Below are 55287 nucleotides of genomic sequence, written 5' to 3' on the forward strand. Positions count from 1 at the left end.
TGCGCGAAGAGGATCAGCGGCTCTCGCGCTTCTCCTTGATCTTCGCCTTCTTGCCGCGCAGCTCGCGCAGGTAGTACAGCTTCGCGCGACGGACGTCACCACGGGTGACGACCTCGATGCGGTCGAGGACGGGCGAGTGCACGGGGAACGTGCGCTCCACGCCGACCTGGAAGCTGATCTTGCGGACCGTGAAGGTCTCGCGCACACCGGATCCCTGACGGCGGATGACGACGCCCTGGAACACCTGAACACGCGAGCGGTTGCCCTCGACGATGTTCACGTGCACCTTGACGGTGTCACCGGGGCCGAACGCGGGGACGTCCGAGCGGAGCGAGGCCGCGTCGACGGCGTCGAGAATGTGCATGACGGTTCTCTTCCTGCGGCCGCCTCAGGTCGACCGCCTTCGAAAATGGGGTATCGCGTGTGCGGTGGGATCCGGTTGCGGACCCTCGGCTCCCCTGTGGCAGAGCGCGAAACACGCGCGCCGACAGGCGCGGGCGTCACAGCACGACTCTCCATTGTCGCACACCGGCATCGGCCATCCGTCACGCTCGCGCGGGAGAGAATGGAGGTCCGACTGGAAGGACACCCCATGATCGAACTGCGCACCCCGGCCGAGATCGAGCAGATGCGCCCGGCCGGCCGGTTCGTCGCCGAGACCCTCGCCACCCTGAAGGACGAGACGCGCGTGGGCACGAACCTGCTGGCGATCGACCGTCGCGCGCACGAGCTCATCCGCCGCGCGGGCGCCGAGTCGTGCTACATCGACTACCACCCCTCGTTCGGCGCCAGCCCGTTCGGCAAGGTGATCTGCACCTCCATCAACGACGCGGTGCTCCACGGTCTCCCCCACGACTACGCGCTGCGCGACGGCGACCTCGTCACGCTCGACTTCGCCGTCTCCGTCGACGGCTGGGTGGCGGACTCCGCGGTCTCCTTCGTCGTCGGCACGCCGCGCGACGAGGACCTGAAGCTCATCGACACCACCGAGCGGGCCCTGGACGCGGCGATCGCCGCCGCCACCGTGGGCAACCGCATCGGCGACATCTCGGCCGCCATCGCCGCCGTCGCGCATGGCGAGGGCCTGTCGATCAACACCGACTTCGGCGGACACGGCGTGGGCCGCATCATGCACGGCGACCCGCACGTGCCGAACGACGGCCGCCCGGGCCGCGGCTTCCCGCTGAAGCCGGGCCTCGTCATCGCGATCGAGCCGTGGTTCCTGCAGACGACCGACGAGCTGGTGACCGATCCGGATGGCTGGACGCTGCGCAGCGTCGACGGCTCGCGTGGCGCGCACAGCGAGCACACGATCGCCATCACTGAGGACGGCCCCGTCGTCTTCACCGACCGGTCGCACCTGTCCTGAGGGCCGCTCCGATGACGACCCTCATCGCCTGCTCGCACGGGACCCGCTTCGAGGAGGGGCGCACGGTCATCCGCGCGCTCGTCGAGGAGGTGCGCGCGCTTCTTCCGAGCGTCCGCGTCGAGCAGGCGTTCGTCGACGTCGAGCAGCCCGAGGTCGCCGATGTCGTCGCGCGTGCGGCGGCAGACGGGCCGGCGGTCGTCGTCCCGCTGCTGCTGTCGACCGGGTTCCACACCGAGGTGGATGTCGCGCGGGCCGTGCGTCCGTTCGCTCACGTCGTGCAGGCACCGCCTCTCGGCCCGCACGATCTGCTCGCCGAGGTGCTCGCCGCGCGCCTGGCCGAGGCCGACGCGGGGTCTCGCGAGGGCGATCACGTCGTGCTCGCCGCCGCCGGATCGAGCAAGCCGGAGGCGGCGGTCGACGTCGAGGAGGTCGCCGTGCGGCTGCGGCGCCTGGTGTCCGTGCCGGTGTCGGTCGGGTACGCGGCCGGCGCCCACCCGCGCATCCCCGACGCCATCGCGGCCGCTCGCGCCGCGGGCGCGCAACGCGTGGTCGCCGCGAGCTACGTCCTCGCGCCGGGGTTCTTCGCCGATGTCGTCCGCGATGCGGGGGCGGATGTCGTCACCGCGCCGCTCGGCGCCGATCGGCGCGTCGCCGAGATCGTCGCGGAGCGCTATCGCGCGGGCGCCGCGCGGCTCGCGGGCGCCTGACGCGACCTCAGCTCTCGCCGCGCAGGTCCTCGGGCAGCAGGTCCGGACGCAGCCGCCGCGTGCGCTCGAAGCTCTGCTCGCGCCGCCACCTCTCGACGGCGCCGTGGTTGCCGCTGAGCAGCACGGGAGGCACCTCGTGCCCGCGCCAGGAGGCCGGCTTGGTGTAGATCGGGTACTCGAGCAGCCCGATCTCGTGGGACTCCTCGACGAGGCTCTCGGGGTTGCCGACGACGCCGGGCACGAGCCGCGCGACGGCCTCGATCATCGCCATGGCCGCGACCTCGCCGCCGTTGAGGACGTAATCCCCCAGGCTCATGAGTCGCACGCGGCCGCGCGCCGCGTAGTGGTCGACGACCCGCTGGTCGATGCCCTCGTAGCGGCCGCAGGCGAAGACGATCTGCCTCTCGTCGGCGAGCTCCCGCGCGACGCGCTGCGTGAACCGCTCACCCGCGGGGGACGGCACGATGAGCACGGCGTCCTCGCCGAGGACGGCGTCGAGCGTCTCACCCCACGGCTCGGGCTTCATCACCATGCCGGCGCCGCCGCCGTACGGCGTGTCGTCGACGGTGCGGTGCCGGTCGTGGGCGGCGTCGCGCAGATCGTGCACGCGCACGTCCAGGAGCCCGCGGTCGCGCGCCTTCCCGATGAGGGAGACGTCCAGCACGTCGAAGAACGCCGGGAAGATGGTGACGATGTCGACGCGCATCCCTCCAGTCTAGAAGAGGGATGGCCCGGCCTCAGTCGGCGGCGGAGGTCTCCGTGTCGGCAGGGTCGACCTCTGCGACGGGAGCGGCCTCATCCTCGGGCTCGTCGTCGAGCTCCTCGAAGAGTCCGGCCGGCGGGGTGACGATCACGCGCTCGGCGGCGATGTCGACCTCGGGGACGATGGCCGAGACGAACGGCACCATGATCTCCCGCTCCCCCGACTTCACGATGAGGAGGTCCTGAGCGGGCAGGTGGTCCACGCGCACGACGTGCCCGACGGAGACGCCGTCGCGCACGACATCGAGGCCCACGAGCTGGTGGTCGTACCAGGCGTCGGGTTCGGGCTGCTCGGCGGCGTCGTCCTGGTCGATCCACAGGATGGCGCGCACGAGGCTCTCGGCCTCGTCGCGGTCGTCGACGCCCTCGAAGAAGACCACGGGCGCCGCGTTCATCCAGCGGAACTCCCGCACGACGATGGACTGGCCGTGCCACTTCGACTGCTCGGGCACCTGCAGGGCGAACGACGCTCCCGGGACGAAGCGTCCGTCGGGGTCGTCGGTGTACAGCTCCAGCTTGAGGGCGCCCTTCAGGCCGTGGGCCTTGAGGATGCGCCCGACGCGCAGCTGGTTCTTGGCGGTGCGGTCGGCCATCAGTCGTCCGCCACGTCGACGCGCACGCGTCGACCGTCGGCGAGTGCGCCGATCACGGTGCGAAGAGCCTTCGCGGTACGGCCGCCGCGCCCGATCACGCGCCCCCGGTCATCCGCGTGGACGTGCACTTCCAGCACGTCTCCTCGCGGTGATGAGGAGGCGACGATCCTCACGTCGTCGGGGTGATCGACGATCCCCTTGACGACGTGCTCGAGCGCGGCGGCCAGCACGATTACTCTGCCGACTCGGCGTCGGCGTCGGCGGCGGGAGCCGCCTCCGCCTTCTTCTCGGCCTTGGGCCGGACGACCGACTTCTTGGAGGCGTCGGGCGCGTACGCGGCCTTCTCCTCGCGGGTCTTCAGGGTGCTCTTGGCGTCCTTGTCGCCGGTGTGCTTGCCCCAGTCGCCGGTGATCTTGAGGATGGCGGCCACCTGCTCGGTGGGCTGGGCGCCCACGGACAGCCAGTACTGCGCGCGCTCGGAGTCGACCTCGATGAACGAGGGCTCCTCGGTCGGGTGGTACTTGCCGATCTCCTCGATCACACGACCATCGCGCTTGGTGCGCGAGTCGGCGACGACGATGCGGTAGTAGGGCGCACGGATCTTGCCCAGGCGCTTGAGACGGATCTTGACAGCCACGATTCTCCTGTGTGGTGAAGAGGGATCGAACGTCGCCCTGCGCGTGGGGTGCACGCTGGCGGGAGCTCTGAGGGTGGACCGATGCTGGATAGAGGGTCGAGCAGGCGGTCCGACCCTCCATTCTGCCAGATGACACACCCATAAGCGAACCGTCCGCCGTGCGAGTCCCGTGTGGAAGGCTGTGCGAATGACGCTGCGCTTCGCCCAGTCCGCCCGCTCGTCCGTCGGAGTGGAGTGGGAGATCATGCTCGCCGACCGCGCGAGCGGCGAGCTCGTGGGCCGCGGCCCGGAGATCATCGACGCGCTGGCGGCGTCCACAGCGGATGAGCGCTTCACCGTCACCGGCGAGCTCCTCACGAACACCATCGAGATCACGAGCGGCGTCGGGGCGACGGCGGCGGAGGCGCTCGCGGACATCGCCGACGCCGTCGACGTCGTGCGCGCGCAGGCGGAGCCGCTCGGCGTCGCCCTGCTCTCTGCGGGCAGCCATCCGTTCGCGCAGTGGTACGACCAGTCCGTGACCGACAAGACGCGCTACCACTCCCTCATCGAGCGCACCCAGTGGTGGGGCCGCAACATGATGATCTGGGGTGTCCACGTGCACGTGGGCGTCGAGGACGTCGCCAAGGTCATGCCGATCGTCGGTGCGCTGACGACGTTCCTGCCGCACATCCAGGCGCTGTCGGCGTCCAGCCCGTTCTGGGCGGGCGAGCGCACCGGATACGCGTCGAACCGCGCGCTGGTCTTCCAGCAGCTGCCCACCGCCGGCCTCCCCTGGCCGCTGACGACGTGGGAGCAGTTCGAGGGCTACGTCGACGACATGACCCGTGCGCAGATCGTCGCCGACGAGACCGAGGTGCGCTGGGACATCCGCCCCGCCCCGCGCTGGGGGACGGTGGAGATCCGCGTCTGCGACGGGCTGTCGACGGCCGCGGAGCTCGCCGCGATCACCGCCCTCATCCAGACCCTCGTCGAGAGCTTCTCCCGCGAGCTCGATGCAGGGCGCACGCTCGCACCGCTGCCCGCCTGGTACGTGCGCGAGAACAAGTGGCGCGCGGCGCGCTACGGGCTCGACGCGGACGTCATCGTGGGCGCCGACGGCGCGCAGCGCCCGGTGCGCGAGCATCTGGCGGAGACGCTCGAGCGCCTGAGTCCCGTGGCAGACGACCTCGGATGCGCGTCGGAGTTCGCGGGAGCGGCCGGCATCCTCGCCACGGGGACGAGCGGCGAACGGCAGTCGGCGATCGCCGACGCATCGGGGGCGATCTGCGCGCGGTGGTGACACACCTGATCGCGGAGTTCGAAGCCGGGCGCGCGCTGCCGCCGCGCGCCTGATCTGCGGCCTTTCGAGGCGGCCGCATCGTGGATGGCATCAGCATTAGGGTAGCCTAAGCTCACTACTCGACGCCGAGGCGCTCGCGCCTCACGATGAAAGGCCATCCGTGCACACCACGCGCGCTCTCGCGTTCGTCGCGACCCTCTCCGCCGCCGCCGCCCTCACCGCGTGCTCCAGCTCCGCCGAGCCCGAGAAGGCCGCCGCAGGCGACGCTCCCGCCGGCGCGTTCCCCGTGACGATCGAGCACGCCCTCGGCAGCACCACGATCGAGAGCGCGCCGAAGCGCGTCGCCACCGTCGGCTGGGGCAACCACGACGTCGCACTCGCCCTCGGCATCGCCCCGGTCGGCGTCGACGACCAGACCTGGTCGATGGACGGCAGCGACGGCCTGGGGCTGTACGAGTGGTCGCTCGACGCGTACGAGGAGCTCGGCGCCGAGGAGCCCGTCGTCTTCGACACCTCCGACGGCGTGGACTTCGAGGCCATCGCCGACACCGCCCCCGACGTGATCCTCGGGGCGTACTCGGGCCTCACGAAGGAGGAGTACGCGACCCTCAGCGAGATCGCGCCGACCGTCGCGTACCCCGAGGTCCCCTGGTACACGCCGTGGCGCGACGCGATCCGCATCGACGCCGAGGCGCTGGGGATGGCCGATGAGGGCGAGGAGCTCGTCGACGACCTCGACGCGCAGATCGCCGACGCGACGGCCGACTCCTCCTTCGCGGGCAAGACCGCCGCGTTCTTCTACATGACGCCCTCCGACCTGTCGACGGTCTCCATCTACGCGGTGGACGACTCGCGCACCGCGCTCCTCGGCGACCTCGGCTTCGACATGCCGTCGGCCGCCACGGAGGCCAGCGAGAGCGGCGCGTTCTACGCCGACATCAGCGCGGAGAACGCCGACCAGCTCGACGACGTCGACGTGATCGTGGCCTACGGCGGGGACGACCTCCTGTCGGCGCTGCAGGCCGACGAGCTGTGGAGCACCGTGCCCGCGGTCCAGAACGGCGCGGTCGTCGCGATCGGCAACGGCGATGCGCTGAGCGGGGCCGTCACGCCCACCGCCCTGTCGATCCCGTGGGTGCTGGACGACTACGTCGCCCTCCTCGACGACGCAGCGGCGAAGGCGGAGTGACCAGCGCCGCGACCGCGCGCCGCGCGCCCGTCAGCGACACGGGCGCGCGGCGCAGCCGCGGGTTCCTCATCGCCGCGGGCGTGGCCGCTGTCGCGCTCGCGGCCGCCGTGTCGCTCGCGTTCGGCTCGCGGACGGTGACGCCGGCGGAGATCGCAGACGGCCTGTCGGCATGGCTGCACGGGGAGGTGGCGTCTCAGATCGGCGCCATCGCCGTGCAGCAGCGCATCCCGCGCACCGTGCTCGCGCTCGCCGCCGGGGCCGCCCTGGCCCTGTCCGGCGCCCTCATGCAGGCGGTCACCCGCAACCCGATCGCCGACCCCGGCATCCTCGGCGTGAACATGGGCGCGGCGCTCTTCGTCGTGTGCGGCATCGCCTTCCTCGGCATCTCCTCCCCCTTCCAGTACCTCGGGCTCGCGCTCGCCGGGGCCACCCTCGCCGCGCTGTTCGTGTACGTCGTGGGCTCGATCGGCGCGGGCGGCTCGACGCCCATCAAGCTCGCGCTCGCGGGCGCGGCGACGAGCGCCGCGCTGTCGTCGCTCGTGAGCGCCGTGCTGCTGCCGCGCGTGGCCGCGATGAACGAGTTCCGCTTCTGGCAGGTCGGCGGGGTCGGTGGCGCGGACTGGAGCACCATGGCCGTCGTCGCGCCGCTCCTCGCCGGTGCCGCCCTCGTCGCCTTCCTCTGCGCCCCCGGCCTCAACGCGCTCGCGCTCGGCGACGACGTCGCGGTGGGCCTCGGCGTTCGCGTGGGGCGCACCCGCGCGTTCGCGGCCACCGCGGGCGTCGTCCTCTGCGCTGCCGTCACCGCGGTCGCGGGGCCCATCGCCTTCGTCGGGCTCATGGTGCCGCACGTCGTCCGTCTCCTCTCGGGCCCGGATCAGCGCTGGCTCCTGCCGCTCTCCGCCCTCGGCGGCGCGGTGCTCCTCGCCGTGGCCGACACCATCGGGCGCGTGATCGGCACGCCCGGCGAGGTGGAGGCCGGCATCGTCACCGCGTTCGTCGGCGCGCCGGTCCTCGTCGTCATCGCCCGCCGCACCCGCATGAGGGCCCTGTGATGACCGCGCTCCTCGCTCCCGCTCCCCTCGCCCCCGTCGACGCGCTGCGCGCCGGACGTCGTCGTCGCACCCGCCGGCGCGCGCTCGCCATCGCCGTGCTCGCCGTGCTGCTGATCGCCCTGCTCGCGGCGATGCTCATGCTCGGCCGCACGATCTACCCGGTCTCCGACGTCGTCGCGGTGCTCGCGGGGCGGGATGTCCCGGGAGCGTCGTTCACGGTCGGCACGCTGCGCGTCCCGCGCGCCCTGACCGGCGCGCTGGCCGGCATCGCCTTCGGCGCGGCCGGCAGCACCTTCCAGACCATGCTCCGCAACCCGCTCGCGAGCCCCGATGTCATCGGCATCACCTCGGGTGCGAGCGCGGCCGCGGTCGTCGCCCTCGTCGTGCTGCACTGGTCGGGCGCCGCCACCACGCTCCTGGCGCTCCTCGTCGGCATCGCCACGGCCGCCGCGATCTACGCGGCCGCGCGGGGCGGCGAGTCCACCGGCGGACGCCTCATCCTCATCGGCATCGGCATCGGCGCGATGCTCGACGCCGTCGTGTCGTACGTCATCTCGCGCGCGGCCGAATGGGACGTCGCGGTCGCCATGCGCTGGCTGACCGGGAGCCTCAACGGCGCCCGGATGGCCGACCTCGCCCCGCTCGCCGTCGCCGTGGTCGTGCTCGTTCCCGTCGTGCTCCTGCTCTCCCGGGATCTGCGTGCGCTCGAGCTCGGCGACGCCTCGGCGACCGCGCTCGGCGTGCGCGTCGACCGGTCACGGGTTCTGCTCATCGTCGCGGCCGTGGCGCTGGCCTGCTTCGCCACCGCCACCACCGGCCCGATCGCGTTCGTCGCCTTCCTCGCGGGGCCGATCGCCTCCCGCCTGGTCGGCCCCGGCGCCTCGCTGGTGGTCCCCGCCGCCCTCACCGGCGCCTGCCTCGTTCTCGCGGCCGATCTCATCGGGCAGTTCGCCTTCGACACGGCGTTCCCCGTCGGCGTCATCACCGGCATCCTCGGAGCGCCGTACCTGCTCTTCCTCCTCATCCGCACGAGCCGTCAGGGAGGCTCCTCATGACCGTGTCGCACACCCTCGAGACGAGCGGACTGGTCGCCGGCTACGGCGCGACGACGATCGTCGACGGCGTCGACCTCGTCGTCCCGACCGGCCGCATCAGCGTGATCGTGGGCGCCAACGCCTGCGGCAAGTCGACGCTGCTGAAGACGATCTCGCGTCTGCTGGCGCCGCGCTCCGGCGCGGTGCTCCTCGACGGCCGCCGGATCGACGAGCTCCCCACGCGCGAGCTGGCCCGCACCCTCGGCCTGCTGCCGCAGCAGCCGATCGCCCCGGAGGGGATCGCCGTCGCCGATCTCGTCGGGCGGGGACGCCATCCGCATCAGAAGCTCTTCCGCTCGTGGTCGACGGAGGACGAGATCGCCGTCGCGGAGGCCCTCGAGGTGACCGGCGTCGCCGACCTCGCCGACCGGTCCGTCGACGAGCTCTCCGGCGGGCAGCGGCAGCGCGTGTGGATCGCGATGGCGCTCGCGCAGGAGACCGACGTGCTGCTCCTCGACGAGCCGACCACCTTCCTCGACGTGACGCACCAGATCGAGGTGCTCGACCTCCTCACCGATCTCAATCGCCGCCGCGGCACGACGATCGTCATGGTCCTGCATGACATCAACCTGGCCGCCCGCTACGCCGACCACCTGTTCGCGCTCCGCGCCGGGCGCCTGGTCGCCGACGGCGCGCCCTCCGACGTCGTGACGCGCGAGCTGATCGCCGAGGTGTTCGATCTCGACGCCATGGTGATCCCCGATCCCGTCTCCGGCACCCCCCTGGTGCTGCCGCGCGGCCGCCACCATGTGCTGTCCTCCCCCGTCCGCACCGTCCCCGCAGGAGCCTGAGATGCCCGAGATGGAGTTCTTCCGCGTCGCCGTGACGCGCATCGTCGACCTCACCCCCAGCTTCCGCCGCTTCACGTTCACCGGCGAGCAGCTGCACCGCTACGGCGACCCGGGCTTCGATCAGCGCATCAAGGTCGTCTTCCCCGCGCCGACGGCCGGCCTCGAGGCCATGCCCACCGGCGACGACTGGTATGCGCGCTGGCGCGAGCTGCCGGAAGACGGCCGACCGCCCTTCCGCACGTACACCACCCGCGCGGTGCGCCGCGACGCGCGCGAGATCGACGTCGACATGGTCGCGCACGAGGTCTCGGGCCCGGCGTCGGCCTGGATCCAGACCGCGCAGGTGGGCGACGAGCTGCTCGTCTTCGCGCCCACGGTGGACTGCACGGGCGTGAGCTACGGCGTGGACTTCGTGCCGCCCGCCCAGGTGGAGCAGGTGCTCCTCGCCGGGGACGAGACCGCCGCCCCCGCCATCGCCGTGATCCTCGAGCAGCTGCCGGCCACCGCGCAGGGCGTCGTCGTGCTCGAGGTGCCCGACGAGCGGGACGCCGCCTACCTCCCGGAGCACCCGGGCTTCCGAGTCCACGTCGCCGGGCGCGGGTCGCGGGAGCGGCACGAGCACCTCGTGCAGACGGTGAAGGATGTCGCGCCCGTGCTGTGCGCGCCGGGGCGCGGCTCCGAGGTGGAGGAGATCGACATCGACGCCGACATCCTGTGGGAGGTCCCCCGCACCGGGAAGGGCGGCGCCGCGCTTCGGAGCGCGCCGCTCTACGCGTGGCTCGCCGGCGAGAGCGCCGGGATCAAGAGCCTGCGCCGCCACCTCGTCAGCGAGCACGGCGTCGACCGCAGGGCGGTCGCGTTCATGGGCTACTGGCGGCTCGGTCGCGCCGAGACCTGACCTCAGAGCGTCTCGACGAGGCGCTCGGCGAGCGTCTCGTCGAGGACGACGTCGGTGACGAGGCCGGCCGCGAGCGCCGCGCGCAGGCTGGCGAGCTTGTGCGCGCCGGCGACCACGCACACGCGGCGCGGCACCCGCCGCAGCCGGTCGAGGTCGGGCCCCGTCGCGCGCGCGTTCAATCGCACGTCGCGCCACGTCCCGTCGGCTCGGAAGAACACCGTGGCGACGTCGCCGATCACGCGGTCCTCCGTGAGGCTGCGGTAGTCGTCCCGATCGAGGTAGCCGCCCACATACACCCGGCTCGGCACCTCCGCGGAGGGCGAGCCGAGGCTGAACAGCGCCAGATCCATCCGCCCCTGCACGTCGAGAACGCGCCGCGTGCTGCGCTCGCGCCACATCGCCTCGCGCGTGGCGGGATCGTCGAAGAACGCCGGCACCGGGAACTGCTGCAGCTTCGCCCCGAAGGCGTCGCCGAAGCGCTGCAGCACCTCGCTGGAGTAGTCCACGCCGGTCGTCTGCGTGTTCCCGGCGCCGTTCAGCTGCACGACCGTCGTGCCGTGCGTCTCCTTCTGCGGCAGGTACCGGCTCACGGCCGTCAGCGTCGAGCCCCAGGCCACGCCCACGACCATGTTGGAGTCGACGAACTGCGCGAACAGCCGGGCGGCTGTCATCGCCACCCGCTCGAGCCGATCGACCTCGCTCACGCTCGACGGCACGGGCACCACGTGCGCGGCCACGTGGAAGCGCTCGCGCACCCGCTGCTCGAGGAACCCGCCGCGCTCGAGCGGAGACGTGATCCGGATGTCGACGAGGCCCGTCTCCCGCGCGTGGCTCAGCAGCCGGGACACCGACGACCGCGACGTGCCGAGCTCTCGGGCGATCGCCTCCATGGTGCGGTCCTGCATGTAGTAGAGCTGGGCGGCCTTGAGCGCCTGCTCGAGCTTGCCGTCGCGCGGTGCCTCCGCGTCCATGCTGTCGCCCTTCTCGTACATCCCTGCACATATGTGCAGGAGCCTTGCGCGCATGTTCGGTTCGTTCCAGGCTAGACCCGAATCGCCACGAGAGGGAGGCAGGACATGACCGAGAACCAGTCCTCAGCCGAGCGCGCAGCCGTGCGCGAGATCCGCGAGAGCGGGCGCACCAGCGTCCTCATCATCGGGGGCGGCATCAACGGCATCTCGACGTTCCGCGACCTCGCCCTGCAGGGCGTCGACGTCGTCCTCGTCGAGCGCGGCGACTTCGCCTCGGGCGCCTCCTCGGCGTCCAGCCACATGATCCACGGCGGCATCCGCTACCTCGAGAACGGCGAGTTCCGACTCGTGCGCGAGTCGGTGCAGGAGCGCAACGGCCTCCTGCGCATCGCTCCCCACTACGTCAAGCCGCTCGAGACGACCATCCCGATCTACTCCACGTTCTCGGGCATCCTCTCCGCGCCGCTGCGGTTCCTCACGCACCGCTCCGGCAAGCCGCAGGAGCGCGGCGCCGCCCTCATCAAGATCGGCCTCACGCTCTACGACACCTTCTCGCGCGACGGCGGCACCGTTCCCCGGCACCGCTTCCTCGGGCGCCGCCGCTCGCTGCGCGAGCTCCCTGCGCTCGACCCCGACATCAAGTACACCGCGACGTACTACGACGCCTCCATGCACGACCCCGAGCGACTCGCGCTCGACGTTCTCCTCGACGGCGCCGCCGCGCACGTCGGCGCCCGCGCGCTGAACTACGTCGAGGCCGTCGGCCGGACCGACGAGGGCGTGCTCCTGCGCGACCGGGAGACCGGAGCGGAGTTCGCGATCGCCGCCGACGTCGTGGTGAACGCCTCGGGGCCCTGGACCGACCACACGAACTCGGCCCTCGGCACGTCGACCCGCTTCATGGGCGGCACGAAGGGCTCGCACATCGTCCTCGACCATCCGGAGCTGCTCGCCGCCACGAAGGGGCGCGAGATCTTCTTCGAGCACTCGGATGGCCGCATCGTGCTCATCTACCCCCTCAAGGGGCGCGTCCTCGTCGGCACCACCGACATCGACGCCGACCCGAGCGAGCCCGCGGTGTGCACCGAGGAGGAGGTCAACTACTTCTTCGACCTCATCCACCACGTGTTCCCGCGCATCGCGGTCGACCGCAGCCAGATCGTCTACCGGTTCGCGGGCATCCGGCCGCTGCCGCGCCACGAGGACACTGCGCCCGGCTTCGTCTCGCGCGACTACCGCGTGGAGACGGATCGCTCGGGCGCCGTCCCCCTCGTGAGCCTCGTCGGCGGCAAGTGGACCACCTTCCGCGCCCTGGGCGAGTCGCTCTCCAACGCCGTGCTCGACCTCCTCGGGCGCACCCGCACGGTGTCCACGGCCGGACGGCCGATCGGCGGCGGGCGCGACTTCCCGCGCGGCGACGCCGACCGGCGCGCCTGGATCGCCGCGCACCTGGCCGGCGCGGGCGACCGCGCCGAGCAGCTCCTCATCCGCTACGGCACCCGCGCCGCCGACGTGTGGGCGTTCATCGGCGACGGCGACGACGCTCCCCTGGTGGGCGGTGACGTCTCCACGCGCGAGCTGGCGTGGATGGTGCGCGAGGAGCATGTCGTGCATCTCGCCGACGTCGTGCTGCGCCGCACGAGCATCGCGTTCACCGGCGCCGCCGACGCCGATGTCCTCGACGAGCTGGCGCGCGCCCTGGCGCCCCTGCTCGGCTGGGACGAGGACCGGCGCGAGTCGGAGATCGAGCAGGCGCGCACGCTGCTGAACGACCTGCACGGTCTGGCCATCCCCGACCGCACGCGTCACTGACCGGGGCCTCCTCCCTCGAGGCCTCACCGGAGTCACCTCCGATCCCCCGCATCGCCGCGGCAGAGGGGCCGCGGCGCCCCTGAGAAAGGTCGATGAAGACATGGAAGATGTGAATCTCGGACTCTACTTCGTGTCCGAGCTGGTCGGCACCGCGATGCTGATCCTGCTCGGATGCGGTGTGGTGGCCAACGTGGTGCTCGCGAAGACGAAGGGCTTCGCGGGCGGCACGCTGATGGTGAACTGGGGATGGGGGCTCGCCGTCTTCGCGGGTGTGCTGGTCTCCGCCTACTCCGGCGCCATCATCAACCCCGCCGTGGGCATCGGCCTCCTGATCGCGGGCAAGATCTCGTTCGTCATGTTCCTCGTCGCCCTCGCGGCGGAGCTCATCGGCGCGATCATCGGCGCCGTGCTCTGCTGGGCGGCGTACCGTCAGCACTTCGACGAGGAGGAGGACCCGGCGAACAAGCTCGGCGTCTTCTCGACCGGCCCCGCCATCCGCTCGTACGGGCACAACCTCATCACCGAGATCATCGGCACGTTCGTGCTCGTGTTCGTCATCTTCGCCTTCGCCGACTACGGCGACATCGAGGTCGGCGTGCCCGGTGGCCTCGGCCCGCTGGCCGCGCTGCCCGTCGCGCTCCTCGTCGTCGGCATCGGCGCATCGCTCGGTGGCCCGACGGGCTATGCGATCAACCCGGCTCGCGACCTCGGCCCGCGCATCGCGCACGCCCTCCTCCCCATCAAGGGCAAGGGCTCCAGCGACTGGGCCTACTCGTGGGTGCCGGTCGTCGGGCCGCTCATCGGCGGCGCCCTCGCCGCGCTCCTCGCCCCCGCCCTCCTCAGCCTCGCCGCCTGACCCCCGTAACGCGTTCAAAGGAGAAACACCACCATGGCCGAATACATCATCGCGATCGATCAGGGCACGACGTCCAGCCGTGCGATCGTCTTCGATCGGAAGGGGACCATCATCTCCACCGGTCAGAAGGAGCACGAGCAGATCTTCCCCAAGCCGGGGTGGGTCGAGCACGACCCGATGGAGATCTGGCGCAACGTCCAGGAGGTCATCGGCCTCGCCCTGAGCCGCGGCGACCTCACTCGGCATGACATCGCCGCGGTGGGCATCACCAACCAGCGCGAGACCGCCGTGGTGTGGGACCGCAAGACGGGTCGCCCCGTCTACAACGCGATCGTGTGGCAGGACACCCGCACGCAGCCGATCGTCGACCGACTCGCCGGGGATCACGGCGTCGACCGCTTCAAGGACATCGTCGGGCTGCCGCTGGCGACGTACTTCTCGGGCACGAAGATCGCCTGGATCCTCGAGAACGTCGACGGCGCCAAGGAGAAGGCCGAGGCGGGCGACCTCGCCTTCGGCACCACCGACTCCTGGGTCCTCTGGAACCTCACCGGCGGAACGGACGGCGGTGTGCACGTCACCGACGTGACCAACGCCTCGCGCACCCTCTTTATGGACCTCGAGACGCTCGAGTGGCGTGACGACATCCTCGCCGAGTTCGGGGTGCCGCGCTCGATGATGCCGGAGATCCGCTCCTCCTCCGAGGTGTACGGCACCGCGGAGAGCTCGTCGCTGCTGCGCGAGACGCCCATCGCGGGCATCCTGGGCGACCAGCAGGCCGCCACGTTCGGGCAGGTCGCGTTCCAGGCGGGCGAGAGCAAGAACACCTACGGAACGGGCAACTTCCTCATCTTCCAGACCGGGGAGGAGATCATCCGGTCGAAGAACGGGCTGCTCACCACGATCGGCTACAAGCTCGGCGACGGCCCGACGCACTACGCCCTCGAGGGCTCGATCGCCGTCACCGGCTCCCTCATCCAGTGGCTGCGCGACCAGCTCGGCATCATCTCCTCCGCACCCGAGGTGGAGAAGCTCGCCGCGCAGGTCGACGACAACGGCGGCGTCTACTTCGTGCCCGCGTTCTCCGGCCTGTTCGCCCCCTACTGGCGCCCGGATGCCCGTGGCGCGATCGTGGGCATGACCCGGTACGTGACGAAGGGGCACATCGCCCGTGCCGCGCTCGAGGCCGTCGCCTACCAGACCCGCGACGTGCTCGACGCGGTGAACGCGGACGCGGGCGTGGACCTCACCGAGCTGAAGGTCGACGGCGGCATGGTGGCGAACGACACCCTGATGCAGTTCCAGGCCGACGTGCTCGGCGTGCCGGTGGTGCGACCGGTCGTCGCCGAGACCACCGCGCTGGGTGCCGCCTACGCGGCCGGGCTCGCCGTCGGGTTCTGGTCGGGTCTCGACGACCTCACCGCGAACTGGCAGGAGGACCGCCGCTGGGAGCCCTCGATGGACGAGGCGGAGCGCGACCGCCTGCTGCGCCAGTGGCGGAAGGCCGTCACCAAGTCGATGGACTGGGTCGACGACGACGTGAGCTGATGCGCTGACGAGCGCCGATGCGGAGCGGGTCCCGGGGTTCCGGGGCCCGCTCCGTCGTCGTCAGGGCAGCAGGCTCTCGCCGAGCGGCGAGGGGTTCACCGCGACCTCCCACCGGAACCCGTCGGGGTCGGCGAAGTAGCCCGAGTAGCCGCCCCATTCGCGCCACGACGCCGCCTCGGCTCGCGCGCCGGCGGCTCGCGCGAGGGTCAGCACGGCATCGACCTCGGCGGGCTCCCGCACGTTGTGCGCGAGCGTCACGGGCGGCGTGCCGCCTCCCGTGACGGGGCCGATCTCCGCCTCGGCATGCGCGCGATCCCAGAGCGACAGCAGCAGCCGCTCCCCCAGGCGGATCATCAGCACCTCGCCCGCGACGTCCACCTCGGGCACCCAGCCCAGGCCATCCGCGTAGAAGCGCCGCGACGCCGCGAGGTCGTCGACGACCAGGGTGATGAGGCTGACGCGCTGTTCCACGGCGCCAGTGTGGCACCGTCACCACGACGCCGCCACCCGCGCGCGACGGGCTCAGCCCTTGCCGAACAGCTTCTGCAGCTCGGCGAGGTCGGCCTCGGTGGGCTGAGGCGCGCCGCCGGAGCCCAGGCCGAAGCCCGAGCCGGCCGGCGCCGTCGGAGCCTCGGGCAGGGCGGAGTTCTCTGCGGCGCGCTTGGCCGGGTTCCCCGAGCGCGAGCCCTGGCTCTTCTTGCCCTTCTTGCCGCCGCGCTTCGCGGAGGCGCCCGGCTTGCCCATGCCGGGCATCGCGCCCATGCCGGGGATGTTGGGCGTGCCGCCGCGCGCAACCGTCTTCATCATCTTCGCCGCCTGCTCGAAGCGCGTCACGAGCTGATTGACGTCGGTGACGGTCATGCCCGAGCCGCGGGCGATGCGGAGGCGGCGCGAGCCGTTGAGGATCTTCGTGTTCGTGCGCTCGGCGGGCGTCATCGAGCGGATGATCGCCTCGGTGCGGTCGATCTCTCGCTCGTCGAAGTCGTCGAGCTGCTGCTTCATCTGGCCCATGCCCGGGAGCATCCCGAGCATCTTCTTCATCGAGCCCATCTTCTTCAGCTGCTGCATCTGCTGCAGGAAGTCGTCGAGCGTGAACTGATCGGTCGCGAACTTCTCCGCGACCTTGCGGGCCTCCTCCTCGTCGAAGGCCTGCTGAGCCTGCTCGATGAGGGTGAGGATGTCACCCAGGTCGAGGATGCGGCTGGCCATGCGGTCGGGGTGGAACTCCTCGAGGTCCTCGAGCCCCTCGCCCGTCGACGCGAAGATGATCGGACGGCCGGTGACCGATGCGACCGAGAGCGCGGCGCCGCCGCGCGCGTCGCCGTCGAGCTTCGACAGCACGACGCCCGTGAAGTCGACGCCGTCCTGGAAGGCCTTCGCCGTGTTGACGGCGTCCTGGCCGATCATGGCGTCGATGACGAAGAGCACCTCGTCGGGCTGCGTCACCCGGCGGATGTCCGACGCCTGCTTCATGAGCTCGGCGTCGACGCCGAGGCGGCCGGCCGTGTCGATGATGACGACGTCGTGCTGCTGGCGGCGGGCGTGCTCGACGCCGTCGCGCGCCACGCGCACCGGGTCGCCGACACCGTTGCCAGGCTCGGGCGCGTAGATCGCCGCACCGGCGCGCTCGGCCACGACCTGGAGCTGGTTCACCGCGTTCGGGCGCTGGAGGTCGGCCGCGACGAGGATGGGCGTGTGGCCCTCCTTCTCGAGCCGTCGCGCGAGCTTGCCGGCGAACGTCGTCTTGCCGGAGCCCTGGAGGCCGGCGAGCATGATGACCGTGGGCGGGGTCTTCGCGAAGGCGAGACGACGCTGCTCGCCGCCGAGGATGCCGACGAGCTCCTCGTTGACGATCTGCACGACCTGCTGCGCGGGGTTCAGCGCCTTGTTGACGTCGTCGCTCAGGGCGCGCTCGCGCACGCGGGCGGAGAACTCCTTCACGACCTGCAGCGCGACGTCGGCGTCGAGCAGGGCGCGACGGATCTCGCGGACGGTGCCGTCGACATCCGCCGCCGAGAGCTTCCCCTTCGTGCGGAGATTGCGGAAGGTCTCGGTGAGGCGGTCGGAGAGCGTGCCGAAAGTAGCCATGATGAGTCGATTTTACCCGGCGGCGGGCGGGTCCGCGCGCCGCGGGACCGCGGGCGCCACCGCCAGCGCCGCCGCGACCACGTCGCGCAGCGAGCTGACGCCCGGACCGGCGTGCGCCCAGTGCCGCAGAGCGCTCACCACCGCGCCGGCATAGGCGGCGCCGATGACGTCGGCGGCGAGCGGATCCTGCCCACCTCGGCGGAGCGCGGCCGACAGCAGTGCCGCCACCCTGGCCATCCGCACCGCCGCCTCGCGCTCGAGGTCGGCGGCGATCCCCATCGCGTCGGCGTGCGTGAAGGCCAGGGCGAGCGGGTCGGGGCGCAGGTCGTCGGCGAAGGCGAGGATGGCGCGGTGCAGGTCGGCGGTGTCGAGCGGCGCGCGAGGCGCCTGGAGGTCGTCGGCCAGTCCGTCGAGGCGCTCGTCGAGTCCCGCCCACAGGAGCCCCGACTTGGAGCTGGCGTAGTTGAAGAAGCTGGACCGGCTGACGCCCGCGCGGGTCGCGATGTCCGCGATGGACGTGGCGTCGAACCCCTGCTCGAGGAACAGCTCGCAGGCCGCCTCGGCGAGCGTCTCGCGCGAGGAGGCCCGGGGGCGCCCGGCTCTGGAAGTGGCCATCCGGCCCAGGCTAGCGGGCCTCAGACCGCCTGGGCGAAGCCCTGCTCGGCGCCGGCGGCGATGTGCGCGAGGTGCGGCGGGATCTCCCGCCCCTTCGACACCATCGACTGCGCCCACAGCCGCCCCGCCCGGTACGACGAGCGCACGAGCGGACCGGCGAGGACGCCGAGGAAGCCGATGCGCTCGGCCTCCTCCTTGAACGCGACGAACTCCTCCGGCTTCACCCAGCGCTGCACCGGCAGGTGCCGCGGCGACGGCCGGAGGTACTGCGTGATCGTGATGATGTCGCAGCCGGCATCGTGCAGGTCGCGCAGCGCGTCGACGACCTCGTCGGGCGTCTCGCCCATCCCGAGGATGAGGTTCGACTTCGTGATGAGGCCGGCGCCGCGCGCGGCGGTGAGCACGCCGAGCGAGCGCTCGTACCGGAACGCCGGGCGGATGCGCTTGAAGATGCGCGGCACGGTCTCGACGTTGTGGGCGAACACCTCGGGCCGCGCATCGAAGACGACCTGCAGCAGCCGCGGGTCGCCCGAGAAGTCCGTCGCGAGCAGCTCGACGCCGGTGCCCGGGTTCAGCTCGTGGATGCGGCGCACGGTCTCCGCGTGCAGCCAGGCGCCCTCATCGTCGAGGTCGTCGCGGGCGACGCCCGTCACGGTCGCGTAGCGCAGCCGCATCCGCTGCACGCTCTCCGCCACGCGCCGCGGCTCGTCGGTGTCGTAGTCGGCCGGGCGCCCGGTGTCGATCTGGCAGAAGTCGCAGCGGCGCGTGCACTGCGCTCCGCCGATGAGGAACGTCGCCTCGCGGTCCTCCCAGCACTCGAAGATGTTGGGGCAGCCCGCCTCCTGGCACACGGTGTGGAGCTCCTCGCTCTTCACGAGAGCGTGCAGCTCGCGGTACTCCGGCCCCTGACGGGCGGTGGTCTTGATCCACGACGGCTTCCGCTCGATCGGGGTCTGCGCGTTCCGCACCTCCAGGCGCAGCAGCCGTCGGCCATCCGGTGCCGCGCTCATGCTGCGACCGTCGCTTCCTCGGCGGCGAACGCCGCCACCACGGCGTCCACGACGTCGAGGGGCGTCACCCGGCGGCCGGTCTCCGCGCTCATCGTGGTGACGCCGGCGTCGGCGATGCCGCACGGGACGATCTGCGAGAAGCCGTCGAGCCCGTTGTCGCAGTTGAGGGCGAAGCCGTGCAGCGAGACGCCCTCCGTGACGCGCACGCCGATGGCGGCGACCTTGTCCTCGCGCCCGTCCCCGACCCAGACGCCGCTGCGCCCGGGCACGCGGCGGCCGGCGACGTCGTGCTCGCCGATCGCCCTGATGAGGAGGCGCTCGAGTCGGCGCACGTGATCGACGACGGCGTGCGGCTGCGGCAGGCGCAGGATCGGATAGCCGACGAGCTGACCGGGGCCGTGCCACGTGATCTTCCCGCCCCGATCGACGTCGATGACGGGGGTGCCGTCGCGCGGGCGCTCGTGGGGCTCGGTGCGGCGACCGGCCGTGTAGACCGGGTCGTGCTCGAGGAGGATCAGGGTGTCGGGCCGATTCCCCGCGACCACCTCGGCGTGGATCCGGCGCTGGAGCGCCCAGCCCTCCTGGTACGGCACCCGATCGGGCCCGAGACCCGCCACCAGCACATCGATCACGCCTGCTCCCCCTTGCGTCGCATTCTTGGATTGCGTCCAACAATAGCGTCGAGGCACGGCACGCTGACCATTGCGCGCCCCGAGGCGCGTCCTGCCCGGATGGCGCGGGCCGCGACCGCACACTCGCTCCGAGACCGCGTGCGCTCCGAGACCGCGTGTGCGCTCCGAGACAGCGCGTGCGCTCACCGGCCGTCGCTCGGAAACAGCGCTCGTGCGCCGAAACCGCCCGCTCGCTCGCGGACGGGGCTCCGAGAGAGCGCTGGCGCTCCGAGACAGCGCGTTCGCTCGCGGACCGCGTGCGAGCCACGCAGTCTCGGAGCGTCGACGCGGGGCAGCCCCGGCGAGCTCCTCGCCGCTCAGCCCTCACCCCACGACCACCTCGCCCTCGACCTCTGCGCACGGGAGTATCTTGGACTCCGTCCACTTTTCCTCGTCGAAAGCCGTCATGCCCTCTCGCGCCCTCGCCGCCGCCGCTCTGCTGGCCCCGCTCGTCCTCCTCGCCTCGTGCGCCGCTCCCGACGCCGGCGAGGACGCCGTCACCGAGACGGGCGGCACGCTCGTCTACGCCACCGGCGACGCGGAGCCGACCTGCCTCGACCCGCACGTGGGCGGCAACTACCCGCAGGCGCTCCTCAGTACGCAGTACCTCGAGCCGCTCTTCGGCCGCGACGCCGAGGGCACGATCCGGCCCTGGCTCGCCACCGACTGGGAGACCTCCGAGGACGGGCTGACCTGGGACCTGACCCTCCGCGACGACATCTCGTTCACCGACGGCACGCCGTTCGACGCCGAGGCCGTCAAGGCGAACATCGAGCATCTGCAGGACCCGAACACGGCCTCGTCGACGGGCTACCTCGCGGTGGAGCAAATCGACGAGATCGAGGTCGTCGACCCTGCGCACGTGCGCCTGCACCTCTCGACGCCGAAGTCCGCCCTCCTCGAGGCGCTCAGTCAGCCGTGGACGGCGATGGAGTCGCCCGCGGGCATCGAGCGCGGACAGGACGAGAACTGCCAGGCCCCCATCGGCACCGGCCCGTTCGTCGTCGATGAGTGGGTGCCGCAGCAGCGCGTGGAGCTCTCCCGCAACGACGACTACGTCGCCACGAACCCGGAGGCCGATCACGACGGCGCGGCGCACCTCGACGGCATCGAGTGGCGCTTCATCCCCGACGCCGCGACCCGTCAGGCCGCGCTCGCCTCGGGCGAGGTCGACGTCATCGACAACCCGCTTCCCTCCGACATCGTCTCCGCCGAGGGCCAGGGCATCACGCACATCGACGCGCCGCGTCCGGCGTCGTCCAACCGCATCGAGCTCAACAGCGCGCAGGCGCCGTTCGACGACATCCGCGTGCGCGAGGCCTTCGTGCGCGCGGCCGACCCGAACCCGGGCATCGAGTCGCTGTTCCTCGGCACCGCCGAGCGCTCGTACTCGCCGCTGTCGAGCATGGAGCCGCTGGCCTACGCCGACCCGGCGCTGTTCGAGACCGACGCCGACGCGGCGGCCGCGCTCCTCGACGAGGCCGGATGGTCCGAGCGCGACGACGACGGAACCCGCCTGAAGGACGGCGAGCGGCTCACGGTCCGCTTCCCCGTGTCGACGGATCAGTCCACGGCGGCCGAGCAGTCGCTGTTCGAGCAGATCCAGGAGAACGCCGCCAGTGTCGGCTTCGACGTCGTGCTCGATCCCGTCGACCTCTCGACCTGGTACGGCGCCCTCGGCGCCCACGAGTACGAGGCGGTGAGCGCGCCGTACACGACCGTCGGCCCCGACGTCCTGCGCATCCTCTACCACTCCTCGGGAACCGTGCCCGCGCCATCCGGCTACTTCGCCAACCACGCGATGCTGCAGCTGCCCGAACTCGACGAGGCGCTGGATGCGGCGGCTTCCGCCCTCGACCCCGACGAGCGCGCCGAGCGCTACACCGAGGCGCAGCGGATCGTGCTGGAGAGCTACGCCGTGCTGCCGCTCTACGACCAGCAGAACCACTTCCTCGTGAAGGGGGCGACCGGCATCGCCACCCTCGGGACCGTCGCGACGCCGACGTTCGTGAACGCTCAGCTGACCGACTGACGCGGCGGATGGCTGCGGTGCGGTGGCTCGCCGCGCGTCTCGCGCGCGCGGTGCTCGTCGTGTGGATCGTCGCGACAGTCGTGTTCTTCGCGCTGCGCGCGTCGGGCGACCCGCTCGAGGCGATCCTCGGCGGCCCCGGATCGCAGGCGGGCCCCGAGGCGGTCGCGGCGGCGGAGCGAGAGTACGGGCTCGACCGGCCGCTCGTCGTGCAGTACGCCGTGCAGCTCGGCCGGATCGCGACCCTGCAGCTGGGCGACTCCTACGCCCGGCGGCAGAGCGTCGCGGAGCTCATCTGGCAGCAGCTGCCCTCGACGCTCGTGCTGGCCGTGCTCGCGCTGGCGCTCGCGTGGGTGCTCGCCGTGGTCGGGGCGATCATCGCGACGACCGCGCGCGGACGGATCGGCCGCGCGGTGAACGCCCTGCTCCGCGGGGTCGAGATCGCCGCCACCGTGATGCCGCAGTTCTGGCTCGGCGCGGTGCTCATCCTCGTCTTCGCCTCGACGCTCGGCCTCCTGCCCGCCACGAGCGCGGGCAGTTCGCCGGCCGAGCTCGTGCTGCCCGTGGTGACCCTCGCCATCCCCATCGCCGGTTTCCTCGCGCAGGTCTCGCGCGACGCGCTCCTCGAGGCCGATCGCGCGCCGTTCGCCACCAGCGCCCGCGCGCGCGGCGCCGGCGAGCCGCGGCTGCTGCTGCGGCATACGCTCCGTCATGCGTCGCTGCCCGCCCTCGCGCTGTCGGGATGGGCGTTCGGCAACCTCCTCAGCGGCGCGGTCGTCGTCGAGGTGCTGTTCGCGCGCCCGGGGCTCGGGCGGCTGCTGCAGGAGGCGGCGCTCGCGCGCGACGTGCCGGTCGTCATCGGGGCGGTGTCGATCGTCGCGGTGCTGTACGTGGCGGTCATCGTGGTCGCCGACGCCGCCGAGCTCGTCGTCGACCCGCGGCTGCGCGGACCGCGCCCCGCGGCGCTCCGCATGCCCGATGTGGCGGTCGGCTCGTGAGGGCGCGGCTCGGATGGCCGGGGATCGTCGCGCTCATCCTCCTCGGCGTGCTCGTCGTCGCCGTGATCGCGCCGGGCGTGCTCGCCCCGCGGGATCCCCTCGCCATCGACCCGGCCGCCGCGTTCCTGCCGCCGTCGGCCGGCCATCCGCTCGGCACCGACGAGTCGGGGCGCGACGTGCTCGTGCGCATCGTGCACGGGGCCGCCGCGTCGGCGGGCATCGGCGTCTGGGCGACCGCGCTCGGCATCGGGCTCGGCCTCGTCATCGGGTTCGCCGCCGCGCTCGGGCCCCGATGGCTCGAGGCCGCGCTGGGCCGCATCGTCGAGGTGCTCTTCGCCCTGCCCACCCTCGTCATGGCGCTGCTGCTCGTCGCGGTGCTCGGCGCCGGCACGCAGAGCTCGGTGCTCGCGATCGGGCTCGCCACGGCGCCCGGCTACGCGCGCGTGCTGCGGTCGCGGGTGCAGGGCGTCGCCCGCAGCGACTACGTCGGATACGCGCGCCTGGAGGGGACGCCCGCGGGGACCGTGTTCGTCCGGCACATCGTGCCGAACACGCTCTGGCCGCTCGTCGCGACGGCCACCCTCGGCATCGGGCAGGCGATCGTGTGGGTGTCGGCGTTGAGCTTCCTCGGACTCGGCACGCCGCCGCCCTCGCCGGAGTGGGGAGCGATGCTCGACGCGGGCCGGGTCTACATCTCGTACGCACCGTGGCTCACGCTGTTCCCGGGGCTCGCGATCGTCGCCACCGCGACGGTGCTCACGGTGCTCGGCCGACGCCTGGGAGGCGCACGATGACGCTGCTGGAGGCCGCGGGACTGCGCGTGACCCTGCCCGGTGCGGGCGAGGTGCTGCGCGGCGTGGATCTGACCCTCGCGCCCGGCGAATGCCTCGCCGTGGTGGGCGAGTCCGGGGCGGGCAAGTCCGTGCTCGCGCGGACCCTGCTCGGGCTCACCCAGCAGGACCCCGGCGCGCGGGTGACCGCCGAGCGCCTGTCCTTCGACGGCCGCGATGTCGGCCGGCTGCGCCCGCGCGGATGGCGGCGCCTGCGCGGGCGGGACATCTCGCTCGTCCTGCAGGATGCGCTTCAGTCGCTCGACCCGCTCCGCACGCTCGAGGCCGAGGTGGGCGAGGCGCTCGCCGTGCGCGGCGTCCCCCGCCCTCGGCGTCGCGCGCGGGTGATCGAGGCGCTGCAGGGCGCGGGGCTCCCCGACGCCGAGTCCCGTCTCGGCCAGCGCCCGGGCGAGCTGTCCGGCGGGATGCGCCAGCGCGCGCTGATCGCGTCGGCCGTGGTGGGCGGTGCGCGGGTCATCATCGCCGACGAGCCCACCACCGCCCTCGACGCGACGACGGCCGTGCAGGTGCTGGCGCTCCTCGGCCGTCTGCGCGACGAGGGCGCCGCGCTCCTGCTCATCAGCCACGATCTGGGAGCGGTCGCGCGCGTCGCCGACCGCATCGCCGTGCTCTCCGCCGGCGAGGTCGTCGAGACCGGCCCGCGTGCCGCGCTCCTCGCCGCGCCCGTGCACCCCGTCACCCGCGCCCTGCTCGCGGCGCGGCCCTCCGGCGCCAAGCCCGGGCCGACCGTCGTGCCGGGCGCCGACCTCATCAGCGGCGCGGGACTGGTCCGGCGGTACCGGTCCCCCGGCGGCGGCACGCTCGCCGCGATCGACGGCGTCGATGTCGTCGTCCGCGCGGGCGAGACGCTCGGCGTCGTCGGAGAGTCGGGCTCGGGGAAGTCCACGCTCGCGCGCCTTCTCATCGGCGCCGAGGCGCCCGACGGCGGTTCACGTGCGCTCGCCGACCCCGCACCGCGCGTGCGCCTCGTGCCCCAGGACCCGCTGGCGTCCTTCGACCCGCGCCACGACGTCGCGCGCATCCTGCGCCACTCGCGCCGGCCGGGCGCGCCCGAATCCGCGGAGCTCCTCGCCCGCGTGGGACTCGACACGGCCATCCTGCGCCGGCGCCCCGCCCAGCTCTCCGGCGGGCAGCGTCAGCGCGTCGCGATCGCCAGGGCGCTCGCGGGCCGCCCCGACGTGCTCGTCTGCGACGAGCCGGTCTCGGCGCTCGACGTCACCACGCAGGCCGGCATCCTGCGGCTGATCGCCGAGCTGCAGCGCGAGGAGGGGCTCGGTGTCGTGTTCATCTCCCACGACCTCGCGGTCGTCCGGATGGTCAGCGACCGCGTGGCGGTCATGCGGGGCGGGCGGGTGGTCGAGACCGGCCCGACGGAGGAGGTCTACGCGGCTCCCGCGCACCCCTTCACGCGCGAGCTCATCGCGGCCGCCGGCTGACCCCGCGCCTACTCGGCGCTGGTGACGGAGTGGATGCCGCCGTCGCTGCGGAGGTTCACCAGCAGCACGTCGTCGGTGGCGTCGGGGTCGAGCGCGTACTCCAGCACCGCGAACGGGTCGTCGCCGCCGTGCTCGTCGGCGAGGATCGTCATGCTCATGAGGTTGAGCGAGCGGATGATGTCGACCGCGGCGTCGCCGGAGATGTCGACGAGCAGCTCCTCGAGCGCGTCGCCGAGGGTCTCCTGCTGCATGATGATGTACTCCGTCACCTCGCTGGCGCGGTTGTCGACTTCCGCGAGCATCGCCTCGCGGCTGCGCCGGTCGACCTCCTCGAGCGAGGCCACGATCGATGCCGCGGCGTCGAGCGCCTCCTTCGAGACGTCCTCCTGGTCGGGCGCGGTCAGATCCACTGACACGGTCTGGTCGCCGAGCTCGACGTTCTCCGACCAGAAGATCGAGCCGTCGGGGCCGGATTCCAGAAGCCCGAAGAAGTCGTGTTCGATCGCCATGTCGTCAACTCAACCATCCGCGCCGTCAGTCGACAAGCGACGCGGCGAACACGTGCGGCGTGAAGCCGGTGAGGTCGCCGATGCCCTCGCCCTGCCCGAGCAGCTTCACGGGGATGCCCGTGCGCTCCTGCACGGCGAGGACGAATCCGCCCTTCGCCGAGCCGTCGAGCTTGGTGAGCACGAGCCCCGTGACGCCGGCGTGCTCGAGGAACGCCTGCGCCTGCATGACGCCGTTCTGGCCGGTCGTCGCGTCGAGCACGAGCAGCACCTCGCTGATCGGCGCCTGCTTCTCGATCACGCGGCGGATCTTCGTCAGCTCGTCCATGAGGCCGCCCTTGGTGTGCAGGCGGCCGGCGGTGTCGACGAGCACGATCTCGGTGCCCGAGCGCTTGGCGTGCTCGATGGTCTGGAAGGCGACGGACGCCGGGTCCTGGCCCTCACGATCCGGCCGGACGATGGCCGCGCCGCCGCGCTCGGCCCACGTGGCGAGCTGCTCCACGGCCGCCGCGCGGAACGTGTCGGCCGCGCCGACCACCACGGAGCGGTTGTAGCGGCGCAGGAAGTGCGCGAACTTGCCGATCGTCGTGGTCTTCCCCACGCCGTTCACGCCGACGACGAGCACGACCGCGGGGCGCTCGGTGAGCTTCAGCGTCGTGTCGAACTTCGCGAAGTGCTCCTCGAGCGTCTCCTTGAGCATGCGCTGCAGGTCGCGCGGGTCGGTGGTGCGGTACCGCTCGACCTTCTCGCGCAGCTCCTCGACGATCCGCTCGGTGATGTCGGGGCCGAAGTCCGCCGTGAGGAGGGCGGTCTCGAGGTCGTCCCACGTGCTCTCGTCGATCGTGGGCTTGACGAACATCCCGCGCAGCGCGCGCCCGAGTGACCACTTCTCCGCCATGGTCCCAGCCTAGTTCGCGGCGCGCGTGGAGACGGTCACCGTGAAGCGGCTGTTGCGCGCGACCTGGCCGGTCGGGCCGACGAGACGCTGCAGCGCGGGGCGGTAGCCGAGCGGCGAGTTCCACACGCACCACAGCTCGCCGCCCGGCCGCAGCACGCGGGCGGCGTCGGCGAACAGGCGCGGCGCGATGGCGGAGGTGACCGCCGCACCGGAGTGGAACGGCGGGTTGAGCAGCACGAGGTCGGCGGAGCCGTCGGGCTGACCGGACAGCGCGTCGTCCTGCACGACGCGGATGCGCTCGGCGCCGTTGGCGTCTGCGGTGGCGCGAGCCGAGGCCACCGCCGCCGCGGACTGGTCGGTGGCGATCACCTCGGCCTGGGGGTGCGCGAGCGCGTAGGCGGTCGCGAGGATGCCGGTGCCGCAGCCGAGGTCGATGACGCGACGTGCCGCGGGGATCTCGGGAAGGAACTCGAGGAGGAAGCGCGTGCCGATGTCGACCGACGCTCCGGCGAACGCGGCGCCGTGCGCGACCACCGTCAGCCCGACGTCCTCGTGACGGACGGCCCGCGGCCATCCGCTCGTCGTCGCCGGCAGCGGGCCGGCGGCGTGCAGCACGCGGCTCTTACTCGCGGCCCTGCTGGCCCGCACATCGCCGAAGTGGCGGGCGAGCACGTCGTTCATGGCGAGCGTCATGTGCTTGATGCGTCCGCCCGCGACGACCGCGACATCGGCCGCCGCGTGGGCGGCGACGAGCCCGGCGATCTCGTCGAGCGCGTCCAGCGCGCGCGGCAGCTGCAGCAGCACGAGGCGCGCGCCGCGCACGAGCTCCGGGCCGAGCGGAAGCTGCGGGGCCCCGGACAGGTCGACGCCCTGCTCCGACGCATTGCGTTCCCGCGCGAGCCGGCCCGTGATGGAGTCCTGGTGCACGCGCACCCGAAGCCCCGAGGCCGCGAGCGGCAGCGTGAGCGCACCGTAGCGGTCGCCGATCACGACGACCTCGCCATTGGCCGCCCGCTCGAGCGCGGGCTCCGCCTCGGCGAGGATGAGCCGGTCGCTCGCGTCGGCCGCGACGAGATCATGCGCCTCGACATCCGGTCGTCGACGGAGCCCCGGCGCGATGGCGTCGAAGGCGTCGAGAACGGTCACGAGGCCATCCGCTCGCCGGCGGGCTGCGCGACACGCTGCCCGACCACGGCGGAGACGCCGTCCTGCCGCATCGACACCCCGTAGAGCGCATCGGCGATCTCCATGGTGCGCTTCTGGTGCGTGATGACGAGCAGCTGGCTCGACGCGCGCAGCTGCTCGAACACGCCCAGCAGGCGGCCGAGATTCGCATCGTCCAGAGCGGCCTCCACCTCGTCGAGGATGTAGAACGGGCTGGGCCGCGCCTTGAAGATCGCGGTGAGGAGCGCGACCGCCGCGAGCGAGCGCTCGCCGCCGGAGAGGAGCGACAGGCGCTCGATCTTCTTCCCCACCGGGCGCACCTTCACCTCGATGCCGGTGGCGAGCAGGTCGTCGGGGTCGGTGAGCGAGATGCTGCCGGTGCCGCCGGGGAAGAGGATCGGGAAGACCTCCTGGAAGGCCGTGCGGGTGTCCTCGAACGCCTCCGCGAAGATGGTCTGCATCCGCTCGTCGAGATCGGCGATGATCGTCATCAGGTCCTTCCGCGTCTGCACGAGGTCGTCCAGCTGCTCGGTGAGGAACCGATGGCGCTGCTCGAGCGCGGCGAACTCCTCGAGGGCCAGCGGGTTGACGCGCCCGAGCTGCGCGAGCTTCCGCTGGGCGTCGCGCAGGCGGCGCTCCTGCGCGCGGCGGTCATAGGGGATGGCCGTGCCCGCCTCGTCGAGGACCGGCTGGTCGGGCCCGTACTCGGCGACGAGGATCTCCTCCGACAGCCCCAGCTCGCTCGCGACGCGTTCGAGAAGCGAGGTGAGGTGGAGCTTCTTCTCGCGGATCTGCAGCTCGATGCCGTGCACGCTCTCGGTGAGGCCGGTCAGCCGCTCGCGCACCTGGCGCTCCTGCTCGCGCAGGTCGCGCAGCTCGGCGGTCACCGCCGAGCGCGCGGTCTCGGCCTCCGCGAGGGCGAGGCGGGCCTCCGCCGCGGAGCGATCGACGGAGTCGAGGAGCGGCGGCAGGTCGGCGGCCACCCCTGCGGCGATCTCGCGCTGGCCGCGGCGGATGACGGCGCGCCGAGCCGCCTCGGCGGCAGCGGCCTGCTCCCGCTCGCGCTGACGCTCGAGGCCCGCCGCACGACCCTCGGCGGCGCGCACGCGCTCGCGCAGGGTCTCGATCTCCAGGCGCGCGGCGACCTCGCTCTCGCGCGCGGTCTCGAGCGCGCGCGAGAGCGGGTCGCGACCCGACGCGTCGAGCACCGGACGCGGCTTCTCGCGTGCGGCGTCGAGGTCGGCCGCGGCTTGCCGTGCGTTCTCCTCCGCCTCGGCGACCGCCGTCGCGGCCTGGCCGATCCCGGCTTCGAGGCGCTCGCACTCCGCGATCGCGGCCTCGTGACGCACCGTCACGCGATTGACGTGCTCGGCGTGCTGGGCGAGCTGCGCATCGTGCTCGCGCAGCTCCTGCAGCCGCTCGCGCGCGGCCCGCCGCGCGCCCTGCAGGCGCGCACCCGCGTCCTCGCGCTCCGCGGCGAGGGTCGCGAGCGTCTGCTGCAGCTCGGCGAGGCGTTCGCCGGCCGCGTCGCGCTCGGCCTGCAGCTCCAGCCGCGACCGGTCGCCGCCGCTGCCTGCGCGCAGCGTGTAAGCCGTGCAGACCTCGCCCGCGCGGGTCACCGCCGTGAGTCGGTGATCGGCACCGGCGAGTGCGGCGCGTGCCGCCGCCAGGTCGTCCACGACGACGACGTGCGCGAGGAGACCCCGGACGCCGTCGGGAGCGGTGACGACGTCGGCGGCCGGGATCCCGCTGCCGCTGTCTGGCAGCGACCCCGCCTCGGCGGTCGATGCGGGGTCGGCGATGACGATGTCGATCACGCCCGCTCCCTCCGCCTGCCGGGCGGCGGCGAAGGCGGCCTCGCCGTCGTCGACGAGCAGCCCCTCGGCCAGCGGACCGAGGACCGCGGCGATGGCGGCTTCGAATCCCGGCCGGACGTGGACGCTCTCCCCCACCAGGCCCCGCACGCCGGGGGCGGCCTGCTCGAGAAGGGCGGCGGCGGCGTTCCGCACGTCGAGCGCGCTCCCGAGCGCGGCGACCTTGGCCGCGAGGGCGTCGGCCTCGCGCTCGGCTGCGCGGTGCTCCTCGCGCAGCCGATCGACCGCGCCCTCCGCTTCCGTCGCCGCCCGCTGCGCGTCCTCATAGCGGGCCTGCATCTCCGCCGCCGCTCCCTCGGAGACCGTCGCGTCGTCGAGCTCCGCGAAGGCCGCCGCCGCCTCGCGGCGCCGCTCGTGAGCCGCGTCGAGGGCGTTCTGCTGGCGGAGCACCCCGCCGCGCACAGCGGCGAGCGCCTGCTGAGCGGCCTCCGCCGCGCCGCGCAGCGTCGTCACCCGCAGGTCGTAGGCCGCGACGGCCGCGCTCTGCTCGGCGATCCGCACATCGAGGGCGTCGAGCTCGGCGCGCACGGCGGCCACCCGGCGAGCCGCGGCCGTCGCCGCATCCTCGGCCAACCCCACGCGGTCGCGGGTCTCGACGATGCGCGCGCGGGCCGCGTCCACGTCGCTCGCGCGCACGGTGACCTGCGCGGGCGCGCCGTCGTCGGCCGCGAGCATCGCGAGCCGCTGATTCGCGAGGGTGTAGAGGCCGCGCAGGCGCTCCTGCACCTGCTCGAGCCCGAAGAGCACGCGACGCGCCTCATCCACGGCCTCCGCGTTCTGCTCGCGCTCCAGCACCGCGATGCGCGCCTTGACGGCGTCGGCCCGCTCCTGCAGCACCAGGCGCTCGGCGTGCCGTTCGTGCTCGTCCCGCGCGTGATCGGCGAGCGCATGGCGCAGCTGCACGACGTCGTCGGCGAAGATCCGCGCCTTGGCGTCGCGGACCACCGCCGCGATCGTCTGGGCCTCCCGGGCGATCTCGGCCTGGCGCCCGAGGGGCTTCAGCTGTCGCCGGATCTCCCCGGCGAGATCGCTGAGCCGGGCGAGGTTCTGCTCCATCGCCTCGAGCTTGCGAACGGTCTTCTCCTTGCGGCGGCGGTGCTTGAGGATGCCGGCGGCCTCCTCGACGAAGCCACGACGCTCCTCGGGCGACGCCTGCAGCACGGTGTCGAGCCGCCCCTGCCCCACGATGACGTGCATCTCGCGGCCGAGGCCGGAGTCGCTCAGCAGCTCCTGCACATCGAGCAGCCGGCACGACTCGCCGTTGATGGCGTACTCGCTCGAGCCGTTGCGGAACAGCGTGCGGCTGATCGTCACCTCGCTGTACTCGATGGGGAGCGCCCCGTCGGCGTTGTCGATGGTGAGCTGCACCTCCGCACGCCCGAGCGGCCCGCGCGTGGCGGTGCCCGCGAAGATGACGTCCTCCATCTTGCCGCCGCGGAGGGTCTTGGCGCCCTGCTCCCCCATCACCCACGCGAGCGCGTCGACGACGTTGGACTTGCCGGAGCCGTTGGGGCCGACGATCGCCGTGACACCGGGTTCGAGCGCGAAGGTCGTCGGCTGCGCGAAAGATTTGAACCCCTTCAGGGTGAGGCTCTTCAGATGCATCCGCGGGCCTCCTTCCCCGTCCCCGCCTGGGAAAACCACGGTTCACGGTACCCGAGCATCGCTCCGGATCCGGGCAGCGGCGGCGGCTCGTCGGAAAAGATCCTGAGAATCTGCTTGACGCGGAGCTCCTCCCCTCAGTAACGTGTCTGCTCGCACGATCCCATCGCCGAGCATCAGCCGGCCCGCGGCATGAGAGGAGGAAGCCGACATGGACATCACGCAGAACCCGGATACGACCCGCACAGCGTTCGCGGCTTCCGTCCCCGTCGCCGGGCGACGACTCGACGGGATCATTGCGGGCGGACTCCGTCCGACGCTCCGCCGTCCGTAGCGCAACTCCCGCCTCTCCGCATCCGCCGGTCGTCGGCCATCCGTCTCGGACCGGCGCCGCGCCCCGCCGCTCCGGCCATCCGTGCCGTCGGCCGAGCGCACCTCTCCGCCGTCCCCGGCGTGCTCGGGGCCGCTCCCGTTCCCCTCCGGGAACATCTCCCGCTCCGCACCGCGGGGCACACCCACGAAGGAAACCGTCGTGAACACGATTCACCTGTCCGTATCCGCCCACCCCCCGCAACCGGGCGTGCTCTCGGCACTGCCCGCGCGCACGCCTCGCACCTCGCCCGCCGACCGGCTGGCGATGTGGCTCGGCCTGCGGCTGCTGCTGTGGAGCACGCGCCCCATCGACCAGGCCGAGGTCCAGCGCCTGCACGAGCGTCGGCGCGTCGCCGCCGCCGCGCGGGCCGAGCACGACGCCGCGCTGTCCCGCAGCGCGGCCCGGTACGGCATCCACTGGACGAACATCCGATGACCGACGCCGACCGCCAGCAGGGCGCCCCGCGCATCCGCCGCGGGGCGCCCTCCCCCCGACCCGAGCACGACCATCCGTCGTGCGGAACCGAAGGAGCCGCCATGACCTGGCGCATCGATCGCGTCGTCGTCCCCGAATCTCTGGAGTCTGCGGACGCCGCCGACCTCGCCGCCTTCGTCGCGCTGGCCAACGCCGCCTGGCGTCGTGACTCGGGCACCGACCTCCACGACGACGACCCCGCCGACATGCTGAGCCGGTGGCAGGAGCAGACCTACCACCGGACGACGGCCATCGTCGCGCGGGACGGCGACGACCTCGCCGCGACCGGCACGCTCGACGTCGAGCTGTCCACCGAGCGGACGGCCGAGGTCGATGTTGCCGTGTCCGACCGCCACCTCGGCACGGATGCCGGCGACGCCGTGCTGGCCGCCCTCGAGCGCCTCGCGCGCGAGCAGGGCCGCGCCGTGCTGCAGGGCTGGACGATCCACCGCGCCGACGCGGAGGGCGAGCGGCTCGTGCCGCCGACCGGAGCCGGCGCGATCCCGGCCGACGACGAGTCCGCCCGCCGCATGCTGCGGGCCGGGTACGTGCTGGGGCAGGTCGAGCGCAACAGCGTGTTCGACCTGCACGGGTCGTACGAGGACGTCGACCGGCTGCTCGCGCAGGCCGAGGAGCGCGCGGGCGACGAGTACCGCGTGGTGTGGTGGACGGGTCGCACGCCCGATGAGCACGCCGAGGGCTACGCCCGTGCGATCGCGCGGATGAGCACCGACGTCCCGGCCGGCGACATGGCCGCCGAGGAGCAGACGTGGGATGCCGCGCGCGTTCTCGTGCGCGACGACCGTCTTCTCCGGTCCGGTCAGCTGATGGGCGTCACGCTCGCCGTGCACGTGCCGACGGGCGAGGTGGCGGCGTTCAACGAGCTGCAGATCGGCGCCGATCGCACTCGCCCGACCTCGCAGTGGGGCACGCTCGTCATGCCCGAGCACCGCGGGCGCCGCCTCGGCGCCCTGGTGAAGTGCGTCGGCCTCCGCAACTGGCACGACGCGGTGCCCGAGTCGCCGTGCGTCTCCACCTTCAACGCCGAGGAGAACCGGTACATGCTCGACGTCAACGAGGCCGTGGGCTTCCGACCCGCCTCCTATGCCGCGGCGTGGGAGAAGACGCTCTCCTGAACCGCAGCGGATGGCCGGGGCCCAGCCCGGCCATCCGCCCGGTCTCACGCGTAGTCGTAGAAGCCGTGCCCGGTTCCGCGGCCGAGGCGACCCTGGTCGATGTAGTCGCGCTTGAGGATCTCGGCGAACTCCCGCTTCTCGGGGTCGTCGCTGTCCTTGTTGAGGTTGTAGGGGGTCTGCATCCCCACGACGTCGAAGATCTGGAACGGGCCGAGCGGCGCGCCCGTGGCCCGGCGCCAGGTGAGGTCGATGGTCTCGACGTCGGCGACGCCGCGCACGTACAGCTTCGCGGCGGCGTCGAGGAGCGGCACGAGAAGCGAGTTCAGCACATAGCCCGGCTGCTCCTTCTTCACGCGGATGGGGACCATCCCGATCTCGTCGGCGAACTGGGCGACGGCCTCGAAGGCGTCCGCGTCGGTGCCGGCGTGGCCCATCACCTCGCCGGTGTTGTTGCGCCACACCTCGTTCGCGAAGTGCAGCGCGAGGAAGCGGTGGGGGCGCCCCGTGGCGTCGGCCATGTCGCTCGGCAGCAGCGTGGACGAGTTCGTGGCGAAGATCGTCTTCTCGGGAGCGGCGGCGCCGACCTTCGCCCACGTGTCGCGCTTGATGTCGATGCGCTCCGGGACGGCCTCGATGACGAGGTCTGCGTCGCTCAGGGCGTCGGCGAGGTCGGAGGTGGCGCGGATGCGCGCGATGGCGGCGTCGATCCGCTCGTCCGTGGCATCGGGCAGGTCGCGGAGGTAGAGCGGGCGGAGGTACTCCCACCGCTCCGGAAGCTTCGCCAGGATCTCGTCGCTCAGGTCGTAGGCGACGACGTCCTTCCCGTGGTACGCGGCTTGGAGGATGATCTGCGAGCCGAGCACTCCGGTGCCCAGGACGGTGAGTTTCTGCATTGTGTGCCTTCTTCCATTCATGTGAATAGCCTCGGATCTCGGTCTACTCCCCTCGTCTGAGCGGTCTCCGAGAGTCGTGCGCGGGATCGGGGCGTGGGTAACGTGGTCGGATGCGATACACGGTCATCGGCGGCGGCGTCGGCTGCGCCCGCTTCGTTCTGGGACTGCGCGAGCACGTCCGCCGCGCGGGCGGGCAGGACGAGATCGACGTCGTCGTGAACACGGCCGACGACTGGTGGGTGTCGGGTCTGCGCATCTCGCCCGATCACGACAGCCTGCTCTACGCCCTCGCCGGTGTGAACGACCGCGACCGCGGGTGGGGGCGCGCCGACGAGTCCGAGCGCGTCGCGCGGGAGCTCGCCGCCTGGGGGGCGGTGCCGGAGTGGTTCACGCTCGGCGACCTCGACCTCGGCGCACACATCGCCCGCACGGCGTGGCTGCGCGACGGTGCGACCGTCTCCGACGTCTACGCCCGCCTCGCCGCGCGCTGGAAGCTGGGCGCTGACCTTCATCCCGCGACCGACACCGAGATCGACACGCACGTGCACACGACGGATGGCCGGAGGATGCACTTCCAGGAATGGTGGGTCCGTCATCGCGCGGCCCTCCCCGCCACGCGCTTCGAGCAGACCGGCATCGCGCGCGCGACGCCGTCGGATGGCGCGCTGCGGGCGATCGCGGAAGCAGACGTGATCCTCCTCGCACCGTCCAACCCGGTCGTGTCGATCGGGCCGATCCTCGCGGTGCCCGGCATGCGCGACGCGCTGCGTGCGGCGCCGGCGCCGATCGTCGGCGTCTCGGGGATCATCGCCGGCGCGGTCGTGCGCGGGATGGCGGACGCCTGCCTCGCCGCGATCGGCGTGGAGACGTCGGCCGACGCCGTCGCTCGCCGGTACGGAGCGCGGTCAGCGGGCGGACTGCTCGACGGCTGGCTCGTCGACGAGACCGACGCGGATGTCGTCGGTCCCCTTTCCGAGGCTGGCATCCGCACGCGCGCCGTGCCGCTGTGGCTGCGCGATGCGGACAGCTCCGCGCAGGTCGCGGCCGACGCGCTCGCGCTCGCCGCGGACGCGTAGAGCAAGCCCGAGGAGCCGCGTCAGTGGACGCGGCGCGGGCGCACGCCCATCTCCAGCGTCTCCGCGCCCAGCCGGAGCGCGAGAACCGAGGGCTTGTTGAGGGTCTGCGACACGGCGGAGGGCGAGACCCGCTCGATCTCGGCGATCTTCTTCTGCGGGTACCCGCACCACAGGAGGAAGACCGCGCGGCGCGCGCGGGGCGCGATGTCGTCGATGAGGTGGTCACGGGCAGCGAGGTATGCGTTCACCGGGCCCTCGATCGCCCGATCGTGCGCGGAGGAGTCGGGGTCGACGAGGAACCACGAGCGCGTGCTGGGCAGGCGCGTGTCGGCGAGCTCGTGCGCGCGGTCGACCGCGTCGCGCGCGGCCCACCAGCCCGGGCCATCCTGGATCCGGTCCCCCAGACGCGACTCGACCGGGACCATCCCGCCCAGGCCGATGCCGAATCGGCACCCGACGCCGTCGGGCAGGGCGAGCTGCAGGTAGAGGGTCGACAGCAGCGCGTCGTCGACGGTGCGGAAGGCGGCCTGGAACTCATCGCCCACCGTCGGGTACCACTTCTGCAGTGCCCAGGGATAGGTGCGGTCGACCTCCATGGCGGCCTGCTCGACACCGCGCTGCACGTCGTCGCGCGATGCCGACTCCCGTGAGGAGATGATGTCCGCGATCACTGCTACCGCCATCGGTGAAGCATATCACTGAATATCACCCCGACTTAAGTGTCTGAGCTTAACCGGCGTCCACTGTTCCTGCGGGCGACCCATCTGTCACGATAGCTGCATGGGCATCCTCCGACTGATCCTCAATGTCATCTGGCTGCTGTTCGCCGGGCTGCCGCTCGCCCTCGCCTACGCGGTGGCGGGCGCGATCTGCTGCGTGCTCATCGTGACGATCCCCTGGGGCATCGCGTCATTCCGCATCGCGAACTACGTGCTGTGGCCGTTCGGGCGCACGGTCGTCGAACGCCCGTCCGCCGGCATCGGCTCCACGATCGGCAACGTCATCTGGCTCCTGGTGGCGGGCGTCTGGCTCGTCATCGGCCATATCGTCAGCGCGGCGGCCCTCGCCGTGACGATCATCGGGATTCCGCTCGCCCTCGCGGAGCTGAAAATCATCCCCGTCACGCTCACCCCGCTCGGCAAGCGGATCGTGCCCAGCGACACGGCGTTCGCGACCCTCGGCTCGATCCGGATCTGAGCGCTCAGCGCGCGAGCACGTCCGCGGTGCGCACCACGGTCGCGAACTCGCCGTGCAGGTTCGCCGCGGTGACGGCGGAGAGCTCGGCCGCCGTGAGCACGCGCCCGTCCGGGGTCGCGCGCGCGAAGGTGTGCGTGGCGTCGATGACGAAGTCGACGTCGTAGCCGAGGTTCCCGGCCATCCGCGCGGTCGTCTCGCAGCAGTGGTTCGTGGTGATGCCGCAGATCACGACCCGGGCGATTCCCTCGGCCTGCAGCCACGCGTGCAGATCGGGCGCTCCGTAGAAGCTCGAGTTCACGGACTTCCGGACGAGCAGATCGGGAACGCCCGCGACGACGTCCTTGAACGCGTGGCCGGGATGGTCGGGGTGCAGCGGGGAACGCGGGTCGCGGGAGTCATGCTGCACGAACACCGTCGGCCAGGACCGCTCGCGCCAGTGCGCGATGAGCGCCGCGACGTTAACCTCGCAGGAGGGGTTGTCGCGCGGTCCCCAGTAGTCGGCGTCGTCGAACCCCCGCTGCACGTCGATGACGACGAGGGCCGGCGCGTCGACGCTTGAGGACTGCTCCATCATCCGGTCAGACTATTCCGCCGCCGCTGGCACCGCGGACAGAAGTGCGAGGAGCGGTTCGTGAACGCGACCCGCGTGATCGGGGTGCCGCACCGCGCGCAGGGCTGCCCCTGGCGTCCGTACGCGTTGAGGCTGTGCGCGAAGTACCCGGCCTGGCCATTCACGTTGACGTACTGTGCGTCGAAGCTCGTGCCGCCCTCCGCGAGGGCGCGGTGCAGCACCGCGCGCACCTCCGCCAGCAGCCGTGACACCGCGCGCGGCGACAGGGCCGACGCCGGCGTCTCCGGATGGATGCGGGCGGCCCACAGCGCCTCGTCGGCGTAGATGTTGCCGATACCGCTGACGACGACCTGGTCGAGCAGCACGCGCTTGACAGCGGACGACCGACGAGCGAGATTCGCGGCGAAGGCGGCGTCGTCGAAGGCCGGGTCCAGCGGGTCGCGCGCGATGTGCGCGGCCTGCGACGCGACGAGCGGTGCGGCGCTCCCCCGGCCGCCCGCGGCGCCGTCGGGTGTCGGGATCAGCGCATCGACGGCGAGCGAGCCGAACGTGCGCTGGTCGGCGAACACCACGGCGAGCTCGCCGTGGTCCGGATGGTCGATGCCGATCCGCACGCGCTCGTGCCGTTCCCGAGGGGCGCCGGGGGCGCGCAGCAGCAGCTGCCCGCTCATGCCGAGGTGGCCGATCAGCCCCTCGGCGGGCGCGTTTGACGCGCGCCCTGCGTCGTCGAGCGCGAGCCAGAGGAACTTGCCGCGCCGCACGGCCGCGCCGACCGCTCGCCCCTCGAGGCGAGACGCGAAATCCACCGGGGTCCCGATGTGACGCGTGAGCGCTCGGGCGTCGAGCACCTCGACGCCCGAGATCGTCGCGCCGACGACGGCGGGCTCGAGGCCGGCCCGCACCACCTCGACCTCGGGGAGCTCAGGCATCCGCGGCCGGCGCGCTCAGCGCGTGCCACGCCGTCAGCGCGGCCGCCATCTCCGCCTGCTTCTTGCTCGTGCCGTCGCCGGTGGAGGCATGATCGCCGACCGTCACGGTCGCCGTGAAGCGGCGATCGTGATCGGGCCCGCGCGCGGCGACGGAGTAGACGGGAGCCGTCGTGCCGAGCTTGGCGGCCAGCTCCTGCAGGCTCGTCTTCGGGTCGACCGCCGCCCCGTATCGCGCGGGGTCGGCGAGCAGCGGCTCGATGAGCCGCAGCACGAGTGCCGCCGCCTCGTCGGCACCTGCCGAGAGGTACGCGGCGCCGAAGACCGCCTCGGTGGCATCGGCGAGGATCGAGTCCTTGTCGCGTCCGCCGGTGCGCTCCTCGCCGCGGCCGAGCTTGAGGTACTGCCCCAGCTCGAGACCGCGCGCCACCTCGGCGAGGGCGACGGTGGAGACGACGCTGGCGCGCCGCTTCGCGAGAGCGCCCTCGTCGAGATCGGGAAGGCTCCGGTAGAGCATGCTGGTCACGGCGAGGCCCAGCACGGAGTCGCCGAGGAACTCGAGCCGCTCATTGTGCGGGATGCCGCCGTGCTCGTACGCGTACGAGCGATGGGTCATGGCCAAAGCGAGAAGCTCGGCGTCGATCTCGACGCCGAGCTTCTCGGAGAGTGGCCGCAGGTGCGCCACGAGGAGGTGTCCGCCGCTCAGGCGTCGGCGACCTTGCGGCCCTTGTACTCGAGGAACAGCTCGGTGCCCTGCGAGTCCGTGACGACCTTGGCCTGGTGCGGGCGGCTGTAGACGACCTTGCCGTTCTCCACCGTCTTGACCAGCGTGGGGACCTCCGCCTTCCACTGCGCGCGGCGCGAGCGGGTGTTGGAACGGGAGACCTTCCGCTTCGGGGGGTTACCTGCCATGACTAGCTCTCTTCTGTGTTCGGGGCGGCGGATTCCGCCGATCCATCCTGGTCTGTGAGTTCTTGGAGCGCGGCCCACCGAGGATCGACGGGCGCCTGCTGCGCGGTGCCGGTGCTCTGCGCCATCCGCTCGCCCGTGACCGGGTCGAGTCCGGGGCAATCCGGCTGGCACACCGGCTGAAACGGAAGCGACAGAACGACCGCATCCCTGACCAGAGTTTCAAGATCCACGTGGTCGTCTTGAACCTCGAAGTCAGCAGTTTCCTCTCCAGGATACTCGAAAAGCTCCTGGAACTCGACTTCGAGCGGTTCGGCGATGTCGCGGAGGCACCGCCCGCACACGCCTTCGAAGACGGTGTCGAGCTCGCCGGTCACGAGGATGCCCTCGTGCACGGACTCGAGGCGCACGTCGAGATCGAGCTCCCTCCCCTTCGGGACGGACACGATCCCCTCGCCCCACTGCTCCGGGGCCGGGATGGTCAGGGTGTGTTCGCGCATCTCGCCCGCCTTGCGGACGATGTCGCGGACGGGCAGCACGAAGGGCCCGGAATGTCGCATTCTCACGGGCATCAAGCCTACCGGTGTGTCGGATGGCCGGGGCCGCGGCGCGCGCGGAGCGGCGCGCGCCGTTCGCCCTCGGGTCAGAGCTCCTTGGAGGTGACGCTCTCGAGGTAGCGCGCGACCGGAGCAGGCACGTACGGCGAGACGTCGCCGCCGAGACCCGCGACCTGACGGACGAGCGAGCTCGACACCACGGAGTGCGCGGGGTCCGCGAGCAGGAACACGGTCTCGACGCCGGCGAGGTGGTTGTTCATGATCGCCATCGGCGTCTCGTACGTCACGTCGCCCTGCGACCGGATGCCCTTCACCAGCACGCCCGCGCCGACCTCCTGCGCGTAGTCGACGAGGAGACCGACGCTCCACGCGCCGACGACGATCCTGCCGGGCAGCCCGGCCTCGGCGATCGACTGCTCGAGCAGCTGCAGGCGCACCGCGATGGGCAGCATCCCCGCCTTGTCGGGGTTGTGCACGACGAGCACGTGCAGCTCGTCATACAGCGACGCCGCGCGTCGGATCACGTCGAGATGACCGAGGGTGGGCGGGTCGAAGGAGCCGGGGACGACGGCGATCCGGTTGCTCATGCCGTCAGCCTACCCAGCGCCGTCGTCAGCTCTTCCCGAGCGCCTCGCGCTCGGCTTCGCTCACGCGGCGGGCGAGGGCGTGCGCGAGATCCGGATGCGCATCGAGCGCGGGGTCCTCCGCGAGGATGCGGTCGGCCTCCTCGCGAGCGCGGGCGATGAGGTCGCGGTCCTTCACCACGCGCAGCAGCCGCAGCGACGAGCGCGAGCCCGACTGGGCGTCTCCCAGGACGTCGCCCTCGCCGCGCAGCTCGAGGTCCACCTCGGCGAGCTCGAACCCGTCGAGGGTGGCCGCCACGGCGTCGACGCGCTCGCGCGCGGGCGTCCCCTCCTCGGCCTCGGTCACGAGCAGGCAGAGGCCGGGAACGCCGCCTCTGCCCACCCGGCCTCGCAGCTGGTGCAGCTGCGAGACGCCGAACCGGTCGGCGTCGAGGATGATCATCGTCGAGGCGTTCGGCACGTCGACGCCGACCTCGATGACGGTCGTGGCGATGAGCACGTCGACCTCGCCGCGCGAGAAGGCCTGCATGATGCGGTCCTTCTCCTCCGCCGGCATGCGCCCGTGCAGCACCGACATGCGCGCGCGCCCGAGGTGCGGATGGCTGCCCAGCAGCTCCGCGACCTGGACGACGCCCCACCGCGGCCCCTGCGGGCGCTCCCCCGCGAGCACGGGCGCGGTCGGCTCGTCCTCCTCGGCGTCCTTGCCCTTCTTCGAGACGTCGATGGCCGGGCACACGACGAAGACCTGGCGGCCCTTGCCCACCTCCTCGAACGCCCGCTCCCAGACCCGCTCGAACCATCCGGGGCGCTGCACGGGGGCGACGAACGTCTCGATGCCCGCGCGACCGGCGGGCATCGTGCGGATGGTCGACACCTCGAGATCGCCGAAGACCGTCATCGCGACCGTGCGCGGGATGGGGGTGGCGGTGAGGACGAGAGCATGCGGACTCGAGCCCTTCGCGCGCAGGGTCTCCCGCTGGTCGACGCCGAACCGGTGCTGCTCGTCGACGACGACGAGGCCGAGGTCGGCGAACGTCGTGCCCTCGCTGAGCAGCGCGTGGGTGCCGACGACGATGAGCGCCTGACCGGAGGCGACGCGCAGCGCGGCCTTGCGACGGACGGCCGCCGGCATCTGGCCGGTGAGGAGCGTCGGCATGAGCAGGGGCGCGAGCTCCGGGCCCAGCATCTTCGTGATGGAGCGCAGGTGCTGGCCGGCCAGCACCTCCGTCGGCGCGATGAGCGCGGCCTGTCCGCCCGACTCCGCCACCTGCAGCATGGCGCGCAGCGCGACGAGCGTCTTGCCGGAGCCGACCTCGCCCTGCACGAGCCGGTTCATCGGCCATCCCTGCACGAGATCTGCGGCGATCCGTTCGCCGACGACGCGCTGGTCGTCGGTGAGGGAGAACGGCAGCGTCGCGTCGAACCGCTCGAGCAGCCCGCCCGGCGCGGCGCGGCGCTCGGTCGCGGCCATCGCCCGCACGAACCACCGCTGCTGCGCGAGTGCCGTCTGCAGCACGAGGGCCTCGTGCATGCGCAGGGTCCGCTGCGAGGTCTGCACGTGCGCCCGATTCATCGGCCGGTGCACGCCCTCGATCGCCTCGGCGGCGGGCATGAGCGACTCCGCGACACGGAAGTCGACGTCGAGCGGCTCGGGGTATCCCTCGAGGTCGTCCAGGCACTTCGCGACCGCCTTCTGGATGTCCCAGGTCGCGACGGACGCGGTGGCCGGATACATCGGGATGAGCTGCCCGGCGTACTCGCGCGCCCGCTCGTGATCCTCGTCCTCGTCCTCGTCGAAGAGCTCGTAGTTCGGGTTCGACAGCTGGAACGCGCCACGGTACGTGCCCACCTTGCCGGAGAACACCCCCCGGCGTCCCGGCTTCAGCTGGTCCTTCCGCCAGGGCTGGCCGAAGAAGGTGAGGGTGATCGTGCCCTCGCCGTCGCTGATGACGGCCTCGACGATCGTGCCCTTGCGCTGGCGCATCGACCGCACCGACACCTGCTTGACCTGCGCCACGATCGACACGGTCTCGCCGAGGGGAAGACTGGAGATCGGCGTCAGCACGCCTCGCGACTCGTAGCGACGCGGATAATGGGCGAGCAGATCGCCGACGGTGCTCATGCCGAACGCACGCGCGTACTCGCCCGCGGTCTTCGCCCCCAGCGCCTGCGCGAGCGGGGTGTCGAGCGTGAGCGCCATCCCTCGAGTCTAGGAGGGGCCTCCGACAGGCTGCGGATATCGTGTCAGGGTGACGAGGATCATCGCGGGGCGCGCGGGCGGCGCGCGGCTGGAGGTGCCGCGATCGGGCACGCGTCCGACGAGCGAGCGGGTGAGGGAGTCGCTGTTCGGCTCGCTCGAGGACACCGGTCTGCTCGAGGGCGCGTCGGTCGTGGACCTGTACGCCGGGTCGGGCGCGCTGGGCCTGGAATGCGCGAGTCGGGGCGCCGCCGCCGTCGACCTCGTCGAGCGCTCGAAGCCCGCCGCCGCTCTCGCGCGCCGCAACGCCGACGTCGTCCGCCGTGCGATGGGGGCGGATGCCCCGCGCGTGCGGGTGCACCCGGTCGCCGTGCGCGCCTTCCTCCGCAGCACCGCCCCGGGCATCGACATCGCCCTGCTCGACCCGCCCTACGACCTGCCGGCCGCCGACCTCGCCGAGGACCTCGCCCTGCTCGCGCCGCTGCTGCGCCCCGACGGCCTCGTCGTCGTGGAGCGCGCGACCCGCTCCGGCGCTCCTGACTGGAGCGCGGCGGGTCTGGCCGCATGGCGCGAGCGGTCGTACGGCGACACGACCCTCTGGTGGGGCGAGCCCGCCTGAGTCGCCGGCCGAAGCCTCGAGCGGCGCTCAGCCCGCCGCGGCGTCCCAGTCGCGGTACGGGTCCCATCCGCCGGCGCCGCGATGGGCCTCTCCGTCGACGAGCACGGGCGCATCGCCGCGCTCGACGACGCGGCCGATCGCGCGGAAGCCGGGCGGCAGCGCGCCGCTCGGGAAGGTCGCGAGCAGCGCGTGGTCCTCGCCGCCCTCGAGAGCGAGGCGCGGATCCGCGCCGAGCGCGTCCGTGGCGATGTCGAGCGTCGCCCGCGAGGCGTCCGCCATCCGCCGGGCGTCCAGCACGAGGCCATCGGAGACGTCCATCATCGCCGTCGCGCCCGACAGGGCGGCGAACGGCCCGAGCCCGATCGGCGGCGCCGGCCGCAGCTGAGCGGCCAGCGCATCGGCGTCGCCGGCGTGCAGGTCATCCGGTCGGATGGCCACAGGCGCGCCGTCGGCATCGCGGAAGCGGGTGAACAGCAGCTCCAGACCGCGGGCGGCCCGGCCGAGCTCGCCCGCCACCGCGACGACGTCTCCCGGCCGCGCGCCGGAGCGCGTGACGGGCGCGCGGCCCTCGAGGTCGCCGAGCGCGGTGACGGCGACCGTCAGCACGTCGCCCGTCGCGAGGTCGCCGCCCACGACCGCGCATCCGGGCGCCAGCGCGTCACACGCGGCGCGCAGGCCCTCGGCCATCGCCTCGACGAACGACACGCGGGTGCGGCCGGGCAGCGCGAGCGCGACCAGCAGCGCCGTGGGCCGCGCGCCCATCGCCGCGACGTCGGCGAGGTTGACCGCCGCCGACTTCCATCCGAGGTCGTATCCGCTCGACCAGGCGAGGCGGAAGTCGGGGCCGTGGATGAGCGTGTCGGTGGTCGCGACGACCGAGCCGGATGGCGCGGCCACGACGGCCGCGTCGTCACCCGGCCCCAGGAGAGTCGCGCTCCCCTGCCCCGTGCGGGCGAGGATGCGGCGCAGGATCTCGCCCTCGCTCAGGTCGGCGACGGTGGGATCGGAGTGCATCCGTCCAGCGTAGGCGAACGTCCAGGAGGGGCGAACGTAGGCTGGGTGGGTGCTCCGCCGTCTCGCCGCCGTCGCAGGTCTCGCCGCCATCGCGGCCGTCTCGGGATGCGCCACGACCGTGCACCTGGAGCCGGCGCCGCGGGCGGACGACCCGCTCTGCGCGGAGGTGTCGGTGCGGATGCCCGACACCGTCGCCGGCCTCGAGCGCCACTGGACCGATGCGCAGGCGACGGCGGTCTGGGGCGACCCGACCGCGGTCATCCTCACCTGCGGACTGGAGGCACTGGCGCCGACGACCGAGCAGTGCGTGACGATCGACGGGGTCGACTGGGTCGTCGACGAGACCGACCGGCCGAACCTGCGCATGACGACCTACGGGCGCGAGCCCGCGGTGCAGGTGTACGTCGACACGACGGTGGTCACGGCCGACAGCGTGCTCGCGGGCAGCGCGCTCGGCGGGCCGGTGTCGACCATCCCCAAGACGACGCAGTGCACCGACCCCGACACCGCCGACCCCGACGTCGACGACGCCCCCACCACCGAGTCCGACGGCGACTGAGCGCGCGTCGGACCCGACGGCGTCAGGCCGCGCGGGCGCGACCGAGCTCGACGAGCTCGGTGATGAGCTCCGAGTACGTCATCCCCGAGGCGATCCAGCACTTCGGGAACATCGAGATCGGCGTGAAGCCGGGCATGGTGTTGAGCTCGTTGACGACGACCTCGCCCTCCGTCGTGAGGAAGACGTCCACGCGCGCCAGGCCACGGCCATCCACCGCCTCGAACGCGCGGACGCCCACCTCGCGGATGGCCGTGATCTGCTCGTCGGTGAGATCCGCCGGGCACACGACGTCGACGCCCTCGCCGCCGAGGTACTTCCCCTCGAAGTCGTAGAAGTCGCGGGTCGTCAGCACGATCTCGCCGGGAAGCGAGGCGCGCGCAGGGCCGCCGTCGCGCCCCTCGAGCATGGCGACCTCGATCTCGCGCCCGGCGATCCCCTGCTCCACGAGCACCTTGTCGTCCTCGGCGAAGGCGATGCGCATCGCCTCGTCGAGCTCGGAGGCGTCGCGGGCCTTCGAGACGCCGACGCTGGAGCCCGCGCGCGCGGGCTTGACGAAGAGCGGGTAGCCGAGCGCGTCGGCCTCCGCGCGCACGGCGTCGGCGTCGGCGTCCCACCGCACCTTCCGCACGGTCGTCCACGGCGCGACCGGCACGCCCTCGGCCTGCAGCGCGACCTTCATGAAGTGCTTGTCCATGCACAGCGCCGAGTCGAGCACCCCGCCGCCGGCGTAGGGCAGGCCGAGGATGTCGAGGAAGCCCTGCATCGTCCCGTCCTCGCCATGCAGGCCGTGGAGGATCGGCAGCACCGCGTCCACCTCGCCGAGCTCGCGCTCGCTGCCGTCGTCGAGCCGGACCCGCAGCGTGCGGTCCGCGCCGCCCTGGGGCCAGATGACGCGCGTGCCGTTGTCGACGACCTCGGGCAGGCGCTCGGCGTCGAGCCGGAACCGGCTCGGGTCGTCCTCCTCGAGGACGAAGACGCCGTCGCGGGTGATCCCGATCGGGATCACCCGGTAGCGGTCACGGTCGATCGCGCCCAGCACCCCGCCCGCCGTCGCGGAGGAGATCGCGTGCTCGCTGGAGCGCCCGCCGAAGAGCACCGCCACTGTCGCCGTCGTCATTCGTCGTCCTCTCGCCCCGAGGGGTGTCATCGTCTGTGGTGAGGTGGGGCGCGATGTCGCGCGGGTCGAGCGTGCCATCCAGCACCATGCGCACCTGCTCGACGATGGGCATCTCCACGCCCTTCGCCCGCGCGAGCTTGAGGATGGGCGCGACGGAGCCGAGGCCCTCGGCCGTCTGCTCCATCTGCTTCACGACGTCCTGCAGCGTGTAGCCCTGCCCGAGGAGGCGCCCCGCGGTGTTGTTGCGGCTGAGCGGCGACTGGCACGTCGCGATGAGGTCGCCGAGCCCGGCCAGCCCCTGCATGGTCTCCGCCCGCGCGCCGTAGGCGACGGCGAAGTCCGTCATCTCCACGAGGCCGCGCGTGATGATGGAGGCCTTCGTGTTCTCGCCGTAGCCCACGCCGTCGACGATGCCGATGGCGACCGCGATGAGATTCTTCAGCACTCCGCCGAACTCCGTGCCGATCACGTCGGTGTTGACGAAGCTGCGGAAGTAGCGGTTGCGCGCGGTCCGCGCGATGCGGTCGGCGGTCTCCTGGCTCGACGAGGAGATGACGGCGGCGGTGGGCTGCTCGCGGGCGATCTCGAGGGCGAGGTTCGGGCCGCTGGCGACCGCGATGCGCGCGGGGTCGCAGTCGAGCGCCTGCTCGACGACCTGGCTCATCCGCAGGCCCGACTTCTTCTCCACGCCCTTCATGAGGCTGACGACCGGCACGTCGGGCCCGATGAGCGGACGCAGCTGCTTGAGCGTGTCGCGTGCGGACTTGCTGGGCACCGAGAGGTAGATCTGGTCGGCGCCCTCGACGGCCTTCTGCAGCACATGGGTGGCGCGGATGGTCCGGGGCAGGTTGATGCCGGCGAGGTACTGCGAATTGCGCTTCGCCTGGTCGATCTCGTACGCGAGCTCCGCGCGCCGCGCCCACATCGTGACCTGCGCGCCCCCGTCGGCGAGGATCTTGCCGAAGGTCGTGCCCCAGCTGCCCGCGCCGAGCACGACCACGCGCTCGGGGATCACAGCTTGCCCGTCTCGGTCTGGCCGTGCTGCGACGGGTCCCAGCGCTCGGGCGGCGCGGTCTCGCCGCGCAGGTCCTCGAGGAGCGCCGTGATCGCCGCCATCAGGCGCTCGGTCGCGGTCTGGATCGCCGCCTGATCGGTGCGCCCCGTCAGGTCCGCCAGGTCCACCGGCTCGCCGATCGCGACCGTGATGCGCTTGCGCGGCGGCAGGACGGAGAGCTTCCCGTAGCGCGGCATGAGGTCCTGCGCGCCCCAGTGGGCCATCGGGATGAGCGGGATGCCGCCGGCGAGCGCCAGGCGCGCGGCGCCCGACTTGCCGCGCATCGGCCACAGGTCGGGGTCGCGCGTGAGCGTTCCCTCCGGGTAGACGATGACGCCGCTCTGATCCTCGGCGAGCTTCGTCGCCTGCGCGATCGCCTGCGCCGCCGCGCCGCGCGAGCGCGCGACCGGCACCATCCCCGCCCGGTGCAGCAGCCATCCCACGACCGGGATGCGGAAGAGGCTCTCCTTCGCGAGGAACCGGGGCGCGCGACCGATCCGCCACGTGGCGAGGGCCACGATGAGCGGATCGATCTCGCTGTGGTGGTTCGGCGCGAGGACGTACGCTCCCCGCTCCGGCAGCCGCTCGGCCCCGCGGACCTCGATGCGCGCGACGAGGCCGAACATCGGCACGACGAGCGCCGCGAGCGGCCAGAAGATGCTCGGGCGCGACTTCTCGGCGGAAGCGCCCACCGTCACCCCACGACGTCGAAGTCGGCGCCGAGCGCGGTGAGCTTCTCGAAGAACTTCTCGTAGCCGCGTCGGATGATGCCGACGCCGGACACCCGCGACGTGCCCTCGGCCGCCAACGCCGCGATGACGTGGCTGTACCCGCCGCGGAGGTCGGGCACGACGATGTCGGCGCCGTGCAGCGGCGTCGGACCGGTGATCACGGCTGCCTGCTCGAGCTCGCGACGCGGCACGCGCCGGTAGGCGCCTTCCAGGCCCTCGCGGTGCACGACGATGTCCGCGCCCATCTGGTTGAGCGCCTCGATGAAGCCGAAGCGGTTCTCGTAGACGGTCTCGTGCACGACGGACGTGCCGTTGGCCTGCGTGAGCGCGACGATCAGCGGCTGCTGCCAGTCGGTCATGAAGCCGGGGTGCACATCGGTCTCGACGGTGACGGCCTTGAGGGGCGTCGTGCCGCGACGGAAGCGGATGCCCTCGTCGGTGATGTCGAAGTCGCCGCCGACCTTGCGGTACACGTTGAGGAACGTGAGCATCTCGTACTGGCGCGCGCCCTTGACGAAGATGTCGCCATCCGTGGCCAGCGCGGCAGCAGCCCAGGAGGCCGCCTCGTTCCGGTCGAACAGCGAGCGGTGGTCGTAACCGCGCAGCTCGCTGACGCCCTCGATGAAGATCACCCGGTTCGGCTCGTACGAGATGATGGCGCCCATCTTCTGCAGCACGCCGATGAGGTCCATGATCTCGGGCTCGATCGCCGCGTTGCGCAGCTCTGTCACGCCCGACGCGCGCACCGCCGTGAGCAGCACCTGCTCGGTGGCGCCCACGCTCGGGTACGGCAGCTCGATGTCGGCGCCGTGCAGGCCGTTGGGGGCCGACAGGCGGATACCGCTGGGCTGCTTGTCGACGACCGCGCCGAACGCGCGCAGCGCGTCGAGGTGGAAGTCGATCGGGCGGTCGCCGATGCGGCAGCCGCCGAGGTCGGGGATGAACGCCTGACCCAGCACGTGCAGCAGCGGGCCGCAGAACAGGATCGGGATGCGCGAGGAGCCCGCGTGCGCGTCGATCTCCTCGAAGTTCGCGGACTTCGCCTCGCTCGGATCGAGGATCAGCGAGCCGGGCTCCTCGCCCTCGGACACGGCCACGCCGTGCACCTCGAGGAGCGATCGCACGACCTCGACATCGCGGATGTCGGGCACGTCGCGCAGGATGCTCGGCGTCTCTCCGAGGAGAGAGGCGACCATCGCCTTCGTGGCGAGGTTCTTGGCACCTCGCACGTCGACCTGTCCGCGCAGCGGCCGTCCGCCGCGGATCTCGATCACTTCGCCGCTCGGGGATGCCGAAGCACCCGCGGCCTTGGTGTCGCCCAGGAGAGTCATGTGCTGGTGGCCTCACTACAGTTCTGGCGGGTTCTCCGCCGGATTGACGGGGCCCCGAGCCCCGAGCTCACGGAACGGGTATCGTCCGTGGCCGCCACGCCTCGCGGCGGGCCTCGAACTCCGCGATCTTGTCCTCATTGCGGAGTGTGAGCCCGATATCATCGAGCCCCTCGAGGAGCCGCCACCTAGTGTAATCGTCGATCTCGAACGGGGCCGTGAAGTCGCCGAGTGCGGCGGTTCGCGCCACCAGGTCGACCGTCATCTCGACCCCGGGCTGCGCGTCGATGGCGGCCCAGAAGCGCTCGAGGTCGTCCTCCGAGATGATGCCGGTGACGAGGCCCTGCTTGCCGGAGTTGCCGCGGAAGATGTCGGCGAACCGGGTGCTCAGCACGACCTTGAAGCCGTAGTCGCGCAGCGCCCAGACGGCGTGCTCCCGGCTCGATCCCGTGCCGAAGTCCGGGCCGGCGACGAGCACCGAGGCGTGCTGGAACGGCTCCTGGTTGAGGACGAACTGCGGGTCCTGGCGCCAGCCGTGGAAGAGCGCGTCCTCGAAGCCCGTCTTCGTGACGCGCTTGAGGAAGACGGCGGGGATGATCTGGTCGGTGTCGACGTTCGAGCGCTTGAGCGGCGCCGCGACACCCGTGTGAGTGGTGAACTTCTCCATGGCGTGCTCCTCAGGCCGTCGCGTCGGTCAGGGCGGGGTGGTCGGCGGCGGCGAGATCGGACGGGCTCGACAGCGTGCCGCGCACGGCGGTCGCGGCAGCCACGAGCGGCGAGACCAGGTGCGTGCGGCCGCCCTTGCCCTGGCGTCCCTCGAAGTTGCGGTTGGAGGTCGACGCGCAGCGCTCCCCCGGTGCGAGCTGATCGGGGTTCATCCCCAGGCACATCGAGCACCCCGCGAAGCGCCACTCGGCGCCGAACTCCTTGACGATCCTGTCGATGCCCTCGGCCTCGGCCTGCAGGCGCACGCGGGCGGAGCCGGGAACGACCATGACGCGCACGCCGTCGGCCTTCGTGCGCCCCTCGATGATCGACGCGAAGGCGCGCAGATCCTCGATGCGGCTGTTCGTGCACGACCCCATGAAGACCGCGTCCACGGGGACGTCCTTCATCGGCGTGCCGGGCACGAGGTCCATGTACTCCAGCGCCCGCTCGGCGGCGGCGCGGGCGTTCGGGTCCTCGAAGTCCTCCGCGGCGGGAACGACGTCACTCAGCGACACGCCCTGACCGGGGTTCGTCCCCCAGGTGACGAACGGCTCGAGCTCGTTCGCGTCGATGAAGACCTCGGCGTCGAACGCCGCGCCCTCGTCCGTCGGGAGGGTGCGCCAGTAGGCGACCGCATCCTCCCAGTCCTGGCCCTGCGGAGCGTGGGGGCGCCCCTCGAGGTAGGCGAACGTCGTCTCATCGGGCGCGACCATCCCGGCTCGCGCGCCCGCCTCGATCGACATGTTGCAGATCGTCATCCGGCCCTCCATGGAGAGCGAGCGGATGGCACTGCCGCGGTACTCGAGGACGTACCCCTGACCGCCGCCGGTGCCGATCTTCGCGATGACGGCGAGGATGATGTCCTTCGCGGTGACGCCGGGCTTCAGGTCGCCCTCGACGGTGATCGCCATCGTCTTGAACGGCTTCAGCGGCAGCGTCTGCGTCGCCATGACGTGCTCGACCTCGCTGGTGCCGATGCCGAAGGCCATGGCGCCGAACGCTCCGTGCGTGGACGTGTGGCTGTCACCGCAGACGACGGTGATGCCGGGCATGGTGAGCCCCAGCTGCGGGCCGACGACATGCACGATGCCCTGCTCGGCGTCGCCCAGCGAGTGCAGGCGCACGCCGAACTCCGCCGCGTTGCGACGCAGGGTCTCGATCTGCGTGCGGCTCGTCAGGTCGGCGATCGGCTTGTCGATGTCGAGCGTCGGAGTGTTGTGGTCCTCCGTCGCGATCGTGAGGTCGAGGCGACGCAGGCCGCGCCCCTCGGCGCGCAGGCCGTCGAACGCCTGCGGGCTCGTCACCTCGTGCACCAGGTGCAGATCGATGTAGATGAGGTCGGGCTGACCGTCCTCGCCCTTCACGACGAGGTGGTCGTCCCAGACCTTCTCGGCGAGGGTGCGGGGGCGGTCCGGGATCCGGATGTCGTTGCTGCTCATGCTCTTCCTGCTCCTTGCGGTCGTCGGTGTCGGCCTACGACGGACTCCGCGACGGGCTAAGGCCTAGAGCGTGACCCCGTCGCGGCGCATAAGGAGAAGTCGGGCGCACCGCACCTCCTCAGAATAGCAGGGTGCTCAGCGCACCCCCGCCCCCTGCGAGATGTGCGCAGACGACTGCGGCGCGTCGATCTGTCGAGTGGACAGATCGACGCGCCGCGTCCGTCTCGTCAATCGGTCAGCGGGTCCCCGCGGAGACCGAGCGCTCCCGGCGCGCGTCGCGTGCGTTCGAGATGAGGCTGGCGATGGTCGCGATCGCCATCGAGCCGATGATGACGCCGAGCGAGGTGAGGTTGCCGATCTCCGGCGCCCACTCGACGTGATGCCCGCCGTTGATGAACGGCAGCTCGTTCTCGTGCAGCGCGTGAAGGAACAGCTTCACGCCGATGAACGCGAGGATGAACGCCACGCCGTAGTGCAGGTACTTCAGCTTCTCGAGCAGATCGCCCAGGAGGAAGTAGAGCTGACGGAGGCCCATCAGGGCGAAGAGGTTCGCCGCGAAGACGAGGAACGGCAGCTGCGTGATCCCGTAGATAGCGGGGATGGAGTCGATCGCGAACATGAGGTCGGTCACACCGATCGACACGAACACGATGAGCATGGGCGTGAGGATCTTCTTGCCGTTCACCGTGGTGCGCAGCTTCGAGCCGTCGTACTCGTCGCTGACGTCGATGAAGCGACGCAGCGTGCGGACGATGAAGCTCTCGGTCTCCGCGTCATCGTCGTGCTTCTCCGGCATCGCCTGGCGCACGGCGGTGAAGATGAGGAACGCGCCGAAGAGGTAGAAGATCCAGCTGAGGTGCTGGATCGCGACGGCGCCGAGCAGGATGAACGCCGCCCGCAGCACCAGCGCGATGATGATGCCCACCATCAGCACCTCCTGCTGATAGCGGCGGGGCACCGAGAACTGGCTCATGATGAGCACGAAGACGAACAGGTTGTCGATCGACAGGCTGTACTCGGTGAGCCAGCCGGCCACGAACTCGCCCGCGTGCTGCGCATCGCCGATCACCCACAGCAGCGCGGCGAACACCAGCGCGAGAGCGACATAGAAGACCACCCACAGCGTCGACTCGCGGGTGGAGGGGATGTGCGGCCGCTTGAGGATGAGCAGCAGGTCGGCGATGAGGATGACGGTCAGGATCACGAGGGATCCGACCTGGAACCAGACGGGGATGTCCAAGCACAGGGCCTTTCAGAGGAACGGCGATGGGCGAAAGTCTCTCCCCCGCGCGATGCGCGGTGCGTGCCCGGGATCCCTCAGACGGGATCCGTGATGACGAGCAGGCGTTGACGGGATACTCCCTCTCGACCTTCAAGGATATCGAAGGCCCGGCGGCGTGATCACCGCTGCGGGGCCTCGTGGAAAAGCGCCTCTGACCGGGCAGACACGCGCGGGCGACCGCAGGAGGGGGCCTCGATTTGCCCGCTCCTGTTTCTCCGTGTCATACTCTTCTAGTGCCCGGGAACGGGAACAACACGAAGAACTGAAGACAACGATACGGCCCCATCGTATAGCGGCCTAGTACGCCGCCCTCTCACGGCGGTAACGCGGGTTCGAATCCCGCTGGGGTCACCGTAGAGAAGAAGCCCGGATCCGCAAGGATCCGGGCTTCTTCGCGCATCCGGTGGTTGACTGGGCCCATGCGCGTCATCAAGCACGAACATGCGACCCTTCGCGTCGAGAAGGACGGCTCCACCCTCGTGGTCGATCCGGGCAGCTTCACCTCGGCGCTGCCGGCCATCGACGACCTCGCCGGCATCGTCGTCACGCACGAGCACCCCGACCACTGGGTTCCCGAGCAGATCCGCGCGCTGCGCGAGCGCCACCCGCGTGCGCCGCTGTTCACGACGCAGGCCGTCGCCGACGCCCTCGACGTCGGTGCGACGGTCGTCGCCCCGGGCGAGGTGGTCGCGGCCGGCGCGTTCCGCCTGGAGTTCTTCGGCGGGCGGCACAACGAGATCCACTCCTCGATCCCCATCGTGGACAACGTGGGCGTGCTCGTCGACGATGCGCTCTACTACCCCGGCGACTCCTACGCCGTGCCCGAGGGACGAGAGGTGGCCGTCCTCGCCGCGCCCGCGAGCGCACCGTGGCTGAAGATCGGCGAGGCCATGGACTTCGTGCTGGCCGTCCAGCCCCGACAGGCCTTCGGCACCCACGACGGTCTCCTCACCGCGGCGGGCCTCGCCATGCATCGCTCGCGCCTGCGCTGGGCGACCGAGCAGGGCGGCGGCACATTCCACGATCTCGACGCCGGAGACTCGCTCACGCTCTGACGCGCGGGTGCGGCTTCCGGGAGAATGTCGCCATGCCCATCCTGAACAAGGACATGTCTGTCTGCATCTCGCTCTCCGGGCGCCCGTCGAACATCGGCACGCGCTTCCACAACTTCCTCTACGACGAGCTGGGCCTGAACTTCGTCTACAAGGCGTTCACGACCGACGACATCGAAGGCGCCATCCGCGGGGTGCGCGCGCTCGGGATCCGCGGCTGCTCGGTGTCCATGCCGTTCAAGGAATCCGTCATCCCCCTCGTCGACGAGATGGAGGAGTCGGCGGCCGCGATCGCGTCGGTGAACACCATCGTCAACGACGGTGGCCGCCTCTCCGCGGCCAACACCGACTACGAGGCGGTGGCGGAGCTCCTCAAGCAGCACGAGGTCGACCCGGCCCTGCCGGTTCTCGTCCGGGGCTCCGGCGGGATGGCGAAGGCCGTCGTCGCCGCGTTCCGCGGGGCGGGGTTCGACGACCTCACGGTCGTCGCGCGCAACGCCGACGCCGGGCGCGCGCTCGCAGAGGCCTACGGATACCGGTGGATCGAGAGCGACCCCGCTCCCGGAGCCGCGCTGCTCGTCAACGTCACACCGCTCGGGATGAGCGGCCCCGACGCGGACGCTCTCGCCTTCTCCCCCGCGCACGTCGCCGCGTCCGAGGTCGTGTTCGACGTCGTCGCCTTCCCCTCCGAGACCCCGCTCGTGCGCGCGGGGCGCACGGCGGGGAAGCGCCTCATCACCGGGGCCGAGGTGATCGCCCTGCAGGCCGCCCGCCAGTTCGCGCGCTACACCGGCGTCACGCCGACGGCGGATCAGGTGCGCCGCGCATCGGAGTTCTCGCGCGGCTGAGCGCATTCGGGAGGCGATGTGCATTCGGGAGGAGGAACGACGGGGATTCCCTCCTCCCGACTGCGCTTGTCCTCCCCCATGCTGTCGCCCGTCGGGAGTACGGTGACGATGAACGCACCGCACTGACCGCCGGCTCGCCCGGCATGACGCACGGAGGACGACGATGTCCGACCAGATCTTTCTCTACATCGCCCTCGGCATCTACTTCGCCGGGATGCTGGCCATCGGCTACTTCGCCGCCCGGCGGACGAAGGACCACGAGGACTACATGCTCGGCGGCCGCCGGCTCCCGCCCTGGGCCGCCGCGCTCAGCGCCGGCGCCTCCGACATGTCGGGGTGGCTCGTCATGGGCCTGCCCGGCGCGATCTACGCGACCGGCCTCATCGAGGCGTGGATCGCGGTCGGGCTCACCATCGGCGCGTACCTCAACTGGCTCATCGTCGCGCCTCGGCTGCGCGCATACACGCTGGTCAGCAACAACTCCATCACCGTGCCGAGCTTCTTCGAGAACCGCCTGAAGGATCGCACCCGCCTGCTGCGCATCGTGTCGGCGCTCATCATCCTCGTGTTCTTCACCCTGTACGTCTCCTCCGGCATGGTCGCCGGCGGCGTCTTCTTCGAGAGCACCTTCGACGCGGACTACATCCTGGGCATGGTCATCGTCACGGCGGTGACGCTCGCGTACACGCTCTTCGGCGGCTTCCTCGGAGCGTCGCTGACCGACGTCGCGCAGGGGCTGCTGATGATGACCGCGCTCATCCTCGTCCCGGTCGTGGCCCTCGCGAACGTCGGCGGGCTGGGCGCCGTGGGCGACTCGATCGCCTCGGTCCAGCCCGACGCGCTGTCGCTGACCGGCGGCGCGGGACTCACCGGCACCACGATGATCGCGATCATCTCCGCACTGGCGTGGGGGCTCGGGTACTTCGGTCAGCCCCACATCATCGTGCGGTTCATGGCGCTCTCGAGCGTCGAGGGTGCGAAGCCCGCACGGCGCATCGGCATGTCCTGGATGATCCTGTCCATGGCCGGCGCCGTCATCTCGGGGCTGATCGGGATCGCGTTCTTCGATCGCGCCGGCATCGCCCTCGACAACCCCGAGACCGTCGTCCTGCGGATGTCGCAGATCCTCCTGCACCCGCTCATCGCCGGGTTCGTGCTGGCCGCCGTGCTCGCCGCCATCATGAGCACGCTGTCCAGCCAGCTCGTGGTCTGCTCGTCTGCCCTCGTCGAGGATCTGTACCGCGTGGCTCGCCGCACTCCCCCGAGCCAGCGGACCCTCGTGATCCTCGGTCGCTCGTGCGTGCTGGTGATCGCCGTCATCGCCGCGCTGCTGGCGATCA

At 71.9% G+C, this 55287-nt stretch carries 55 protein-coding genes, 1 tRNA gene and 1 pseudogene (1 of these 57 running past the window's edge); 25 read left to right on the forward strand and 32 right to left on the reverse strand.

Annotated features, from left to right (window positions below):
* Positions 1–13 precede the first annotated feature (13 nt).
* Positions 14–364, reverse strand: coding sequence for a 50S ribosomal protein L19 (gene rplS / locus D7D94_RS04210; protein WP_156241442.1), 351 nt, complete (start codon positions 362–364; stop codon positions 14–16).
* A 228-nt stretch (positions 365–592) separates the two neighbouring features.
* Here rplS and map point away from each other — a divergent pair, with 228 nt between their 5' ends.
* Positions 593–1369, forward strand: coding sequence for a type I methionyl aminopeptidase (gene map, locus D7D94_RS04215; RefSeq protein ID WP_156241444.1), 777 nt, complete (start codon positions 593–595; stop codon positions 1367–1369).
* An 11-nt stretch (positions 1370–1380) separates the two neighbouring features.
* Positions 1381–2076, forward strand: coding sequence for a sirohydrochlorin chelatase (locus D7D94_RS04220; RefSeq protein ID WP_156241446.1), 696 nt, complete (start codon positions 1381–1383; stop codon positions 2074–2076).
* 7 nt (positions 2077–2083) lie between these two features.
* On the opposite strand, the gene trmD is transcribed toward D7D94_RS04220, so the two are convergent.
* From trmD to rpsP, 4 genes are read right to left on the reverse strand one after another with little or no spacing between them, the layout of a single operon-like run.
* Positions 2084–2782 (reverse strand): tRNA (guanosine(37)-N1)-methyltransferase TrmD, encoded by a 699-nt coding sequence (trmD, locus tag D7D94_RS04225; protein WP_156241448.1) that lies wholly within the window; start codon positions 2780–2782, stop codon positions 2084–2086.
* Positions 2783–2813: 31 nt separating this feature from the next.
* Complete coding sequence (gene rimM / locus D7D94_RS04230; RefSeq protein ID WP_156241450.1) at positions 2814–3431, reverse strand: ribosome maturation factor RimM; 618 nt, start codon at positions 3429–3431, stop codon at positions 2814–2816.
* Positions 3431–3661 (reverse strand): RNA-binding protein, encoded by a 231-nt coding sequence (locus tag D7D94_RS04235; protein ID WP_156241452.1) that lies wholly within the window; start codon positions 3659–3661, stop codon positions 3431–3433. The genes rimM and D7D94_RS04235 overlap by 1 nt, the downstream gene beginning before the upstream one ends.
* A gap of 2 nt (positions 3662–3663) precedes the next feature.
* Complete coding sequence (gene rpsP, locus D7D94_RS04240) at positions 3664–4068, reverse strand: 30S ribosomal protein S16 (RefSeq protein WP_156241454.1); 405 nt, start codon at positions 4066–4068, stop codon at positions 3664–3666.
* 187 nt (positions 4069–4255) lie between these two features.
* Between rpsP and D7D94_RS04245 the strand changes: the two are divergent.
* The 6 genes and pseudogenes from D7D94_RS04245 (at position 4256) to D7D94_RS04270 (ending at position 10374) form a co-directional block, all read left to right on the forward strand.
* A pseudogene (locus D7D94_RS04245) lies at positions 4256–5403 on the forward strand (glutamate--cysteine ligase).
* A 107-nt stretch (positions 5404–5510) separates the two neighbouring features.
* A complete protein-coding gene (locus D7D94_RS04250) occupies positions 5511–6539 on the forward strand; it encodes an iron-siderophore ABC transporter substrate-binding protein (RefSeq protein WP_156241455.1) in 1029 nt (342 codons plus the stop codon).
* Entirely contained in the window at positions 6536–7591 is a 1056-nt protein-coding gene (locus tag D7D94_RS04255; protein ID WP_216648688.1) for a FecCD family ABC transporter permease, read from the forward strand. The genes D7D94_RS04250 and D7D94_RS04255 overlap by 4 nt, the downstream gene beginning before the upstream one ends.
* A complete protein-coding gene (locus D7D94_RS04260) occupies positions 7591–8646 on the forward strand; it encodes a FecCD family ABC transporter permease (RefSeq protein ID WP_156241456.1) in 1056 nt (351 codons plus the stop codon). Before D7D94_RS04255 ends, D7D94_RS04260 begins: the two co-directional genes overlap by 1 nt.
* Positions 8643–9476, forward strand: coding sequence for an ABC transporter ATP-binding protein (locus D7D94_RS04265; protein WP_156241457.1), 834 nt, complete (start codon positions 8643–8645; stop codon positions 9474–9476). Before D7D94_RS04260 ends, D7D94_RS04265 begins: the two co-directional genes overlap by 4 nt.
* 1 nt (position 9477) lies before the next feature.
* Positions 9478–10374 carry a siderophore-interacting protein gene (locus D7D94_RS04270; RefSeq protein WP_156241458.1) on the forward strand — a complete coding sequence of 299 codons (897 nt, stop codon included), beginning with the start codon at positions 9478–9480 and terminating at the stop codon, positions 10372–10374.
* A gap of 2 nt (positions 10375–10376) precedes the next feature.
* On the opposite strand, the gene D7D94_RS04275 is transcribed toward D7D94_RS04270, so the two are convergent.
* Positions 10377–11345 carry a sugar-binding transcriptional regulator gene (locus D7D94_RS04275; RefSeq protein WP_156243311.1) on the reverse strand — a complete coding sequence of 323 codons (969 nt, stop codon included), beginning with the start codon at positions 11343–11345 and terminating at the stop codon, positions 10377–10379.
* A gap of 105 nt (positions 11346–11450) precedes the next feature.
* Here D7D94_RS04275 and D7D94_RS04280 point away from each other — a divergent pair, with 105 nt between their 5' ends.
* From D7D94_RS04280 to glpK, 3 genes are all read left to right on the forward strand, one after another.
* Positions 11451–13157, forward strand: a complete 1707-nt coding sequence (locus D7D94_RS04280) for a glycerol-3-phosphate dehydrogenase/oxidase (protein ID WP_156241459.1) — start codon at positions 11451–11453, stop codon at positions 13155–13157.
* A 100-nt stretch (positions 13158–13257) separates the two neighbouring features.
* On the forward strand, positions 13258–14013 hold the full coding sequence (locus D7D94_RS04285) for an MIP/aquaporin family protein (protein WP_156241460.1): 756 nt from the start codon (positions 13258–13260) through the stop codon (positions 14011–14013).
* Between the two features lie 33 nt (positions 14014–14046).
* Positions 14047–15561, forward strand: coding sequence for a glycerol kinase GlpK (gene glpK / locus D7D94_RS04290; protein WP_156241461.1), 1515 nt, complete (start codon positions 14047–14049; stop codon positions 15559–15561).
* Positions 15562–15621: 60 nt separating this feature from the next.
* Here the strand turns inward: glpK and D7D94_RS04295 are convergent, their stop codons facing one another.
* The 5 genes from D7D94_RS04295 to lipB are packed head-to-tail and all read right to left on the reverse strand — an operon-like array spanning position 15622 to position 19906.
* Complete coding sequence (locus D7D94_RS04295; protein WP_156241462.1) at positions 15622–16032, reverse strand: VOC family protein; 411 nt, start codon at positions 16030–16032, stop codon at positions 15622–15624.
* Positions 16033–16083: 51 nt separating this feature from the next.
* Positions 16084–17649, reverse strand: a complete 1566-nt coding sequence (ffh, locus tag D7D94_RS04300; RefSeq protein WP_156241463.1) for a signal recognition particle protein — start codon at positions 17647–17649, stop codon at positions 16084–16086.
* Between the two features lie 12 nt (positions 17650–17661).
* Entirely contained in the window at positions 17662–18264 is a 603-nt protein-coding gene (locus tag D7D94_RS04305) for a TetR/AcrR family transcriptional regulator (protein WP_156241464.1), read from the reverse strand.
* 20 nt (positions 18265–18284) lie between these two features.
* Positions 18285–19274 (reverse strand): lipoyl synthase, encoded by a 990-nt coding sequence (lipA, locus tag D7D94_RS04310; RefSeq protein ID WP_156241465.1) that lies wholly within the window; start codon positions 19272–19274, stop codon positions 18285–18287.
* A complete protein-coding gene (gene lipB / locus D7D94_RS04315; RefSeq protein WP_156241466.1) occupies positions 19271–19906 on the reverse strand; it encodes a lipoyl(octanoyl) transferase LipB in 636 nt (211 codons plus the stop codon). Before lipB ends, lipA begins: the two co-directional genes overlap by 4 nt.
* A 445-nt stretch (positions 19907–20351) precedes the next feature.
* Between lipB and D7D94_RS04320 the strand changes: the two genes are divergently transcribed.
* Genes D7D94_RS04320 through D7D94_RS04335 form a run of 4 tightly spaced genes read left to right on the forward strand, consistent with a single transcriptional unit; the run spans position 20352 to position 25259 of the window.
* On the forward strand, positions 20352–21977 hold the full coding sequence (locus D7D94_RS04320; RefSeq protein WP_156241467.1) for an ABC transporter substrate-binding protein: 1626 nt from the start codon (positions 20352–20354) through the stop codon (positions 21975–21977).
* A gap of 8 nt (positions 21978–21985) precedes the next feature.
* The gene (locus D7D94_RS04325) at positions 21986–22972 is read left to right on the forward strand and encodes an ABC transporter permease (protein ID WP_156241468.1); all 987 of its coding nucleotides are present in this window, start codon (positions 21986–21988) and stop codon (positions 22970–22972) included.
* Positions 22969–23766 carry an ABC transporter permease gene (locus D7D94_RS04330; protein WP_156241469.1) on the forward strand — a complete coding sequence of 266 codons (798 nt, stop codon included), beginning with the start codon at positions 22969–22971 and terminating at the stop codon, positions 23764–23766. Before D7D94_RS04325 ends, D7D94_RS04330 begins: the two co-directional genes overlap by 4 nt.
* Positions 23763–25259 carry an ATP-binding cassette domain-containing protein gene (locus D7D94_RS04335; protein ID WP_156241470.1) on the forward strand — a complete coding sequence of 499 codons (1497 nt, stop codon included), beginning with the start codon at positions 23763–23765 and terminating at the stop codon, positions 25257–25259. The genes D7D94_RS04330 and D7D94_RS04335 overlap by 4 nt, the downstream gene beginning before the upstream one ends.
* 8 nt (positions 25260–25267) lie before the next feature.
* Here D7D94_RS04335 and D7D94_RS04340 read toward each other — a convergent pair whose 3' ends face one another.
* The 4 genes from D7D94_RS04340 to smc are packed head-to-tail and all read right to left on the reverse strand — an operon-like array spanning position 25268 to position 31306.
* The gene (locus D7D94_RS04340; RefSeq protein ID WP_156241471.1) at positions 25268–25768 is read right to left on the reverse strand and encodes a DUF2004 domain-containing protein; all 501 of its coding nucleotides are present in this window, start codon (positions 25766–25768) and stop codon (positions 25268–25270) included.
* 25 nt (positions 25769–25793) lie between these two features.
* Entirely contained in the window at positions 25794–26663 is an 870-nt protein-coding gene (gene ftsY, locus D7D94_RS04345) for a signal recognition particle-docking protein FtsY (protein WP_156241472.1), read from the reverse strand.
* 9 nt (positions 26664–26672) lie between these two features.
* Complete coding sequence (locus D7D94_RS04350) at positions 26673–27809, reverse strand: class I SAM-dependent methyltransferase (RefSeq protein WP_246171871.1); 1137 nt, start codon at positions 27807–27809, stop codon at positions 26673–26675.
* Positions 27806–31306: a chromosome segregation protein SMC gene (gene smc, locus D7D94_RS04355; RefSeq protein ID WP_156241473.1), complete on the reverse strand. Its 3501-nt coding sequence runs from the start codon at positions 31304–31306 to the stop codon at positions 27806–27808. Before smc ends, D7D94_RS04350 begins: the two co-directional genes overlap by 4 nt.
* Positions 31307–31835: 529 nt before the next feature.
* Here smc and D7D94_RS04360 point away from each other — a divergent pair.
* Both D7D94_RS04360 and D7D94_RS04365 read left to right on the forward strand, forming a co-directional pair.
* Positions 31836–32111: a hypothetical protein gene (locus tag D7D94_RS04360; protein ID WP_156241474.1), complete on the forward strand. Its 276-nt coding sequence runs from the start codon at positions 31836–31838 to the stop codon at positions 32109–32111.
* Positions 32108–33286, forward strand: coding sequence for a GNAT family N-acetyltransferase (locus D7D94_RS04365; protein ID WP_246171872.1), 1179 nt, complete (start codon positions 32108–32110; stop codon positions 33284–33286). Before D7D94_RS04360 ends, D7D94_RS04365 begins: the two co-directional genes overlap by 4 nt.
* Positions 33287–33330: 44 nt before the next feature.
* Here D7D94_RS04365 and D7D94_RS04370 read toward each other — a convergent pair whose 3' ends face one another.
* Positions 33331–34179, reverse strand: a complete 849-nt coding sequence (locus tag D7D94_RS04370; protein ID WP_156241475.1) for a 3-hydroxyacyl-CoA dehydrogenase — start codon at positions 34177–34179, stop codon at positions 33331–33333.
* Between the two features lie 110 nt (positions 34180–34289).
* Between D7D94_RS04370 and cofD the strand changes: the two genes are divergently transcribed.
* Positions 34290–35255, forward strand: coding sequence for a 2-phospho-L-lactate transferase (gene cofD, locus D7D94_RS04375; protein ID WP_156241476.1), 966 nt, complete (start codon positions 34290–34292; stop codon positions 35253–35255).
* Positions 35256–35275: 20 nt separating this feature from the next.
* Here the strand turns inward: cofD and D7D94_RS04380 are convergent, their stop codons facing one another.
* Entirely contained in the window at positions 35276–35938 is a 663-nt protein-coding gene (locus D7D94_RS04380) for a SatD family protein (protein ID WP_156241477.1), read from the reverse strand.
* Positions 35939–36035: 97 nt separating this feature from the next.
* Between D7D94_RS04380 and D7D94_RS04385 the strand changes: the two genes are divergently transcribed.
* The gene (locus D7D94_RS04385; protein WP_156241478.1) at positions 36036–36452 is read left to right on the forward strand and encodes a YccF domain-containing protein; all 417 of its coding nucleotides are present in this window, start codon (positions 36036–36038) and stop codon (positions 36450–36452) included.
* A 4-nt stretch (positions 36453–36456) separates the two neighbouring features.
* Here D7D94_RS04385 and D7D94_RS04390 read toward each other — a convergent pair whose 3' ends face one another.
* The 7 genes from D7D94_RS04390 to D7D94_RS04420 form a co-directional block, all read right to left on the reverse strand.
* Positions 36457–37026: a cysteine hydrolase family protein gene (locus tag D7D94_RS04390; RefSeq protein WP_156241479.1), complete on the reverse strand. Its 570-nt coding sequence runs from the start codon at positions 37024–37026 to the stop codon at positions 36457–36459.
* On the reverse strand, positions 37023–37952 hold the full coding sequence (gene mutM, locus D7D94_RS04395) for a bifunctional DNA-formamidopyrimidine glycosylase/DNA-(apurinic or apyrimidinic site) lyase (protein ID WP_156241480.1): 930 nt from the start codon (positions 37950–37952) through the stop codon (positions 37023–37025). The genes D7D94_RS04390 and mutM overlap by 4 nt, the downstream gene beginning before the upstream one ends.
* On the reverse strand, positions 37945–38625 hold the full coding sequence (gene rnc / locus D7D94_RS04400) for a ribonuclease III (protein WP_156243314.1): 681 nt from the start codon (positions 38623–38625) through the stop codon (positions 37945–37947). Before rnc ends, mutM begins: the two co-directional genes overlap by 8 nt.
* A gap of 26 nt (positions 38626–38651) precedes the next feature.
* The gene (rpmF, locus tag D7D94_RS04405) at positions 38652–38861 is read right to left on the reverse strand and encodes a 50S ribosomal protein L32 (RefSeq protein ID WP_156241481.1); all 210 of its coding nucleotides are present in this window, start codon (positions 38859–38861) and stop codon (positions 38652–38654) included.
* A 2-nt stretch (positions 38862–38863) separates the two neighbouring features.
* Positions 38864–39358, reverse strand: a complete 495-nt coding sequence (locus tag D7D94_RS04410; RefSeq protein ID WP_156241482.1) for a YceD family protein — start codon at positions 39356–39358, stop codon at positions 38864–38866.
* 143 nt (positions 39359–39501) lie between these two features.
* Positions 39502–40002, reverse strand: a complete 501-nt coding sequence (gene coaD, locus D7D94_RS04415; protein ID WP_156241483.1) for a pantetheine-phosphate adenylyltransferase — start codon at positions 40000–40002, stop codon at positions 39502–39504.
* A 25-nt stretch (positions 40003–40027) separates the two neighbouring features.
* A complete protein-coding gene (locus tag D7D94_RS04420; protein ID WP_156241484.1) occupies positions 40028–42199 on the reverse strand; it encodes an ATP-dependent DNA helicase RecG in 2172 nt (723 codons plus the stop codon).
* A gap of 49 nt (positions 42200–42248) precedes the next feature.
* Here D7D94_RS04420 and D7D94_RS04425 point away from each other — a divergent pair, with 49 nt between their 5' ends.
* Entirely contained in the window at positions 42249–42815 is a 567-nt protein-coding gene (locus D7D94_RS04425; RefSeq protein ID WP_156241485.1) for an RsmD family RNA methyltransferase, read from the forward strand.
* Positions 42816–42842: 27 nt separating this feature from the next.
* Here the strand turns inward: D7D94_RS04425 and thiL are convergent, their stop codons facing one another.
* Positions 42843–43829 carry a thiamine-phosphate kinase gene (gene thiL / locus D7D94_RS04430; protein WP_156241486.1) on the reverse strand — a complete coding sequence of 329 codons (987 nt, stop codon included), beginning with the start codon at positions 43827–43829 and terminating at the stop codon, positions 42843–42845.
* 49 nt (positions 43830–43878) lie between these two features.
* Between thiL and D7D94_RS04435 the strand changes: the two genes are divergently transcribed.
* Complete coding sequence (locus tag D7D94_RS04435; protein ID WP_156241487.1) at positions 43879–44388, forward strand: DUF3515 family protein; 510 nt, start codon at positions 43879–43881, stop codon at positions 44386–44388.
* Between the two features lie 22 nt (positions 44389–44410).
* On the opposite strand, the gene D7D94_RS04440 is transcribed toward D7D94_RS04435, so the two are convergent.
* The 7 genes from D7D94_RS04440 to D7D94_RS04470 all read right to left on the reverse strand — a co-directional run bounded on the left by D7D94_RS04440 (position 44411) and on the right by D7D94_RS04470 (position 52005).
* Positions 44411–45505, reverse strand: a complete 1095-nt coding sequence (locus D7D94_RS04440; RefSeq protein ID WP_156241488.1) for a D-alanine--D-alanine ligase family protein — start codon at positions 45503–45505, stop codon at positions 44411–44413.
* Positions 45405–46517: an NAD(P)H-dependent glycerol-3-phosphate dehydrogenase gene (locus D7D94_RS04445; protein WP_425486990.1), complete on the reverse strand. Its 1113-nt coding sequence runs from the start codon at positions 46515–46517 to the stop codon at positions 45405–45407. Before D7D94_RS04445 ends, D7D94_RS04440 begins: the two co-directional genes overlap by 101 nt.
* Complete coding sequence (locus tag D7D94_RS04450) at positions 46517–47185, reverse strand: lysophospholipid acyltransferase family protein (RefSeq protein WP_156243315.1); 669 nt, start codon at positions 47183–47185, stop codon at positions 46517–46519. The genes D7D94_RS04445 and D7D94_RS04450 overlap by 1 nt, the downstream gene beginning before the upstream one ends.
* A gap of 68 nt (positions 47186–47253) precedes the next feature.
* Positions 47254–48621: a UDP-N-acetylglucosamine 1-carboxyvinyltransferase gene (gene murA, locus D7D94_RS04455; protein ID WP_156241490.1), complete on the reverse strand. Its 1368-nt coding sequence runs from the start codon at positions 48619–48621 to the stop codon at positions 47254–47256.
* A 67-nt stretch (positions 48622–48688) separates the two neighbouring features.
* Positions 48689–49285, reverse strand: a complete 597-nt coding sequence (leuD, locus tag D7D94_RS04460) for a 3-isopropylmalate dehydratase small subunit (RefSeq protein WP_156241491.1) — start codon at positions 49283–49285, stop codon at positions 48689–48691.
* 10 nt (positions 49286–49295) lie between these two features.
* Positions 49296–50765 carry a 3-isopropylmalate dehydratase large subunit gene (gene leuC / locus D7D94_RS04465; protein WP_156241492.1) on the reverse strand — a complete coding sequence of 490 codons (1470 nt, stop codon included), beginning with the start codon at positions 50763–50765 and terminating at the stop codon, positions 49296–49298.
* Between the two features lie 235 nt (positions 50766–51000).
* Positions 51001–52005, reverse strand: a complete 1005-nt coding sequence (locus tag D7D94_RS04470; protein ID WP_156241493.1) for a TerC/Alx family metal homeostasis membrane protein — start codon at positions 52003–52005, stop codon at positions 51001–51003.
* 320 nt (positions 52006–52325) lie between these two features.
* Between D7D94_RS04470 and D7D94_RS04475 the strand changes: the two genes are divergently transcribed.
* The 4 genes from D7D94_RS04475 to putP form a co-directional block, all read left to right on the forward strand.
* A tRNA-Glu gene (locus D7D94_RS04475) sits at positions 52326–52398 on the forward strand.
* A gap of 68 nt (positions 52399–52466) precedes the next feature.
* Positions 52467–53102 (forward strand): MBL fold metallo-hydrolase, encoded by a 636-nt coding sequence (locus D7D94_RS04480; RefSeq protein WP_156241494.1) that lies wholly within the window; start codon positions 52467–52469, stop codon positions 53100–53102.
* Between the two features lie 32 nt (positions 53103–53134).
* Positions 53135–53947: a shikimate 5-dehydrogenase gene (locus D7D94_RS04485; protein WP_156241495.1), complete on the forward strand. Its 813-nt coding sequence runs from the start codon at positions 53135–53137 to the stop codon at positions 53945–53947.
* Positions 53948–54110: 163 nt separating this feature from the next.
* On the forward strand, positions 54111–55287 hold the 5' portion of the coding sequence (gene putP / locus D7D94_RS04490) for a sodium/proline symporter PutP (protein ID WP_156241496.1). 317 nt of this gene lie beyond the right edge of the window; the window shows 1177 of its 1494 coding nt (coding positions 1–1177); it begins with the start codon at positions 54111–54113; the stop codon falls past the right edge of the window.

Origin of the sequence: Microbacterium oryzae (assembly GCF_009735645.1) — a bacterium.
Lineage (GTDB): Bacteria > Actinomycetota > Actinomycetes > Actinomycetales > Microbacteriaceae > Microbacterium > Microbacterium oryzae.

What these genes read in the sequence shown, in the direction of transcription:
- rplS (WP_156241442.1), bottom strand. Translation starts at nt 364, where the DNA reads ATGCACATTCTCGACGCCGTCGACGCGGCCTCGCTCCGCTCGGACGTC.
- map (WP_156241444.1), top strand. Translation starts at nt 593, where the DNA reads ATGATCGAACTGCGCACCCCGGCCGAGATCGAGCAGATGCGCCCGGCC.
- D7D94_RS04220 (WP_156241446.1), top strand. Translation starts at nt 1,381, where the DNA reads ATGACGACCCTCATCGCCTGCTCGCACGGGACCCGCTTCGAGGAGGGG.
- trmD (WP_156241448.1), bottom strand. Translation starts at nt 2,782, where the DNA reads ATGCGCGTCGACATCGTCACCATCTTCCCGGCGTTCTTCGACGTGCTG.
- rimM (WP_156241450.1), bottom strand. Translation starts at nt 3,431, where the DNA reads ATGGCCGACCGCACCGCCAAGAACCAGCTGCGCGTCGGGCGCATCCTC.
- D7D94_RS04260 (WP_156241456.1), top strand. Translation starts at nt 7,591, where the DNA reads ATGACCGCGCTCCTCGCTCCCGCTCCCCTCGCCCCCGTCGACGCGCTG.
- D7D94_RS04265 (WP_156241457.1), top strand. Translation starts at nt 8,643, where the DNA reads ATGACCGTGTCGCACACCCTCGAGACGAGCGGACTGGTCGCCGGCTAC.
- D7D94_RS04270 (WP_156241458.1), top strand. Translation starts at nt 9,478, where the DNA reads ATGCCCGAGATGGAGTTCTTCCGCGTCGCCGTGACGCGCATCGTCGAC.
- D7D94_RS04275 (WP_156243311.1), bottom strand. Translation starts at nt 11,345, where the DNA reads ATGGACGCGGAGGCACCGCGCGACGGCAAGCTCGAGCAGGCGCTCAAG.
- D7D94_RS04280 (WP_156241459.1), top strand. Translation starts at nt 11,451, where the DNA reads ATGACCGAGAACCAGTCCTCAGCCGAGCGCGCAGCCGTGCGCGAGATC.
- D7D94_RS04285 (WP_156241460.1), top strand. Translation starts at nt 13,258, where the DNA reads ATGGAAGATGTGAATCTCGGACTCTACTTCGTGTCCGAGCTGGTCGGC.
- glpK (WP_156241461.1), top strand. Translation starts at nt 14,047, where the DNA reads ATGGCCGAATACATCATCGCGATCGATCAGGGCACGACGTCCAGCCGT.
- ffh (WP_156241463.1), bottom strand. Translation starts at nt 17,649, where the DNA reads ATGGCTACTTTCGGCACGCTCTCCGACCGCCTCACCGAGACCTTCCGC.
- D7D94_RS04305 (WP_156241464.1), bottom strand. Translation starts at nt 18,264, where the DNA reads ATGGCCACTTCCAGAGCCGGGCGCCCCCGGGCCTCCTCGCGCGAGACG.
- lipA (WP_156241465.1), bottom strand. Translation starts at nt 19,274, where the DNA reads ATGAGCGCGGCACCGGATGGCCGACGGCTGCTGCGCCTGGAGGTGCGG.
- D7D94_RS04320 (WP_156241467.1), top strand. Translation starts at nt 20,352, where the DNA reads ATGCCCTCTCGCGCCCTCGCCGCCGCCGCTCTGCTGGCCCCGCTCGTC.
- D7D94_RS04325 (WP_156241468.1), top strand. Translation starts at nt 21,986, where the DNA reads ATGGCTGCGGTGCGGTGGCTCGCCGCGCGTCTCGCGCGCGCGGTGCTC.
- D7D94_RS04335 (WP_156241470.1), top strand. Translation starts at nt 23,763, where the DNA reads ATGACGCTGCTGGAGGCCGCGGGACTGCGCGTGACCCTGCCCGGTGCG.
- D7D94_RS04340 (WP_156241471.1), bottom strand. Translation starts at nt 25,768, where the DNA reads ATGGCGATCGAACACGACTTCTTCGGGCTTCTGGAATCCGGCCCCGAC.
- ftsY (WP_156241472.1), bottom strand. Translation starts at nt 26,663, where the DNA reads ATGGCGGAGAAGTGGTCACTCGGGCGCGCGCTGCGCGGGATGTTCGTC.
- smc (WP_156241473.1), bottom strand. Translation starts at nt 31,306, where the DNA reads ATGCATCTGAAGAGCCTCACCCTGAAGGGGTTCAAATCTTTCGCGCAG.
- D7D94_RS04365 (WP_246171872.1), top strand. Translation starts at nt 32,108, where the DNA reads ATGACCGACGCCGACCGCCAGCAGGGCGCCCCGCGCATCCGCCGCGGG.
- D7D94_RS04370 (WP_156241475.1), bottom strand. Translation starts at nt 34,179, where the DNA reads ATGCAGAAACTCACCGTCCTGGGCACCGGAGTGCTCGGCTCGCAGATC.
- cofD (WP_156241476.1), top strand. Translation starts at nt 34,290, where the DNA reads ATGCGATACACGGTCATCGGCGGCGGCGTCGGCTGCGCCCGCTTCGTT.
- D7D94_RS04380 (WP_156241477.1), bottom strand. Translation starts at nt 35,938, where the DNA reads ATGGCGGTAGCAGTGATCGCGGACATCATCTCCTCACGGGAGTCGGCA.
- D7D94_RS04385 (WP_156241478.1), top strand. Translation starts at nt 36,036, where the DNA reads ATGGGCATCCTCCGACTGATCCTCAATGTCATCTGGCTGCTGTTCGCC.
- D7D94_RS04390 (WP_156241479.1), bottom strand. Translation starts at nt 37,026, where the DNA reads ATGATGGAGCAGTCCTCAAGCGTCGACGCGCCGGCCCTCGTCGTCATC.
- mutM (WP_156241480.1), bottom strand. Translation starts at nt 37,952, where the DNA reads ATGCCTGAGCTCCCCGAGGTCGAGGTGGTGCGGGCCGGCCTCGAGCCC.
- rpmF (WP_156241481.1), bottom strand. Translation starts at nt 38,861, where the DNA reads ATGGCAGGTAACCCCCCGAAGCGGAAGGTCTCCCGTTCCAACACCCGC.
- D7D94_RS04410 (WP_156241482.1), bottom strand. Translation starts at nt 39,358, where the DNA reads ATGCGCGAACACACCCTGACCATCCCGGCCCCGGAGCAGTGGGGCGAG.
- coaD (WP_156241483.1), bottom strand. Translation starts at nt 40,002, where the DNA reads ATGAGCAACCGGATCGCCGTCGTCCCCGGCTCCTTCGACCCGCCCACC.
- D7D94_RS04420 (WP_156241484.1), bottom strand. Translation starts at nt 42,199, where the DNA reads ATGGCGCTCACGCTCGACACCCCGCTCGCGCAGGCGCTGGGGGCGAAG.
- thiL (WP_156241486.1), bottom strand. Translation starts at nt 43,829, where the DNA reads ATGCACTCCGATCCCACCGTCGCCGACCTGAGCGAGGGCGAGATCCTG.
- D7D94_RS04440 (WP_156241488.1), bottom strand. Translation starts at nt 45,505, where the DNA reads ATGACGACGGCGACAGTGGCGGTGCTCTTCGGCGGGCGCTCCAGCGAG.
- D7D94_RS04450 (WP_156243315.1), bottom strand. Translation starts at nt 47,185, where the DNA reads ATGTTCGGCCTCGTCGCGCGCATCGAGGTCCGCGGGGCCGAGCGGCTG.
- murA (WP_156241490.1), bottom strand. Translation starts at nt 48,621, where the DNA reads ATGACTCTCCTGGGCGACACCAAGGCCGCGGGTGCTTCGGCATCCCCG.
- leuD (WP_156241491.1), bottom strand. Translation starts at nt 49,285, where the DNA reads ATGGAGAAGTTCACCACTCACACGGGTGTCGCGGCGCCGCTCAAGCGC.
- leuC (WP_156241492.1), bottom strand. Translation starts at nt 50,765, where the DNA reads ATGAGCAGCAACGACATCCGGATCCCGGACCGCCCCCGCACCCTCGCC.
- D7D94_RS04480 (WP_156241494.1), top strand. Translation starts at nt 52,467, where the DNA reads ATGCGCGTCATCAAGCACGAACATGCGACCCTTCGCGTCGAGAAGGAC.
- D7D94_RS04485 (WP_156241495.1), top strand. Translation starts at nt 53,135, where the DNA reads ATGCCCATCCTGAACAAGGACATGTCTGTCTGCATCTCGCTCTCCGGG.